The following is a 57,092-nucleotide window of genomic DNA, read 5'->3' as shown; positions in this document are numbered from 1 at the left end:
CCACAAGCTGGTCACCCGGCCCAAGCGGATGATGGTCGCCTATCTCGGCCTGATCGCCGCGACGGTCGCGACCTTCTGGGTGACGCCCGTCGGCTTCATCCCGGCGCAAGATCAGGGCTATTTCCTCACCGTCATCCAGCTGCCGCCGGGCTCGTCGCTCGAGCGTACCGATGAAGTGATGCGCAAGGTGGTCGCGCGCATCCTGCCGATCCCGGGCGTGAAGGGCTCGGTGATGCTCGCGGGCTTCGACGGCCCGTCGCAGACGCTCGCCCCGAACAGCGCCGCCGCATACGTGCCGCTGCAGAGCTTCGAGGAGCGCAAGAAGCTCGGCGTCAACATCGCCGGCATCATGGCCGAGGCGCGCAAGCGCACCGCCGACATCAACGAGGCGATGCTGCTCGTGGTCCCGCCGCCGCTCATCCAGGGCATCGGTTCGGCCGGCGGCTATCGCCTGATGGTCGAGGATCGTGCAGAACATGGCTATCAGGCACTGGGCGCCACGTCCTTCGGCCTGATCGGCCAGGCCAACAAGACGCCGGGGCTCGCCCAGGTCTATACCTTCTTCAACACCGCGACGCCGCGCGTCTTCGCCGATATCGACCGCCGCAAGGCCGAGATGCTGGGCGTGCCGCCGGAGCGGGTGTTCGAGGCGCTCAACGTCTATCTCGGCTCGGCCTTCGTCAACGACTTCAACATGCTCGGCCGCACCTACCGCGTGACCGCGCAGGCCGACGCGCCGTTCCGGGCGACCGAGGCCGACATCGCCAACCTCAAGACGCGCTCGGACGCCGGCGGCATGGTGCCGATCGGATCGGTCGCGACCTTCGAGAACAAGACGGGCCCGTATCGCGTGACGCGCTACAACCTGTTCCCGGCGGTGGAAGTCGATGGCGATACCGCGCCGGGCTACAGCTCGGGCGCCTCGCTCGACGCGATGGAGAAGCTCTCGGCCGAACTGCCGGCAGGCTATGCGGGCGAGTGGACCGGCATCGCCTATCAGCAGAAGATGGCAGGCAGCACGGCAGGCCTGGTGTTCGCGCTGGCGGTGCTGTTCGTCTTCCTGGTGCTGGCGGCGCAATATGAAAGCCTGACGCTGCCGCTGGCGATCATCCTGATCGTGCCGATGTGTCTGCTGGCGGCCATGGCGGGCGTGAACCTGCGCGGCATGGACAACAACGTGCTGACGCAGATCGGGCTCGTCGTGCTGATCGCGCTCGCCGCCAAGAACGCGATCCTCGTGGTCGAGTTCGCCCACCAGGCGGAGGTCCGCGACGGCCTGTCGCCGGTGGAAGCCGCGGTGCGGGCGGCGCAGGACCGGCTGCGGCCGATCCTGATGACCAGCTTCGCCTTCATCCTCGGCGCGGTGCCGCTGCTGATCGCGAGCGGTGCGGGTGCGGAGCTTCGCCAGGCACTGGGGACCGCCGTGTTCTTCGGGATGATGGGCGTCACCGGCTTCGGCCTCTTGTTCACGCCGACCTTCTACGTGGTTTGCCGCGCGCTGGGCGCGCGGCTCGCCCGGCGGCGCGGGCAGGGTGGGGCGCACCACCAGCTCCAGCCGGCCGAGTAAGAGCAAGTGGTTGCCACCCCTTCCAGCCGTGGTTCCGGCAAAAGCCGGAATCCATTGGGGTCACCGGTCCGGCACGCGCCGATGCCGAGTGGCGAATGGATCCCGGCTTCCGCCGGGATGACGGGTCAGGGAAGCGGTGGGCCGTTCAAACGAACCCGGTTCAACTGAACCAACCGGCGGGCGCTGCCCATGCGCCCGCCGCAGGAGATTTCACATGCAACGCATGGCTTCGATCATGGCCGCAGTCTCGGCGCTGGCGCTTTCGGCCTGCGCCGTCGGCCCCAACTACAAGGCGCCCGCCCGGCCGCAGAGCGCTGCGGGGGCGTTCCTTTCCACCACCCCGGCGGTTTCGACCGCGCCGGTGCAGGAGGGCTGGTGGCGGCTCTACAACGATCCGGTGCTCGACCGGTTGGTGACGGAGGCGCTTGCCGCCAACACCGATGTCCGCGTCGCGGTCGCCCGCATCGAGCGCGCCCGCGCGACGTTGCGCGGCGCAACTTCGGACCGGCTTCCCCAGGCGACCGCCAGTGCCGGCGCCAATTACGGGCGCCTGCCGGTGGGGCAGCGCCCGATCGGCAGCGCGCAGGAAGACTGGCAGATCGATACCGGCCTCAACGTCTCCTATGAGGTCGACCTGTTCGGTCGCATCTCGCGCAACGTCGAGGCGGCACGCGGCGATGTCGCTGCGGCCCAGGCCGATGCGGATGCGGTCCGCGTGATCGTCGCGGCGGATACGGCGCGTGCCTATGCCGATGCGGTGTCCTCGGCCGAGCGTCTGGCGGTGGCGGAGCGGATCGTGGCGCTGCTCGACCAATCGATCGACCTGACCCAGCGCCGCCGCAATGTCGGCCTCGCGACCCGGCTCGACGTCGCCCGCATCGCCGCGCTGCGCAACCAGCGCCAGGCGGACGTGCCGGCGCTCGCCGCGCAGCGAGACGCCGCACTGTTCCGCCTCGCCACGCTGATCGGCAAGACGCCGGCCGAACTGCCCGCCGAGGCGCGCGAGCGGCACACCACGTTGCGACTTGATCAGCCGATCCCGGTCGGTGACGGCGCGGCGCTGCTCGCCCGGCGGCCGGACGTGCGTGCGGCGGAGCGTCGTCTGGCGGCATCAACGGCACGGATCGGCGTTGCCACGGCCGACCTCTATCCGCGCATCTCGCTCGGCGGGTCGGGTGGATCCACCGGCAATGACTTCGGCAACATCTTCGGGGCAGGGCCGCTGCGCTGGCTGGTCGGCGGGCTGATCAACTGGACGGTGAACCCGGCGCCGGCGCGTGCCCGGATCGCCGCGGCGGAGGCGGATAGCCGCGCCGCGCTCGCGACCTTCGACGGCACGGTGTTGACCGCGCTGCAGGAGACCGAGACCGCGCTGTCGAACTACGGCCGCGCGCTCGAGCGGCGCACCGCGCTGCAGGCGGCGCTCAACGAAGCGGAAGCGGCGGTGCGGATCGCCCGCGCGCGCCAGACCGAGGGCGACATCAACTCGCTCGACCTGCTGGATGCCGAGCGGACCTTCGCCGATGCCCAGGCCGCGTTGGCCACGGCCGACGCCGCGATCGCCGAGGCGCAGGTCAACCTGTTCCGCGCGCTCGGTGGCGGCTGGCAGCAGCAAGCCTGAGAACCCACGCTCCGGCGCCGCTTCCGAACGGTAGCGGCGCCGGGGGGCAACCCTTAGAGGGCGATCTCGCCCTCGTCGCTGCCATTCCAATAATGCAGCCGGCGCGCGCGGACATGGATCATCACCACGCCCGGCGTGTCGATGCCCTGCTCGAACCAGCGATCGAGATCCTTGGTCCAGTGCGCGGCGAACTGCGCCTTGTCGCGCACCAGATCGGCATCGCCTTCCACCGCGACGAACAGCGGCGGTCCGCCGAGCAGCCCAGCCGCGCCGGTGAAGGTGAGGCCCACTTTCGGTTCGGCCTCGATGTCGGCGATGGTGCGTGCGCTGTCATAGCTGAAGAAATAGCTGTCGCCGCGATATTCGACCTCGCCGTTGTTGCTCATCGGGCGGCTCGCGATGGCGCCCCCATCCGTCCGGGTGGAGAGCATGCCGAAGTCGATCTTGCCCATCTTCTTCGCCAGCGATTCCAACGTCATTTCCGCCATGCTGCGCTCCTTCCACACGACCGGGCATTCCGGCCGGAGGCATCAACCATGGCCGAGGGCATGGGTTGCGTCGGCTGGCGCTGCCGGCCGACGGAAAAACTTAATCCGTTTTGAACCATTCCCGCTGCGCCCGGCACTTACGGCATGCGAACGCTTCCGGCCGCAGCGTTCCCCCTGTGTGCGGCCGAGGCCGACGTGCGTGTCCGATCCGGTGTCCGCCCCTGTGCACCGGATCGGACCAATCAAGGGAGAACCATTGCATGCGTATTCTGTTGGGCGCTGTTGCGCTCGCCTCGCTCGCCGCCGCACCCGCGCTGGCCCAGACCCAGACCGTCACCGATGCCACGGGCGATTTCCTTTCCGGCTATACCGGTCCGAAGCGCGGCGATCTTGATGTCACCAGCTTCTCGGTGAGCTATGATTCCGCCGCCAAGCTGTTCACGCTGGGAACCACCTTCGCGGGTGCGATCACCCCGGGCACGCCCGGCTTCTATGTGTTCGGCGTCAACACCGGCAAGGGCGCGATCCGGCCGTTCGGCGGGATCGGTCAGGGCAATGTGATCTTCGATCAGGCGATCGTGGTGCAGAAGGACGGCACCGGCTCGATCGGCGGCACCGCGCTCGATTCGAATTGGGTGGCGATCGCCGGCAACATCCTGACCGTGAAGGTGCCGCTGTCGCTACTGCCGAGCACCGGCTTCGCGCCGGGCAAGTACGGCTTCAATCTCTGGCCGCGCACCGGCTTCGGGGGCAACGCCCAGATCAGCGACTTCGCACCCGAGAACGCCACCCTCGCGGCCGCCGTGCCCGAGCCGGCGAGCTGGGCGATGCTGATGCTCGGCGCCGGCGCCGCGGGCGGCATGCTCCGCTATCGCCGTCGCCGCCAGGCGACGCCGGCGCTCGCCTGATCTCCCGACGCCGGCCGGGCGCGCAAAACCACCCGGCCGGCGAAAAATTGCACCTCGGGTCGCACCGGTTGAACCTTCGCTCCCCTACACTCCACTAAGGGGGAGCGAAGGCAGGTGCGTGATACAGAGCGATCCCCAGGCGCGGCAATCGGCCGCACGGCAGGACGACGAGGAGATGGGCCTCGTCGCGGCAGTGCGCGCGCGCGACCTGCGGGCGTTCGAGCAGCTCTATCGCCGCTACCAGCCACGGCTCACCCGCTTCGTCGGCACGCTGCTCCGCTCGCCGGGGCTGGTCGAGGAAGTGGTCAACGACACGCTGATGGTGCTGTGGCAGAAGGCGGGGGACTTCACGGGCGCCAGCCGCCTCTCGACCTGGCTGTTCGCCATCGCCTATCGCAAGGCGGTGCGGGCCCGCCCCCGCGAGCCGCAGCGCGCCGAGGACGTGGCGGCGCTCGTCGAGCTCGCCGATGACAGCAGCACGGATGCGGGGCTGTCGCGCGATCGCACCCGGCAGGCGCTCCAGCGCGCGATGGGCGTGCTCTCGGCCGAGCATCGCGCGGTGGTGGACCTCACCTATTTTCACGAGATCGGCTATCGCGAGATTGCCGAGATTCTGGGATGTCCGGTCGATACGGTGAAGACGCGGATGTTCCATGCCCGGCGCCAGTTGCGGCGCGCGATGGCGGGCGAATTGGCGGACTGGATCTAGACGATGGGCGACCTACTCCATTTGCGCGGCGATCCGCACGAAGCGACGATGCTGCTGCTGCCCTGGTATGTGACCGGGGAGATCGAACCCGGCGACCGGCTGTTGGTCGACGCGCATCTCGCCGACTGTGCGGAGTGCCGCGACGAACTGGCGGCGGAGCGACGGCTGCATGGCGCCGTGGCGGACCTGCCCGCACCGAGCGTTGCCGGCTGGGACCAGATGGTCGCCGAACTCGCCCGGCCCGAGGCGCCGGCGCAGCTGCCGCGAAGCTTCCTGCGCCGCGCGGGCTGGATGCTGGCGGCGCAGGCGGCGGTGCTGGTGCTCGGCGTCGGCGTGGTGCTGCACCTGCAGCGTCAGGTGCCGTCCGTCGCCACGCCGCAACCCTATCATGCGCTCGGCGCGCCGCAGGAGGGGCAGACGGGCAATATCCTGGTGATGTTCGCGCCCGACACCCGCGAGCCGGCACTGCGCAAGGCAATCGAAGCCTCGGGCGCGCGGCTGGTCGACGGACCGACCGCGGCGGGTGCCTATCTGCTCGCCATTTCGCCCGGCGAACGTGCGGCAGCGTTGGCGCGGCTGCGGACGCAGCCGGGGGTGACGCTGGCCCAGCCGGTCGACGCCGCGCCATGAGGCGGCTGGGCGCGGCACTGCTGCTCCTGCTGCTCGCGGCGGTGCCGTTGCAGGCACGCGCCGCCGAGGAGGATGCGCCGCGCATCCTGATGATGCTCCGCCTGGCACCCGCGCACTTCCGCGCCGGAAGCGGCTATGGCGGCGGCTATGGCGAGGACCAGTCGGCGGCGGCGCGGCGGCGGATCGCGGCGGCGGTGGCCAAGCGCAACGGGCTGCGCCTGGCCGGTAACTGGCCGATGCCGATCATCGGCATCGATTGCTTCATCCTGATCGTGCCCAAGGGCCGCGCGCCGGTAGAGGCGGCCGCGCAGGTCGCCCGGGATCCGGCGGTCGAATGGTCCGAGCCGGTTGCGACCTTCGAAGCCCAGGGCGATCCCATGCCCAATGATCCGCTCTATCCGGCGCAGCCCGTGGCGCGTGCCTGGCACTTGGCGGTGCTGCACCGTACCGCCACTGGGCGGGGCGAGCGGATTGCGGTGATCGACAGCCAGGTGGATGCCCGGCACCCCGATCTGGCGGGTCAGGTCGCGATCGAGCGCAATTTCGTCGATGGCGCAGGCGTCGCGGCGGAACGGCACGGCACCGGCATCGCCGGGGTGATCGCGGCGCGGCCGGACAATGGCGTCGGCATCGTCGGCATCGCCCCCGGCGCCCGCCTGCTCGCGCTGCGCGCCTGTGCGGAGCAGGGGGCGGGCCCCGGTGCCGCGACGCTCTGCGACAGCCTCAGCCTCGCCCGCGCGGTAAGCTTCGCGGTCGAGCAGCGCGCCGATGTGATCAACCTCAGCCTCGCCGGGCCACCCAGCCGGCTGCTCGAGACGCTGCTGCGGATCGGAGTCGCGCGCGGCGCAACGGTGGTCGCGGCCTATGATCCCAAGCTGCGCGGCGGCGGCTTTCCGGCCGCGATGCCCGGCGTCGTCGCGGTGGCGGAGACGCCGGTAGGGCAGGCGGGCGGGCCCTATGCCGCGCCCGGCCGCGACATTCCCACGACGCAACCCGGCGGCCGCTGGTATCTGGCAAGCGGTTCCTCCTATGCTGCCGCCGAGGTGAGCGGGCTGATCGCGCTGATCCGCGAAGGGCATGCGACACCCGGCAGACGGAGCGCGCTCGTTTCTGCTAGACCCGGCGGCGGAGAAATCGATGCCTGTGCGAGCGTTGTCGGGAAGGCGAAATGCGCAGCGCTGCGCCGCTGAGGCGCTGCTGGCACTCGCGCTGCTGAGCGCGGTACCGGCGCGCGCGCAGTGGAGCGGGCAGGTCTCGGTCACCAACGACGAGCGCTGGCGCGGGCGCAGCATCAGCGCGGGGCGCCCCGCCGCGACGCTGTCGCTCGGCTATGACGATCGCTCGGGCATCTATGCCGACGCTTCGGCAACCGTGGCGGCGCTGCCGCAGGGGGTGGCGCTGGTGTCGGCAGGTGTCGATGCCGGCTATGCCTGGCGGCTGTCCGGCGGGCATGTGCTCGATGTCGGGGTAACGCGGCGCGAGTTCCGCAGCGCCGCGACGACGCCCCGCGGATCGGGCTACACCGAAGCCTATCTCGGCATCGGCGGCCGCAGCTTGTCGGCGCGGCTGCACTATTCCCCCGACTATCTGTGGCGTGACACCTCGACGCTCTACGCCACGGTCGATGGCGTCGCGCGCCCGGCACCTGGCTGGCGGCTCCTCGCCCATGCCGGGGCAATGCAGTTCCTGGGGACGGTGCCGCGTTACAGCGCCGACCGGACGCAGATGGATTACAGCCTCGGTGTGGCGAAGCGGTTCGGGCGGATCGACGCCCAACTTGCCTGGAGCGGCGGTGCGCCGGGCACCGATTTCTATCGCGGCGCCGCGCATGCGCGCCGGGCGGTCACGCTGGTGCTATCGCTCGGCTTCTGAAGCGGGCGCGGGGCCGATGCTGTCACGCAGGATCAGCCGATGGGGCAGGCGAAGCGAGGGCGTCGCCTTGCGGCTCTCTGCGGGGCGGGTGAGCAGCTCTACCGCCGCCGCTGCCATCTCGACATGCGGCTGGTGGACGGTGCTGAGCGGCGGCCAGGCCATGCGGGCGATCGCGGCATCGTCGAACCCGGCGATTGAGAGCTGGTCGGGCACCGCGATCCCGGCGCGCATCGCCGCGACCAGGACGCCCAGCGCCATCTCGTCATTGGCGGCGAAGATCGCGCTCGGCCGGTCCGGGCCTGCCAGCAGCTTTTCGCCGGCTGCCAGGCCTGCGCGGAAGGTGAAGTCGCCCGGCAGCGTTCGCTCTGCGCGCAGGGCAAGGCCCGCCGCGGCCATCGCCGCTGCGAAGCCCTCTTGCCGGCGGGCGGCGGCATGGTGCTCGGGATTGCCCTGGATGAAGCCGATGTCGCGGTGGCCGAGGGCGATCAGCGCTTCGGTCAGCTCGCGCGCGGCGCCGCGTTCGTCCATTTCCACCGCGGCGGTACGATGGTCGGCATCGCCGGGCGAGACCCGCACCACGGAAACCTCCATCCGCGCGAACAGATCGAGCAGTTCGGGCCAGTCGCACAAGGGCGGAGGAAGGATCGCGCCGCCCAGCCGCATCGCGCGCAGCGACGCTTCGCACTCCGCCAGCCAGCCGGGCCGGTCGCGCGTCACCTGCTCGACGACAAGATGGTAGCCGAGCGCCCGGCACCGCGCGAGCGCGCCGCGCTGGACATCGGCGGCATAGGCCGAGGCCGGGTCGTCGAAATAGAGGCCGAGCAGGAAGGAGCGGGCGCTGGACAGCTCGCGGGCAAAGGCATTGGGGCGATAGCCGAGTTCGTCGACCACCTTCTGTACCGCCGCGCGCACCTCGGGCCGGACATAAGCCTCGCCGTTGATCACGCGCGAGACGGTCTTGGGCGAAACGCCCGCCTGCCGGGCGACGTCCTTGAGGGTAAGCGGCTTCATGCGTGTGCAGTCTTATCGCCTCGCAGGCGATAGCGCTATCATGCATGCGAAGCCGGCGATCCCCAGATAGCACAGCAGCGGCAGCGCCAGTGCGGCGGCGAGCCCGACCTGGTCGGCCAGCGCGCCGGTGGCGAGCGGCACCACGGCGCCGCCGACCACCGCCATGCACAGGATCATCGAGGCATAGGCGGCAAGCCCGCGGTCCTCGGGCAGCGCCAGCGCGAAGATCGTCGGGTACATGATGGCGTTGCACAGCCCCACTGCGATCAGCGCCGCGGCTCCCGCTATGCCCTGCGCGCCGCTTGCGATGCCGACCAGCAGCACGGCCCCGAGGGCCACCCCCGCAAGCAGCCGCGCCGGTGCGATCCGCGCCAGCCCCAGCGCGCCGGCGAAGCGCCCGAGCATCGCTCCGCCCCAATAGAGGCTGACCAGCCGCCCGGCGCTTGCCGGATCGATGGCGAGGATCGTCGGCAGCGCGAGATAATTGGCGAGCAGGCTGCCGATCGTCACTTCCGCGCCGACATAGCCGAACATAGCGAGCGCCCCCCAGGCGAGCCGCCGTTCGCGCAGCACCCGGCCGAGTGCCGCCAGCGGCAGCCGCGCCGGGGCGGGGTGGGACGCCAGCAGGTCGCGCGCGCGCCAGAAGACGAGGCACAGCCCCCCCAGCACCACCGCGCAGGCGAGGAACGGCAGCGCCAGCGGCACGCGCCCCATCGCGCCGAGCTGGAGCAGGAAGCCCGCGCCGAGCAGCGGCGCCAGCACGGTGCCGACCGAGTTGAACCCCTGGAGCAGGGTCAGCCGCGCGGCGCCGCCCCCTTCGGTTGCGACCAAGGGCTGCACGACATTGGCGGCGATCTGGAGAAAGGTGATGCCGGTCGACAGGCTCAGCAACGCCAGCAGCAGCAGCGGATAACTGCCGATCCACGCCGCGCCGCCCAGCGCCACGCAGGCGCAGGTCATCACCGCCAGCCCGGCGGCGATGGCGCGCATATAGCCGGTGCGGACCAGCAGCGCGGTGATCGGCAGCGCGAACAGCAGATAGCTCGAATGGAAGGCGAACTGCACCAGTACCGCACGGGTATAGTCGAGCCGGTCGATCAGCGTCAGCCGCGGCACCAGCAAACCGACCAGCGCCGTGACGAAGCCGCCCATGAAGAAGATGCCGATCGAGCGGCGAAACAGGCGCGCGACCATGACCGATGCCGAGGAGGGGAGGGGAGCGGATGCCACGCCCGGACCTTAGCGGCCGCCGCGCGCCAGGCAATGCGGGTCGGCTTTGTGCTTGACATCGATGTCAGATGTATCCAGACATCGCTGTCAGAAAACTAGCTCGCAACAATGCGGGTCGAAATGGGGGAGAGGACATGCCGGGCATTGCTGCCGTTCGCTGCGCGACTGCGCCGACGCGCGCCTTCACCCCAATACGCTTTCCGGTTCCGGCCCCCTCCTCAAGGGCGGATTACCTGCGGCCGTCGTCCGCCCCGATGGACGGCGGCCGCATTTTTCGGGCTGCACCCCTTCCCCAGCATCAGGAACTCTCGCGCCGATGAACGCTGCCCGCGCCCTTGCCTTGCTTCTTCTGGCCGGCACCGCGCCCGCGGCGTCCTATGCGCAGAGCACACCGCCCGTCTGGCAGGATAGCAAGCTGGCGTCCGAGGCCCGCGCCGCCGCGCTGGTCCGCGCGATGACGCATGCCGAGAAGCTGCAGCTGATCCACGGTCTGTTCCCGCCCCGCGCGCAGCCCGCCCCGGCGGACATGATTCCCTCGGCCGGCTATGTCCCCGGCATCCCCCGGCTCGGCATCCCGACGCTGCGCGAAAGCGACGCCAGCCTCGGCGTCGCCAACCAGGTCGAGCAGCGCAAGGGCGATGTCGCGACGGCACTGCCCTCGGGGCTCGCCACCGCCGCGACCTTCGACCCCGAGCTGGCCCGCGCGGGCGGCGCGATGATCGGCGCCGAGGCACGCGCCAAGACCTTCAACGTGCTGCTCGCCGGCGGCGTGAACCTCACCCGCGACGCGTGGAACGGCCGCAACTTCGAATATCTCGGCGAGGATCCGATCCTTGCCGGCACGCTGGCCGGCGCGGCGATCGACGGTGTCCAGTCGAACCACATCGTCTCGACGATCAAGCATTTCATCCTGAATGCGCAGGAGACCGGCCGCACCGTGCTCAACGCGCGGATCGACGACGCGGCATTGCGCGAAAGCGACCTGCTGGCCTTCGAGATTGCGATCAAGGCGGGCAAGCCCGGCTCGGTGATGTGCGCCTATAACCGCATCGAAGGCGATTATGCCTGCGAGAGCGCGCGGATGCTCACCGACGTGCTGCGCCGCGACTGGCGCTATACCGGCTGGGTGATGAGCGACTGGGGTGCGGTGCACTCCACCGTCAAGGCAGCGATGGCGGGGCTAGACCAGGAATCGGGCCAGGAGCTCGACCACGCAATCTATTTCGCGCCCGAGAAGATCGATGCGGCGATCCAGGCGGGGCAGATCACCGAGGCGCGGATCGACCAGATGGTGACGCGCATCCTCACGGGCGTCATCGCCAGCGGCCTCTACGACCATCCGACCCCGGCCACCGCCCAGCCGATCGACTATGCCGCGCATGCCGAAGTCGCGCAGCGCGTTGCCGAGGCGGGCATGGTGCTGCTGCGCAACCAGGGTGACCTGCTGCCGCTGGCCAAGTCGGCGAAGAAGATCCTGCTGATCGGCGGCCATGCCGATGTCGGCGTGCTGTCGGGCGGCGGGTCGAGCCAGGTGCGCTCGGTCGGCGGCGCGCCGGTCGAGATCCCGCTGACCAAAGGCGCTGCCGCCTCGTTTGCACGAATGACCTGGCATGCCTCGTCGCCGCTCCAGGCGATCCGCGCCAAGGCGCCCCAGGCGCAGGTCACCTATGTCGACGGCAGCGACCCCGCCGCCGCGGCGGCCGCCGCGCGCTCGGCCGACATGGTCGTGCTGTTCGCGACGCAGTGGGCGACCGAGGCGCAGGACGTCGATTCGCTTGCGCTGCCCGACAAGCAGGATGCCCTGATCGCCGCGGTCGCCAAGGCGAACCCGAAGACGGTGGTGGTGCTCGAGACGGGCGGTCCGGTACTGATGCCGTGGCTCGACCAGGTCCCCGCCGTGCTCCAGGCCTGGTATCCCGGCCAGCGCGGCGGCGAGGCGGTCGCGGGCATCCTGTTCGGCGACGTCAATCCCTCGGGCCGGTTGCCGATCAGCTTCCCGAAGAGCGCCGACCAGCTGCCCCGGCCCAAGCCGGTGGTGCCCGCCGGGCTCAACTCGGATGCCGCCAGCGACGCCGGTGCAGGCGACGGCAGCACGCTGCCGAGCTGGGCTGTGGCCTACAGCGAAGGCGCCAATGTCGGCTATCGCTGGTATGCCGCGCAGGGCACGCAGCCGCTGTTCCCGTTCGGTTTTGGCCTCAGCTACACCCGCTTCGCCTTCCGCGATGCGCGCTTCACCGGCGGTGCGGCGCCTTCGGTGACGGTCACCGTCCGGAACGAGGGGGCGCGCGCCGGCACGGTCGTGCCGCAGCTCTACGTCACCGGGCCCGAGGGGGGGGCTTCGCGGCTTGCCGCGTGGAAGCGCCAGGCGCTCAAGCCGGGCGAGTCCGCACAGGTTACGCTCGCCGCCGACCCGCACGCGTTGGCGCGCTGGAAGGGCGGCCGCTGGACAATTGCCGCCGGCAAGTATCGCCTTGCGATCGGGCAGGATTCCGCTTCCGCGACCATGGTTCGCGAAGTAGACGTGCCTGGCGGAGCGATTCGTGAATGAAAACATAACGAAAGGGGAAAGTGTGAGGACAAGTAAGACAACGTTGTCGCCGACTGGTGTCGGTATTCAGCGGACCATCAGGGCCTAATGGCCCGTTCAGGAGGGGAAGAAACCCACATGCGTATTCGTTCGTCATCGCGCGTTCGCGCGGTATCCATGCTCGCCGTCGCGACGGCACTCGCCATGCCCGGCCTCGCCGCGGCGCAGACCAGCACCGCCACCGACTCTGCCGCGGCCGACACGGCGCAGGACGCGGGCCAGGACAGCGGCGAGATCGTCGTCACCGGCATCCGCGCCTCGCTCGAGCGCTCGATTGCGCTGAAGCGCGATTCGACCGGCATCGTCGATGCGATCTCGGCGGAAGACATCGGCAAGTTCGCCAACACCAACCTTGCGGAATCACTCCAGCGCATCACCGGCGTGTCGATCGACCGCGTCAACGGCGAAGGCTCGACCGTGACGGTCCGCGGCTTCGGCGCGCAGTACAACATGGTGACGCTGAACGGCCGCCAGCTCGCGGCCTCGAACATTGTCGCGGTGGGCGGCGACCAGGGCGGTGACGGCGCCGGCGGCTTCGGCCGCTCGTTCGACTTCGCCAACCTCGCCTCGGAAGGCGTGAAGACGCTGGAGGTCTACAAGACCGGCCGCGCGGCCGTTCCGTCGGGCGGCATCGGTGCCACCATCAACATCGTCGGCGTCCGCCCGCTTGATCGTCAGGCGGGCTTCTCCGGCTCGATCGGCGCGAAGGCCAGCTACGACACCTCGGCCGACGACTGCATCAGCTGCGGCAGCCATGTGACCCCGGAATTTTCGGGCGTGGCGAGCTGGAGCGACCAGGAGCAGCGCTTCGGCGTCACCCTGTTCGGCAGCTACCAGAAGCGCAACTTCAGCTTCCCGAGCCAGGCGAACAATTACTGGAACATGCCGCGGCTGTCGGATTTCCTCGATCCGTCGAAGGGCTACATCACCGCTAACACCAAGATCAACAATCGCCCGACCGATCCGAACACGCTGGTCGCGGTGCCCGACGACTATCGCCACCACTTCTCGGAAGCGAGCCGCGAGCGCATCAACGGCCAGGCCGTGGTGCAGTATCGCCCCTCGGACAGCATGACCTTCACGGTTGACGGCCTGTTCGCGCAGCTGCGTTCGTCCGAGCGCCGCTCGTCGCAGTCCAACTGGTTCTCCAAGCCGTTCGACGAAGTCACTTTCGACGATTCGAGCAACGGCATCGCGACGACCAAGTACCTCCACGAGACGCTCAACGGCGTGAAGGACGAAGGCTTCGAGAACGCCTATCGCGCGCAGAAGAACCGGCTGTGGGATATCGGCGGCAATCTGAAATGGCAGCTCGCCGACAATTTCTCGCTGAACTTCGACGGCCATATCGGCAAGGCGGAGAGCCTGCCCGATAATCCCAACGGCCAGACCTCGACCACGGTGGCGTTCAACGGCAACATCGTCACGTCGCACGGCCTGACCTGGGACAATGACGGCTTCCCGACCCAGACGCTGACGATCAACGACTGCTACTCGCAGACCACCCCGACGGGCGTCGCGTTCAAGAACGGCAACTGCAACGGCGTGTTCGATGCCGGCGATCTCTCGGCGGCGGTGCAGCGTCAGTTCGCGTCGACCCAGTCGCAGAAGATCAAGGAAGGCCGCATCGATGCCGGCTGGGATCTCGGCGGCGGCAGCCGCTTCGATTTCGGCGGCGACTTCCGCACCACCGACACCCGCCAGACCCAGTACAATACCCGTCAGACGCTGGGTGACTGGAACAACGCGCTGCCGCCCGACGTCGCGGCGTTCGCGCCCGGCACGGTGCAGCAATATTGCCTGGTCTGCCAGTTCCACCACAACAACGCGACTGCCGACGCGGTGGGCAAGGTGGCATGGCGTGCCCAGGACACGACCAAGCTCTACAACGCGCTCTACAACCACTATATCGGCATCACCAACGACGGCGTCAGCCATGCCAATGTGGTCGAGGGCAACAACGACAACCGGGTCAAGGAAGACATCTGGGCAGCCTATGGCCAGCTGACCTGGAAGGGCGAACTCGCCGGCCGCAAGGCGACCCTGGTGATGGGCGTCCGCTACGAGCACACCAAGGTGAAGTCGACCTCGTTCCAGACCGTGCCGCTCGCGGTGGTTTGGCAGGCCGACAATGACTTCACGGTGCTCAACTCGGCCGACCGCCAGGCGGTGTCGGGCAAGGGCAGCTACGACAATCTGCTGCCGCAGATCGACTTCCAGATCGAAGCCGCGAAGAATCTGATCGGCCGCGTATCGTACAGCAAGACGATCTCGCGCGCACCCTATGGCAGCCTGTTCGCTTCCACCGGCGCGGGCGCGCTCAACAACCCGACGTCGCTCGGCGGCGTTGCGACCGGCAACCAGAACAATCCCGGGCTGAAGCCGCTGGATTCGGATAACTTCGACGTGTCGCTCGAATGGTATCCGCGCCGCGACGTGTATCTCTCGGTCGGATTCTTCGACAAGCGGGTGCACAACTTCATCGGCAACTCGGTGGTGCAGCGCAACCTGTTCGGCCTGCGCGATCCAACCGCGGGGCCGCTGGCGCAGGCAGGGCGTGCCATCGTCACCGGTCTCGGCGGCGACATCAGCAATGTGAACCTGTTTACCAGCACCGCGGTGCTGCAGAAGTACAATGGCAACGTCGCGGCGGCGACTGCCGAGCTGCAGGCCAATTACGTGCCGGCGACGAAGACGTTCGGGTCGAGCTACATCAGCAACACGCTCGCCGCGATCGACGTGAACCCGACCTCGGCCGATCCGCTGCTCAACTTTGCGGTGAACACGCCGATCAACAACCGCGACGCCGAAATCTACGGCGTCGAGCTCGCCGGCCAGTATTTCCTCGGCAATACCGGCTTCGGTATCGCCGCGAGCTACACGCTGGTGCGCGGCAATGTCGGCTTCAACATCACCGCTGATCCGAACGACAACCAGTTCGCGCTGTCCGGTCTGAGCGACACGGCCAACGCGACGCTGATCTACGACAAGCACGGCATCTCCGCCCGCCTGTCGTATAACTGGCGCGCCAAGTTCCTGAGCGATCTCAACCGCGGCGCGGCGCACAATCCGGTGTTCAACGATCCGTACGGCCAGGTCGATCTCAGCATCAACTACGACCTGACGAAGAACATCGCGCTCAGCTTCGAAGGCATCAACCTCCTGGAGGAAGGCGTCCGCAGCTACAGCCGCGACTACATCAACACCTGGTACGAGTCCGAAGGCTCGGCCCGGTATCTGGTCGGCGCGCGCTTCCGCTTCTGAAGCCCGCCTGTACACTAGGGAAAGGCCGCTCGCTTCGGGCGGCCTTTCTCGTTTAAGGTTTGCACATCATGCCCCGCGCCGTGCTCAACAATATCGACCATGCCGATCTGCGGATCCGGCTCGACCGTGGCGCCGCGTTCGGCGATGCGGTGAACCAGATGACGGTGTTCCCCACCGAATTCGAGGCGCTCCAGCGCGACTATGTCCTGATCTTCCGCCGCGATGACGACGGCAGCTGGCGCTCGACCGTGCTGCTCGGCCTCGATACCGACGAGAATCTCTACCTCGACGGCGACCGCTGGGACGCCGACCAGCTGCCTGCGCTGATGGAGATCGGCCCCTTCTCGATCGGCCTGCCGCCGGCCGGCGCCCAAGGCGAGCCGATGATCCATATCGATACCGATCATCCCCGCGTCTCGACCAGCGAGGGCGCACCGCTGTTCCTCGAGCAAGGCGGCAACGCGCCCTATCTCGACCGGATCGCGGCGACGCTGCAGGCCATCTATGTCGGCGACCAGCTCTCGGCGCCGATGTTCGCGGCGTTCGAAGCTGCCGGTCTGTTAGAGCCGGTCACCTTCGACATCGAACTCACCAGCGGCCGGCGCTACAAGGTGCCCGATTGCTGGGTGATCGACGGCGGCCGCTTCGCCGCGCTGGGGGCCGAGGCACTGGCGGCGCTTCACGCGCAGGACTTCCTGCGCTGCGCGGTGTGGCAGCTTTCCTCGCTCGGCAACCTGCCGCGACTGATCGCGCGCAAGGAACGCCGCGAAGGTTGAGGACAGAATAACAGAAATTTCGGAGGGGATCGGCAATGGACGGACAGAGGTTTCGGGTGGTGATCGCCGGCGGCGGCACGGCGGGCTGGGTCGCGGCGGCGGCGCTGGTGCGGCATCTGGGGCCGAACCTCGACATCACGCTGGTCGAATCCGACGCGATCGGCACGGTGGGCGTGGGCGAGTCCACCATTCCGACCGCTTGGACCTTCCACAAGCTGCTCGGCATCAACGAGCAGGTCTTTCTCCGCGAGACCAACGCAACCTTCAAGCTCGGCATCTCGTTCGAGAACTGGCTGCACGACGGGGATCGCTATTTCCACCCGTTTGGCTCGGTCGGGCGTGCGATGCCGCTCTGCGATTTCCAGCATTTCTGGCTGGAGGCGCAGCGGCGCGGCTTCGGCGGTGCGCTGGCTGACTATTCGCTGGAGACGCAGGCGGCGCTGGCCGAGAAATTCGCCACCGGCGATCCGATGCCGCTGGCCTATGCCTATCATCTCGACGCGACCGCCTATGCCGCCTTCCTGCGCGGCCTGGCCGAGCCGGCGGGCGTGCGCCGCGTCGAAGGTCGCATCATCGAGGTCGAGCAGGCTGCGGACGGTGACATCGCCGCGCTGGTGCTGGAGGGCGGGCTGCGCATCGAAGGCGAGCTGTTCATCGACTGCACCGGCTTCCGCGCGCTGCTGATCGAGGAGACGCTCAAGACCGGCTTCGACGACTGGAGCCACTGGCTGCCGACCAACCGCGCCTTCGCCGTCCAGTCCGAGACGACCGAGGCGCCGGTACCCTATACCCGCGCGATCGCGCACGGTGCCGGCTGGCGCTGGCGGATTCCGCTGCAGCACCGGATGGGCAACGGGTTCGTCTATGCCAGCGACTATCTGTCGGATGACGAGGCGAAGGCGCAGCTGCTCGCGGCGGTGCCGGGGCGCGCGCTGTTCGATCCGCGGCTGATCCGTTTCACCACTGGCATGCGGAAGCAGGCGTGGAACCGCAATTGCGTCGCGCTGGGCCTGTCGAGCGGGTTCATCGAGCCGCTGGAATCGACCAGCATCCACCTGGTGATGATCGCGGTGACGCGGCTGCTGCAGAACTTTCCGTTCCGCCGCGACATGGCGGCGCTGTCGGCGCGCTTCAACGCCCAGTCGCGCGCGGAGTCGGAGCATATCCGCGACTTCATCATCCTCCACTACAAGCTCAACGACCGCACCGAGCCCTTCTGGCGCGATCATGCCGCGCGCGCGGTGCCGGACAGCCTGGCCGCGCGGATCGCCTTGTTCGAGGAAGGCGCGTCGAGCTATCAGGAGGGGACAGACCTGTTCCGCGTCGACAGCTGGAACGCGGTGATGCTGGGGCAAGGCGTGCGCCCGCGCGACCATCACCACATGCCGGCGCAAATCCCCACGGACGATCTCGAACGTGCACTCGGCGACCTGCGCGCCGGGATCGCGGCCCAGCTCGCCAAGCTGCCGGGCCATGCTGAATTCATCGCGCGCTATGCGGCGGCGAAGGTGCCGGCCGCCGCTTGAGGACCGGGTCTAGCGGCGGCTGCCGATCAGGGCGAGTTCGGCGACGCGCAGGCTGAGCTGGTCGGCGGCGGCAGGGTCAGCCTCGCCCCAGGCGAAAGCGGGGCGGGCGGTGCCTAGATCGGCGCGTACGCGCCGCGCGACCCGCTCCAGCTCGTGCGGCGTCGGCGGCCGTCCTTCGGCAATGCAGGCGATCACTTCCGGTGCGATCGTGCTTGGCATGGCGAACATCCTTACCCCTCCCGGTACTTTGCGGAAGCTGGGGACGAATGAACGCGGAAAAAGGTCCATAACGGCGCGCTTGCGACGAACCGCGCGGCCGCTAGGATCGGTGCCAATGTCCTTTCCCGCGCTCCGCATCGCCGGCCTGCAAAAGTCCTTCGGCAAGCCCGTTATCACCGGCCTCGACCTCACCGTCGGCGCAGGCCAGCTCTACGCGCTGCTCGGGCCCAACGGCGCCGGCAAGACGACGACGCTACGCATGGCGGTGGGGCTCACCGAGCCCGATTCCGGCAGCATCGATATATTTGGCGTCGATGCGCGGGCAAACCCGCGAGAAGCCAAGGCGATCACGGCCTGGCTCCCCGACGAGCCGATGCTGTACGACAAGCTGACTCCGGCGGAGTATCTCGGCTTCGTCGCCGGGCTGTGGCGAATATCGCCCGATCGTGCCGCCCCCGAGGCTGAGCGGCTGTTGCGCTGGCTGGAGTTGTGGGAGGTGCGCGACACCCGTTGCGAAGGCTTCTCGCGCGGCATGCAGCAGAAGGTGGCGCTCGCCGGCGCGCTGATTCACGACCCCCAGCTGCTGATCCTCGACGAGCCGCTGACCGGGCTCGACGCGGCGATGGCGCGATCGGTGAAGGATGCGCTGCGCGCCGCGGTCGACCAGGGCAAGACGGTGATCGTGACCACCCATATCCTCGAGGTCGCCGAGCGGCTGGCCGACCGGATCGGGATCATCGCCGGCGGCAAACTGCTCGCCGAGGGGACGCTGGAGGAGCTGCGCGCCCTCGCCGGGGCGGACGAAGCGACGCTGGAAGATACCTTCATCCGCCTGACGAGCCGCGCATGATCGGCTGGACGATGCGGCGGTTGCCGCCGGGAAGCCTGACATGGCTGACGCTGCACGAGCTGCGCGGCAACCTGCGCGCCGCCGGACGCAGCAAGCTGGGGCAGATCGTGCTCGCGCTCGTGCTGCTCGGCTATACCGGGCTGGGCGTCGGCCTCGGGCTGCTGCTGGCGGACGAGCATTGGCAGGCCGGGCCGCTCGCCTGGCTCCTCGCGCTGATCGCATCAATCCTGCTGTTCACCTTCATGACCACCCAGGCGCTGCTCGCCAGCCAGCGGACCCTTTACGAGGCGGGCGATCTCGACCTGCTCTTCTCCGCACCGCTCGATCCGCGCACGGTCGTGTCGGCCAAGCTGCTGGGCATTGCCGGCGGGGTGATGCTCACCTTTTCGATCTTCCTGCTGCCGATCCTGCTGCCGGTGGCGCTGCTCGGTCATCCCGAGCTGCTCGGAGCGCTAGCACTGCTGGTGGCGCTGGCGCTGGCGGCGGCGTGCGTGGGGCTGGGGGTGACGCTGCTGCTCGCGCGCACCGTGGGACCTCGGGCGGCTCGGACGCTGGGGCAGATCCTCGCGGCGCTGACCGGCGCAAGCGTGTTCCTCGCCACGCAGGTCCTCAACCAGCATGACGATCGCCGCGAGTCCGGCACCGTGCTCTTGTTCGATGCGCTGCGCAGCCGGGGATTCGGCAAGGGCGGGCTGAGCAGCCTGCCGGGGCGGGCCGCGTTCGGCGAGCCGTTGGCGATGGCGCTGCTGCTCGGGGCTGCACTGGCGCTGTTCGTGCTGGCGGGCTGGGGAATGCGCCATCCCTTCCTGCGCAGCTACCGCGCCGGTGGTGCCCGCCCCGCCACGCAGCGGGCGGCGAAGGGCGGCATTGCCCGCCATTTCCACCGCGGTCTGTTCGCCGCGATCTTCGCCAAGGAGCTGCGCCTGCTGCTGCGCGATCCGGCGCTGATCTTCCAGGTGCTGCTGCGCCTCGTCTATCTCGCGCCGATCCTGCTGGTCGCCTTTCGCGACCATGGTTCGCTGCCGATGGCACCGACGCTCGCCTTCACCAGCGTGGTGATTGCCGGGCAGCTGGTGTCGAGCCTCGCCTGGCTCGCCGCTTCAGCCGAGGATGCGCCCGATCTGCTCAAGGTGGCGCCGGTCGACAAGGACGATCTGGATGTCGCCAAGCTGCTCGCGGCGATGGCGCTGGCGGCGCCCTTGGGCATGTTGCTGCCGGTTGCGATCGCGATGGAGACCATCCCCGGTGCGCTGGTGACGTTGCTGTTCACCGCCGGTGCGGGCGGGGCGGTCGGCTATCTGGAGGTGGCGCATGCCCAGCCGGCACCGCGCTCCACCTTTCAGCGGCGGCAGAAGGGCGGGGGGATTGTCCGGAATCTGGTCGAGTTCGTGATCGCGCTGCTGCTCGGGCTCGCCGCGGGCGTGATCGTCTACTTCCTCTAACGTCAGCCGCCGGGCTGGAGCGCCCGACGCGCCTCCTCGGTCACGGCATAGACGGCGTGGCGCTGGGCACCGCGATTGTGGTGGTCGACTCGGAAGCCCTGATAGTGGCGTCGCACCAGTCCGGCCCGAACCAGCTCGGAGACCGCGCGGCTGACATTGGTGCGGCCGGAAAGGCGGATGCGATGCTGCACCTCCGCCTCGATCGCCGCCTGCGCCGCCGCCGGATCGGCGGGGAGGGTGCCCGCCTTTTCCAGTTCGGCCCGTGCGCGGGCCGCCAGCCCCAGCCGGCGCGGATCGCGCCGGGCGACCGGCGACAGCGCTTCGCTCAGCCAGTCGCGCACCGAGAGGCGGCGGCCGTCGCGTTCGATCCAGGGGCCGGCCCAGCCGGTGCGGTCGCTCGCCTGGGCGATCAGCTGGAGCACCATGAAGCTGTAGCGCGGCCGCTCGCAGGTGGCGCTCAGCCGGTCGAGCACCGCGGGGAGGTCCATGGCGGTGGGGGAGGCCGCATCCGGCCGAACGCGGGGGGCGGCGGCGAAGAGATCGGGCTGGAACATAGCAGGAATCTAAGCACATCGCGATTCGCCTGTGAATCCCTTGCGTGCGCCCCTCTGCAATTGGACCAGCCATGGCACTTTGCCGCGCGCGGGAAACGGCCGGTCGCGGCACTTTGCCCGGCGGTAAAGTGCCACTCGCGACAGGCGCCCCAAGGGCTAGGCGCGGGCGCATCGGCGCGATAGGATCGGCTACGACACGCGGACAGCAATGACAGGCGGGTCGCTCCGCCCTCTCGACGAGCAATGCCCTTGACCGATCCGCATCCCACCTCCGCCCTTCTCGCGCCAACAACAGTGCTTCCCGCGCTCTCGACTGACCCGCGGGCCGGCATCGGCTTTTCAGGCGGGCAGGTGCGGGCAGCGGTGATCGCAGCGGTTGGTGCCTGCGCGCTGCTGCTCTGGGCTGCGGGGCTGACGATTGATCCCTTCGCCCACAGCAACATCCCCTATTACGCAATTCTCGCTACCGCACCGCTGCTGCGGCTGTGGTGCCTGCGCGACGGCCGCCGCTGGAGCCTCGTCCTCGCCCAGGTGGTGGAATATTATACCCTGTTCATGGCGCTGGCGCTGATCGGTGCGGTGAGCTCCTACCCGGTCGCGGGGCTCAGCCAGGGGTTTGCCGATGCCGGACTGCAGCGCGTCGATGAACTGCTCCAGTTCGACTGGCTCGCCTGGTACCGGCTGGTCGCCGCGCATCGCTCGCTCCAGCTGCTCGGCATTATCGCCTATCAGAGCATCTTCCTCACGCCTGCAATGCTGCTCGGCTGGTTTGCGCTGATGGGCATGCGGCGCGAGGCGCACCGCTTCCTCGCCGCCTTCGCGATCGCCGCGGTGCTGACGCTCGCCATCTACAGCCAGATGCCGGCGGTGGGGCCCTTCTCCTATCTCTGGCACGGCCCGATCCCCTACATGCCCTTCAGCGAGCTCTGGCAGCCGGATCTGATCCCGGCGCTGCGCGACCACAGCCTGACCGTGGTTGATGTCGGCCAATTGCGCGGGCTCGTCTCGGCGCCGAGCTTCCACGCGGCGTCCGCCACGCTCTACATCGCCGCCGCCCAGCGCTGCGGACCCTTGCGCTGGTGGCTGACCGCGATCCCCTGCGCGATGCTGCTGTCGACCCCGGTGGAGGGCACGCATTATCTGATCGACCTGATCCTCGGCGCCGGCGTCGCGCTCGTCGCGTGGTTCTTCGCGACGCTGCTGGTCCGCTGGCGCGTGCGGACGGCGCTCGCGGCAGGTTGATTATACGGCGACGCTAGACGCGGGAGATGAATGCTGGCGGCACTGCTTCCGCCAACCAGACACCGTTGCTCGACAACCGGAAGACAGCGCCCTGGCGTGCCATCTCTCCAGCGGCAATTTGGAGAAGGACCGGCGCCCCGCGTCTCTCGCCGACACGCGCGGCGGTCTCGACATCGGGTGACAGGTGCACATGGTGCCGCGCCATGGGCTTGAGCCCCTCCGCAAAGATCGCTTCCAGAAACCGCTCGACGGTGCCGTGGTAGAGCGTCTCGGGCGGGGTAGCGACCGGCCAGTCGAGATCGACGTTGATCGAGTGCCCCTGCCTCGCCCGGATGCGGGCGCCGTCGACGGAGAGCTCGAACCGCTGCTTGTCGCTGTCCGCAACCACCTGGTCGAGCAGGTCCGGATCGGCTCCTTCGCGGGAGAGTGCCGCGCGCACGGCGTCGACCGGCGCCCAGCCGGCATCGTCCAGCGTGAGGTCGCCAGCCTCCGGGGCATGGCGTAGCCAATAGGATAACAGCTTCGAGAGCTTCTGAGTCATTCCGGCTAAACTAAAGGGCCGCAACGCGATCGTCGACGACACGAATGCCGTGGGCCGTCACGCCGCGAACACATTCTCCACCGCCGCCCGCAGCGCGCTCGGCGAGCAAGGCTTGGAGCAGACCACCGCCTGCGGATAGCGTGCGCGCAGCGAGGTCGCGTCGGCGTGGCCCGAATGGAAGATGATCGGCACGCCCGCATCGCGCAGCACATCGGCGGCGGGGAAGACCTCGCCGTCGGTCAGGCGCACGTCGAGAATCGCGCAGCCGGGCAGGTGGCTCGCCACCGCCTCCAATGCTTCGGCGACCGAAACATAGGGGCCTTCCACCGCAAAACCCGCTTCTTCCACCACGTCCTGCACGTCCAGCGCTACGAACAGCTCATCCTCGATGAGCATCACCGTCTTCGTCATTCGCAAGCACTTTCGCAGGCAGATGGATCTGGATGGCGAAGACCTGGTCCTCCGCCGATCGGGTGACCGTCACGCCCAATTGGCGCGACGAGGTTTGTACCAGAATCGTGCCGAAGCCGGTGCCCGATTCCACCGAAACGGGGCGGTCTCCCGCCTCGCGCCAGTCGAGCCGGACGCCGTCGGGCACACGTTCCCAGTGCACGGAGAGTTCCCCGCCGTTCGCACCGAGTGCCCCATATTTGACCGCGTTCGTCGCCCATTCGTGCAGCATCAACGCAAGGGGGGACAAACAGGTCCGGTGAATCTTCACGCTCGGACCATTTATTTCGATGCTGGCATGATCCCGATACGGGGCAAGGGTCGCCTCGACGAGTTCGGCCAGGTCGATCGACTGCAAGGCGCCCGCCGGCGCCGCCAGCGAATGCGCGCGGCCCAGCGCGGCGATCCGCTCGCGCATGTCGTTGGCGAAGCGGGTCACGTCGTCATGGCTGCGGGCCCCGGCCGAGATCATCCCGCTGACGATGGCGAACAGGTTCTTCACCCGGTGGTTCATCTCGCGCAGCATCAGTTCGCGGGTCTCGGCAAGCTTGTATTCCGGCGTGATGTCGATCGACACGCCGACCAGCCGGAGCGGCCCGGCATCGTCCACCCGCCGCCCAAAGGTCTTGATCCGGCGAACGTCCTCGCCGTCGAGAATGCGGTAGCTGATCTCGAGGTCGCCGCCCTGTGCGATCACCCGCGCCAGTTCCGCCTCGAACAGCGGGCGGTCCTCCGGGTGCATCCGGTCGAGCCGCGCCTCGGGGTCGTTCAGCGCCATGCCGGCCGGGATGCCGAGCACGTCGCGGGCATGGTCGTCGACCAAGGTCTCGCCGGTATCGACGCGATATTCCCACACCGCGATGCCGCCGGCACGGATCGCCATGTCGAGCCGCTCGCGCTCGGCGGCGAGTGCGCGTTCGAGCGACAGCGCGTCGGTGATGTCGGTCAGCACCAGCGTCGCGCCGTCGGTGGTGCCGTTCTGCGCGCGGTAGGGCAGGGTGCGCATCGACAGCGTGCGGCTGCCGTCCTGGGTGGTAACCCGGCGCTGGAGCGGGCCTTCGCCGGCGATCACCGCACGGGCATCCGCGAGATAGTCGTTGCCCGACAGGCGGCTGGCGACATCGGCCAGCGGTCGGCCGCGGTCGCTCGGCTGGAGGGGAAACAGCGCGGTCGCCGCTTCGGTGAAGCTGCGGATGCGCATGTCGGCATCGAGCACCACCACGGCGAGGTCGGTCGATTCGAAGAAGTTGCGCAGGTCCGAATTGGCGACGGTCAGCTGGTCGACCTTGCCCTTCAGCTCGTCATTGACCGTGGACAGCTCCTCGTTGGTCGACTGGAGCTCCTCGTTCATCGACATCATTTCTTCGTTGGAGCTCTTCAGCTCCTCGTTCGCGGTCTCCAGTTCCTCGACGGTGGTGCGCAGGCGGTGGCGAGTGACGCGCAACTCGTCCTCAAGCGCATCGAGATGATCGTCACCGGCGTCGAGTTCGGCGACATCCTCGTCGAGCGCGGGGCGGAAGGGCGCGGTCTCGCGGAACACGAACAGCAACGTGCCGTCGGGCATCGGATCGCAGACCACGTCGATCGTCTGGCTGCCATATTCGGACTCGACGGTGACGTCGCGCGCCACCACCCGCTTGCGCCGATCGCGACCGGCGCGGAGCAGCGGGCCCAGCACATTGCGCAGGCCCGGGCGGGCAAGGCCGATCGCGCTCGATCCGCCGGTGCGGGTGACGGGAAAGTCGAAATAGCGGCCGAGCCGGCCATAGGCGGCGATGATCACGCCTTCCTGGTCGAGCACCAGGCTGGCGGGGGCATAGCGATCGATCAGCCGGCGGACCGCTGCGGTCTCCTCGGCGCCGACCCGGCCCGCCTGGCGCTCGTGGCGATCCTCGCGCGGGCTGCGGGCGCGCGAGCTGCCGGGCAGGTCGATCGGATAGTTGGGCGCGCCCGGCGAGCGCTGGAAGATCCGTGCCTGGCCGTCAATTGCCGGAAACAGATGGTCGAACCGGCCGATCGTCTCGGAAGGCCCCAGGAACAGATAGCCCTCGGGCCGGATCGCGTAATGGAGCAGCGGCATCACCGATTGCTGCAGGCGATCGTCGAAATAGATCAGCAGGTTGCGGCACGAGACGAGGTCGATCCGCGAGAAGGGCGGGTCCTTGACCAGGCTGTGGTTGGAAAAGCGGATCATGTCGCGGATCTGCGGCACGATTTGGAAGCGGTCGCTGTGCGGCAGCGTGTAGCGCTCGCGCATGGCCGGCGGCAGGTCGACCAGCGCCGACGCGGGGTAGACGCCGTTCCGGGCGATCTGCAGCATCTGCTCGTCGATATCGGTCGCGAAGATCTGCACGCCGGTGGCGGGCAGCGCGAGCTTACGCGCCGCCTCGGCGAACAGCATCGCGATGCTATAGGCTTCCTCGCCCGAGGAGCAGCCGGGGATCCAGACGCGGATATCCTCCTCGCTGGTCCAGCTGCGCATCAGCGGCTCGATCACCTGGGTGCGCAGGCGATCGAACAGGTCGGCGTCGCGGAAGAAGCGGGTGACGTTGATCAGCAGATCGCGGAACAGCGCCTCGCATTCGTCGGAATCGGACTTGGCGCGGGCGAGATAGGCGCGGCCGCTGGTGATGCCGAGCACGTGCATCCGCCGCTCGATCCGCCGGATCAGCGTGGTGCGCTTGTAGCCGGAGAAGTCGTGGCCGACGGCGCTGCGCAGCACCTTGCACAGCTCGTCGACATGATCGGCGACCAGCGAGGCTTCTTCCTTCTGCTCCTCGCCGCCGCTGCGGTGGAAGAAGGCGTGGAGGCAGTCGAGCATCTGGCCCGGCGCCTTGACGAAGTCGACCAGCCCGGTGCCGACGGCCGAGAGTGGCATGCCGTCATAGCGCGCGCTCTCCGGTTCCTGTACCAGGCAGACGCCGCCATGTTCCTTCACCGCGCGCAGCCCGATCGTGCCGTCGGCGCCGGTGCCCGAAAGGATCACGCAGGCGGCATTGCCCTGCTGGTCGGCGGCGAGCGAAAGGAAGAAATCGTCGATCGGGCGGCGAAGTCCACGCGGCTGGGCAAAATCGGTCAGCTCGAGCGTGCCGCCGCGGATCGCCAGCCCATGGCCCGGCGGGATGATATAGACCTTGTCCGCCTCGATCTGCTCGCCGCCCTCGCACTGGAGCACTTCGAGATTGGTCTGCCGGTCGAGCAGTTGCGCCAGCATGCTCTCATGGTTGGGATCAAGATGCTGGACGATGACGAACGCCATGCCGGTCGGCGCGCGGGCGGGCGCCAGCATCTCGCGCAGCGCTTCCAGTCCCCCGGCCGAGGCACCGATTCCGACGACCGGCAGCGTCGCCTTCTTGGCGTCGAACGGCGCGTTCACAGATAGCTGCTCGCATCGAGATCGGAGAGCGTCATCTTGGCCTGGGCGATCGTCGCGGCGGTGTTGGCGATGGTGATCAACGTGCCTTCCACCGCGATGCCGCTTTCGGCGACGACGGGCGCGAGCCGAGCAATCGTTTGCCCCAGCGCTTGATCATAGTCCGCGAGCCGCTCGGGCTGGGTGCGGCTGACGTCGAACTGCGAGGCGAAGATGTAGCGCACCTCGCCGGTCAGCGCGCGCAGCTTCGACATGTAGAGCAGGTTGACGAAGGGCGTGCCGTCCTTGCGGAAGTTGACGATGGCGGTGCGAACGCTGGTCTGCGCGTCGTCGTCGAGGAAGGCGTGGATGCGGATGCGCGCTTCCTGGTTGTCGCTGTCGCCCTGGAGGAAGCGGCAATTCTGCCCAGCGATCTCGTGCGAGGCATAGCCGGTAAGATCCCGGAAACGCTGGTTGGTGAGCAGCAGCGGATGGTCGCCCACCGCCTCGCCCAACGACAGGGCGACGGGCGAGCTCTCGAAATAGTCGCGCAGGGCGGGGGGAAGGTGCGGGGTCATGTCTGCTGGGCCTCGATAGGGAAGCAGAACGACCTGTCCCGGAAACTGATCCAGGATAGGCGCGATTCGACCGCGAAACAACCCGACTCGGCGGGCGGGCTGTCGCTAGTTAGTTGATTTCGAAGGCGTTCCGATCAGCGATGGAAAGCGGCGTCACCCCAGACGATCGGCAGTCGCTCGTTCACCGCACCGGCGGAGCGGGCCACCAGCTCGACCAGCTTTACGCCCGCGACGTTGACGGCGAGCGGCTTTGCGTCTGCGCCGCGCCGCACGGGCGCGGACGTGGCGAGCAGGCGCCCATCGCCAAAGACCTGGAAGGTGACGGCATGCCCTGCATCGGTCGCCGAATCGTCCACACCTGTTGAGAGGGTGAGCTGCCGGTAGCCGGCATTGCGCACCTCCAGCCGCGAGTTGGCGAGCACGCCGAGCCCGGCGGTGAAGTGCTTGCCCGCCACCGCGAGCTCGCGGCCGTAAGGGGTGGCGTCCGCCTGCGCGCCGCCCCAGCCGGCATAGAGCGGCCGCTGCCCGGCGCCGCGCGTCCCGCTCCAGGAGACGACCGCACGGTGGATCGTCGGGTCGGCCATCGGTGTGGTGACGCCGTCCACCGCGGGGTTCACGCTGCCGGGCATTTCCGACAGATACAGTCCGTCGGCGAGCAGCCGGGTGCCCTTGGCCCGAAACACCAAGGCCTCGTGCGGGGCGAGCTTGAACTTGGTTTCCTTGCTGAAGCTGGAGGTCTTGCCGGTCCACAGATCGGTCAGCGCAACCGGCGCATCGTCGCGCAGCTTGAGGTGCTGCGCGGTGAGGATTGCCTCGGTCGGTGCGGCGGTGCGGTTGAACAGCGCCACCGCCTTGTCACCGTCCGCCAGCGTCTTGACGAGGATCTGGAAATCGTCGGTATCGAAGGCGAGCACCGCCTGGTTGCCCGCGGGATCCTGGTCGATCGCGATCAGCGCGGCATTGCCGAAAATATCCATCAGTGATTGCGGCGTGGTGCGCAGGTCGGCGCCGATCAGCAGCGGGGCCGAGACCATGGCCCACAGCGCGAAATGCGACCTAGCCTCGGTGAGGTGGTCGGCGTCGAACTCGCCCTTGCCGATGAACAGCATGTCGGGATCGTTCCACGAGCCCGGATGCGCGTACAGCGGGCGCCGCGCCGCGGTGTCGAAATTGGTGAGCAGGCGCGTCCAGTGCGGGGTGATGTCGTCGCTGGTGCGCGAGATATTGCCGACATCCTTGGCCCAGCTGCGCACGTCCGCCGAACCCCAGATGCACAGCGACAGGAGATAGTCCTGATCGGGATCGGCACGGACCAGCGCTGCCTTCACCTGCGCGAACATCGCCCGCACCGCCGGGATGTTCGAGCGGTTGATGCTGTCGAGGTCGAGGATCGGGGCGAGGGCGCGGTAGCGGCCGGCTTGGACCAGCGGGATGTCTTCGGCGTACGCGCGCAAGCCGCAGCCGTCGATTTTGATGTAATCAAAGCCCCATTCGCCGAAATAGAGGCCGATGTCCTGGTCGATATGGCCGTAGAGCCCGACCTCGCGCTCCAGCACGCTGCCGCGCGGTAGCTGCGGCTCGTTGGGGCCATAGGCCTGGGCGCAGGTGTTGCGGCCGAGATCGGTGTAGATGCCGGCCTTCAATCCCATCGCGTGGAGCCGATCGGTGAACGGCTTGAACGAGGTTGCGCCGTCGGCGGTGCGGGCGGAGGGAAATTTGTCCGCGCGGACCAGCATTCGGCCGTCGGCGCGGCGATGGTCCCACCAGCCTTCGTCGAGGTTGATATAGCGATAGCCCTTGGCCGCGAGCCCGGTGTCGACGATCTTCTGCGCCGAGGCGAGTACCTTCTCCTCGTCGACGTCGGTGGCGAAGGCGTTCCAGCTGTTCCAGCCCATCGGCGGGGTCGGCGCGCGGCCATCGGTGTTGGCCGACCAGCGGCCGGTGGGGGCGAGCGGATCGCGCGGCGCGGCCTGCAGGCTCGCCGACGCCAGCAGCAGCAGCCCCGAAATGCCTGCCAAGGTCTTGATCGCCATCCTGCTTCTCCCCTCGTTTATATTTGTCCGACTAACCGGAGCCTCGGGGAAGAGGCAAATGCTTTCAGCCCATCTACGACCATTGCCCGGCCCGCCACCGCGCCGTAGCGTGGGAGCCATGAACCCCAAGCGGCGGATCCTGATCCTGGGCGGCGGCACCGCGGGCTGGCTCACTGCCGCCTATCTCGCGCGGTATCTCGATGTCGCGCATCAGCAGCGCTTCGCGATCACGCTGCTCGAATCGCCCGCGCTGGGGATCGTCGGCGTGGGGGAGGGGGGCTTCCCCACGATCCGCCACACCCTGGAATTTCTCGGCATCGACGAGCGCAGCTTCGTGCGGCGGGCGAGCGCTACCTTCAAGCAGGGCATCCGCTTCGACGACTGGCTGCATGCGCCCCGGCCCGACGGCACGCGGCACCGTTTCCTCCATCCATTCGAGGCGCCGTTCCACACCGAGGGCGCGGGGCTGGTGCCCTATTGGCTGCTCCAGCCCGAGGCGCGGCGGGCGCCCTTCGCCGAGGCGATGACGATCCAGAACCGGGTCGCTGCGCACGGCCGGGCGCCGAAGCGCGCGGAGGAAGCAGGGTTCGGCGGGCCGCTCACCTACGCCTATCACTTCGACGCGGTGCGGCTGGCGCAGCTGCTCCGCGACCGCGCGATCGAGCTGGGCGTGACGCATCTGGAGGGCGAAGTCTTCTCCGCCCATACCGATGCCCAGGGCGCGATCGACCGCATCGAGACGCGCGAGCATGGCAGCCTCACCGCCGACCTCTATATCGACTGTTCGGGGTTCGAGGCGGCGCTGATCGGCAAGGCGCTGGGCGCGCCCTTCACCTCAGTACGACACCAGCTGTTCACCGACCGCGCGCTTGCCTGCAAGCTCCCCTATGCCGACCCCGAGGCGCCGATTGCGACAACCACCGTCGCCGCGGCCCACGAGGGCGGCTGGACCTGGGATATCGGGCTACAGCACGCGCGCGGCATCGGCTGCGTCTATTCCTCCACGCATCTGGACGACGATCGCGCGGCGGAGATCCTCGACACGCATCTCGGCGGCGCGCCGCACGACGCGCGGCTGATCCGCTTCGAGCCGGGCTATCGCCGCACGCCTTGGGTCAAGAACTGCGTCGCGGTCGGCCTATCGGGTGGGTTCCTCGAGCCGCTGGAGGCGACCGGCGTGGTGCTGATCGAGGCGGCCGCCGCGATGATTGCCGAGCTTTTCCCGCATGCCGGTCCCGTCGATGCGCCCGCCGCGCGGTTCAACGCGCTGATGACGGCGCGCTACGCGCGGATCGTCGACTTCCTCAAGCTCCATTACTGCCTGAGCCGCCGCGAGGAGCCGTTCTGGCGCGACAATCGCGATCCGGCGACCATCCCGGACACGCTGCAGGCGCTGCTCGACCAATGGCGCCACCGCCCGCCAAGCCGGTTCGATTTTCTGCTCGACGTCGAAAGCTTCGCCTTCTTCAACTATCAGTACATCCTCTACGGGATGGACTTCCCCACCGACCTTTCCCTCGCCCGCGGGGGCTTTCCCCATGAAGAGGCCGCCGCGCGCCAGTTCGCCCGCATCCGCGGCTTCGGCGAACAGGCGGTGGCGGACCTGCCCGCGCACCGCGAGCTGATCCGCCAACTCGCTGGCTAGACCGTCGCCAGCTGGCCCTCGATCGCGTCTAGCTCGCCGCTGGCCCGCGCCTTGCGGCCATAGACCGCCTCGAACAGCGGGGTTGCCATCACCGTCGTCACGATCGCCATCAGCACCAGCATCGAGAAGAGCGTCGGGCCGATGATGCCCTTCTGCAGCCCGATATTGATGATGATCAGCTCCATCAGCCCGCGCGAGTTCATCAGCGCGCCGATGCCGAGCGCGGTGCGGTTGTCCTCGCCGGCCACGCGCGCCGCCGCCCAGCAGGCGCCGAACTTGGCGAGGACCGACACCGCCAGGATGCCCAGTGCGACCAGCAGCAGCGAGGGCGAGTTGACCATGTCCATTTGGGTGTTGAGCCCCGAATAGGTGAAGAACATCGGCAGCAGCAGCACCACGGCGAGCGGCTCGACCTTGCGCTTGAGCTCCGTGACGAACAGCCCGCGCGGCATGCACACGCCCATCAGGAAGCCGCCGAAGATCGCATGGATCCCGATCGCGTCCATGAAGAAGGCGGACATGCAGAACAGCATCATCGTGACCGCGAGCACCGCGCTGCTCATCTCGCCGCGCGCCTCGACGATGCGGCCGAGCGGCGCGAGCAGGCGCCGGCCGAACAGCAGCATGAAGCCGGTGTAGAGAACCGCCCCGCCGATCGCGAGCACCGCCACGCCCGGCCCCGCGCCGAAGGTCGCCAGCACCAGCGCCAGCACGCACCAGGAGGCGGCGTCGTCGAACGCGCCGGCGGTGAGCGACAGCGTGCCCAGCGACGAATTTGCCAGACCGCGCTCGTTGATGATCCGGGCGAGCATCGGGAAGGCGGTCAGCGCGATGCAGGCGCCCATGAACAGCGTCGCATTGGCCTGGCTGATGCCGGGGGTGAACAGCCCGGGTACGGCAAGCAGGTAGGGCGTGATCAGCGCGGCGAGCAAGAAGGGCGCGGCGATCCCGGCGGCGGAGACGCCCGCGGCGCTCTTCGCCTTGGACCGGAAATGGTCGAGCCGCAGCGTCAGCCCGACCATGAACATGTAGAGCCCGACGCCGAGTTGCGCGCCAGCATAGAGGACGTTGCGTGTTTCCTTGGGGAAAATCGCCAGCTGCAAATCGGGGAAGAACAACCCGAGCAGCGAGGGGCCGAGCACGACACCGGCGATCATCTCGCCGACCACTTGGGGCTGCTTCAGGAACTTCTGCCCCGCCCAGCCGACCACCCGGCAGGCGAGCAGGATGATCGCCAGCTGCAGGAAGAAATGGATGCTGAAGTCGCCGGGCGCATACGTCTTGGCGGCGTGCACCGCCGGGCCGTGCGGATTGAGGACGTCGGTCAGCGCGTGCCAGGCGCCGGTCAGCAGCTCGTTCATTCGGTTCGATCCCCTCGGGCGCCAGACCTCTGCCGTGTCTGCGCGAGCCTCTAGGGAGCGCGTCACTGCGCATTGCACAAGGGCCGATCACCGCAGCATTCTACTTTTTGCGCAGGTCGAGCCGGACTGTTGCCGAGGCTCCACAAGGTAGGTACGTACCTACACGATAACGCTGTCGATCAGCTGCTCGGGAACCCGCGATGAAGGTGCTCACCAGCCGTGAATTCAATCAGGATGTGAGCGCGGCCAAGCGATTCGCCCGAACGGAACCCGTGTTCATCACCGATCGCGGCAAGCCTACCCATGTGCTGATGAGCATCGCCAGCTTCCGTGCCTTTACCGGTGAGCGGGAAAGCATTGTCGACGCACTGGCGGCAGCCGAGCCCTTTGAGGTCGACCTGAATCCGGGGCGCTGGTGAATGTATCTGCTCGACACCGCGGTGCTGCTCGACCTGCGCAAGGCGCGGGCCGGTGGCGCCGACCCGCGGCTGACCGCCTGGGCGGGCGGCGTGCCGCGCGAGCAGATGTTTGTGTCGGCCCTGGCGCTGGCTGAGATCGAGGCGCAGGCGGCGCGCGCATCACGCGGCGATGCGGCAAGCGCACTGCGGCGCTGGATCGACGACCAGCTCGTCCCCGCCTTCGGCCCGCATCTGTTGCCGGTCGACACGGCGGTGGCGCGCCGGCGCGGGCAGGTGGCGCTGGCGAGCGACCGGCATGCGCTGGTCGCTGCCACCGCGCTCGAACATGCCCTGACGCTCGTCACCTATGACGCCGCTGCCTATCGCGGTGTCCGGCTCAAGCTGTTCGATCCCCGCCGCTATGATCCGGAGGAGGCAGTGGACGACTGGCGCGCCGCTGCCGCGCGCAGCGGCCCGGTGTGGTTCCGCAATCTCTTCCTGCGCAGCTGAACCGCTGCAACCGGCGCAGCCCCCAAGCATTTGTCTGCCAAGGAGAAACGCCATGGCCGACGCGAAGCAAGCGACCCTTTACCGCATGGTGCTGCCCGACCATGTCTGTCCGTTCGGCGTCCGCGCCCGCGAATTGCTGCTCGAGCGCGGCTATGACATCGACGACCGCGTGCTGCGGACCCGCGACGAGGTCGAGGCGGTGAAAGACGAGTTCGGCGTCGCCACCACGCCGGTGATCTTCCTCGGCGAGGAGCGGTTCGACGGCGCCGACGCGCTCGCGCACGCGCTCGCCCGCCGCTGACCCCGGCGCAGGCGATTGCGAGCACAGGCGGGGGCGGATGACGCGCTGACGGCTCGATCCACCGACGGGGCATGATGGACGAGAACGCGCGTGGGGAAGAAGTCCTCTTCTTCCGGCAAACCGCCATGCAGGCTATCGGTGCACGATCTAAGTCACGGGAAGAGCAGCGGATTGTAGCATTCGGCGGTTTTTTGGCGATTCTGCTCACCACTCGGCTCGTCGCGTCCGCGTTACCATCTCGGAACAAAGCGCCGCGTCGTTGATTTCCGCACCCAACGATTTTCGACTGTACCAACGTAAAAGGGTAATGATGATGAAGAAGATGCTCGTGCTCGGCGCCGCTGCCGGCCTGATCGCGCTCTCGGCGTGCAACAACACCCCGCGGGAGCAGGCGGCCGACAACATCGAGGCGAACGCCGAAGCGCGCGCCGACAACATCGAGGCGATGGCCGGCAACGCCACCACCGATGCGGCGCAGGACAATCTGCAGAACCAGGCCGATGCCGTGCGCGCCGAAGGCGACGCCAAGGCCAAGGACATGCGCACCCACGACGCAGACACCAACCTGCACAACGGGATGTAATTCCGGAAATTTTCCGGTCCGGGTTCCCGCCGTTACCACGCAGGCGGCGGGCCCTAGCGAAGGGCGCTCGCAATCGCGGGCGCCCTTTTGCGTTTGCGCCTATTTGCTCCATTTCAATTGCAAACGATTGTTGCCGCTCGTCGCGAAACGTTCCATAAAGGGAGGATAGAAAAGACGGGCCCGGGGAGGGGCGCGACGATGAACCCTGCCAGCGCGAAGCCGCGCCTATCGCTGTGGCGAATCCTGGAGATGAACCTGGGCTTTCTGGGCCTGCAGTTCAGTTTCGGGCTGCAGCAGGGCAACATGGCGCCGATCTATTCCTATCTTGGCGCCTCCGAAGCCTCGTTGCCGTTGCTCCAGCTTGCCGGACCGATGACCGGGCTGCTCGTCCAGCCGCTGATCGGCGCGATGAGCGACCGTACCGACAGCCGCTGGGGCCGCCGCACCCCCTATTTCCTTGCCGGCGCGGTGCTGTGCTCGGCGGGGCTGTTCTGGATGCCGCTCAGCAGCTCGATCGTGATGGCGGTGTCGCTGCTCTGGCTGCTGGACGCCGGCAACAACATCACCATGGAGCCGTATCGCGCCTATGTGTCCGATCGGCTCGACCCCAGCCAGCACGGCCTCGGCTTCCTCACCCAGAGCGCGTTCACCGGGCTGGCGCAGATGCTCGCCTTCCTCACGCCGTCGCTGCTCGTCTGGGCGGGGATGAGCCAGGACTGGGTCGATGCGCACCACATTCCCTATACCGCGCGCGTCGCGTTCATGGTCGGCGCGGTGCTTGCGCTGGGCACGATCCTCTGGTCGGTGCTGCGCGTGCCCGAACTGCCGCTGACCCTGGCCGAGCGCGCGCATATCGCTGCGCAGCCCAAGTCGCTGGGGGCAACGCTCGGCGAGATCGGGGGCGCCATCCGCGACATGCCGCTGGCAATGCGCAAGCTGGCGCTGATGAGCCTGTTCCAATGGTATGCGATGATGGCGTACTGGACCTATGTCATCCTCGCCGTCGCCCGCTCGGTCTACGGTACCGTGGATTCGACCGCGCCGGGCTTCCGGTCGGCCGTGCTGACCAATGGCGAGATCGCTGCCTTCTATAACGCCGTCGCCTTTATCGCCGCCTTCGCGATGGTGCCGATCGCCCGCAGGATCGGCGCGGCGCGGCTCCATGCCGCCTGCCTGGTCTGTGCCGGGATCGGCATGCTCTGGCTGCCCCAGGTGCAGGACAAGGCGCTGCTGTTCGTCCCCGCGATCGGCCTGGGCCTCGGCTGGGCGAGCATGATGGGCAATCCGTACGTGATCCTCGCCGGATCGATCCCGCCCGAGCGAACCGGGGTCTATATGGGCATTTTCAACATGATGATCGTCATTCCGATGCTGTTGTTCTCGGTTACGCTGCCGTTTCTCTACGGGCCGCTGCTCGACGGCGACGCGCGCAACGTGCTGCGCCTGTGCGGGCTGCTGCTGTTCTGCGCCGCGCTCGCCGTGTGGACCGTACGCGGGCGCAACGTCGCATGAGCGCGACGGCGGAATGGACGCGCGCGGCGGTTGCCGGGATTGCGACGCAGGCGGGGGCGGCGCTGCCGTTGCTCGCGCCGGGCGGAGAATCGCCGGCGCCCGGCATGGACTTGTGGGACATGTGGCCGATCGCCGATGCCGAGGGCCGCACCGTGCTGCGCGGCGGGCGCAGTTGGTGGTTCTTTCTCGCCGCGCCGCGGCTCGACGATCCCGAGGGCCGGCACGACGTCGCCCGCATCCGGCTGACCAGCCATGGTGTGGACGGCTGGCAGGACCATGGCGACGCCTTCCCAGACGGCTTCACGCCGGGCTCGCGCGAATGGTCCGGCTCGGCGGTGCTGGAGGCGAACGGGGTTACCCTGAGCCACTATTTCACCGCCGCCGGGCGCCGCGGCGGGGCCACCACCTATGAGCAGCGCTTGTTCGTCAGCCGGGGGCGGTTCGTGCTCGACGGCGAGGCGCCGCGGCTCGAGGGCTGGGATAGGCCGCAGGAGATCGTCGCGGCCGATGGCGCGCTGTACACGATCGCCAACGAGACGATCGCCCCCGCGCACGGCATCCAAGGCTTTCGCGATCCCGGCTATTTTCGCGACCCCGCCGATGGCGCGGAATATGTCCTGTTCACCGCCAACGCCGCGTGGAGCGACGCGCAGGTCAACGGCGTGATCGGTGTCGCGCGCCGCGAGGGCGAGGGCTGGCGGCTTGAAGCGCCGCTGCTCTCGGCAATCGAGGTCAATAGCGAGCTCGAGCGGCCGCATATCGTCGTCCGTGACGGCCTCTACTACCTGTTCTGGAGCACTCAGGCGCGCCGCTTCGCCGAGGGCATCGTTGCGCCGACGGGCCTGTACGCGATGGTGGCCGAAGGGATGGCGGGGCCGTGGCGTCCGGTCAACGGCACCGGGCTGGTCGTCGGCAATCCGCCTGAGGCGCCCACCCAGGCCTATTGCTGGTGGGTGACGGGGGAGGGCGAGGTGCTCAGCTTCGTCGACTATCCCGGCGTCGGCCCCGCCGATGCGGCGATGCTCGCCGATCCCGACCAGCGCCGTCGCATCTTTGGCGGCGTGGCGGCACCGTTCTTCCGCCTCGCCTTTGCCGGCGACCGCGTGACGGTCGGCCCCTAGGCCGAATCCCGCACCACCAATTCGGGGGGCATCACCAGCGACGGCGCGTCCTGCCCGGCAATCCGCGCGAACAGCCGCTCGACCATCGCGCGAGCGCCCCGGGCGATATCCTGCCGCACCGTGGTGAGGCGGGGTACCGTCTGCAGCCCCAGCGGCAGGTCGTCATAGCCAATCACCGGCACGTCGCTCGGCACCGCCATGCCCTGGTCGGCGAGCACGCGCAGCGTCGTCATCGCGATCATGTCCGATCCGGCAGCGATCCCGTCGATCCGATCGAGGTGGCGGGTGAGATGTGCGGCGATCTCTCGCTCCATCATTTCGGAGGCGAGGTGTGTGTCGAGCTGGAGCGGCTCGGGAAGCCCCGCGGCGGCAGCGGCGGCGCAAACCCCGGCGAAGCGTGCGCGAATCTCGGGAGCGCGCAATTCGCCGAGAAAGGCGATCCGCCGCACGCCGCGCGCGATCAGATGCTCGGCGGCGATCCGGCCGCCGGCGACATTCTCGGTGCCGACGGCGCAATGCACTTGCCCGGGAAGGTTGCTGCCCCAGGCTACCAGCGGCCGATAGCGCGCCGCAACGCGCTCGATCGCTTCCATCTGGTCCGACTGGCCGATCAGCAGCACCCCGTCGAGCATGCCCGAATCGACGATGCGCTCCAGCCAGTCCGCGGCATCGGGAATCACGCGCGAGAGCATCACGTCATAGCCATTCTCGGTCAGCGCGTCGGCGAGATGGCCGAGGATGGTCATGAAGAAGGGGTCGGAGAGGTGCTGGCGACGCTCATGCCCCAGCGGCACGACGACGCCGATCACCCCGGTCTTCTGCGTCCGTAGGCGCCGCGCCATCTGGTTGACCCGGAAGTCGTTGGCGGCGGCGAGCGCCTGGATGCGCTGACGGGTCTCAGCATTGACCAGGCTGCTGCCGGCCAGCGCGCGCGACACGGTACCGGTCGAAACCCCGGCGAGGCGCGCGATATCGGCCAGCGTGCGGGCCGGCCGATCGGAAGGCAGTGCGTCTTGGCTCACGAACAAGGTGTGGCGGGAATGGCGGAAAACCGCAAGATCGCGCCGCTCCGGACAAATACGGGGCTTGTTGCAATCGATTGCATTAGGAGATATACCGATATGTGAAGGGCTCCCGCCAAGGAGAGCCCAGATCAGGGAGAGAGGCTCATGGCCATGTCTGTGCGCGCCAACCAATTCCGCCGGCTGCTGCTGATCGGCAGCATGCTGGCCATCCCCAGCGTCCCCGCCTTCGCGCAGGACACGGCGCCGCCGCAGGAAGCGGAAGCAGAGAAATATACCGAAATCGTCGTAACCGCCGTGGCGCGCGGACGGGACCGGCTCGACACCGCGATCTCGACCAGTTCGCTCAAGGCGGACGACATCCAGAAGGCCGCGCCGCGCTCGGTGGCAGAAATCTTCCGCAGCCTGCCCGGCATCCGTTCCGAAAGCTCGGGCGGTGAGGGCAACGCCAACATCTCGATCCGCGGCCTGCCGATTGCCTCGGGCGGCGCCAAGTTCCTGCAGCTGCAGGAAGACGGGCTGCCGGTGCTGGAATTCGGCGACATCACCTTCGGCAATGCGGACATCTTCCTGCGCGCCGATCTCAACCTTGCCCAGGTCGAGTCGATCCGCGGCGGCTCGGCCTCGACCTTCGCGTCGAACTCGCCCGGCGGCGTGATCAACATGATCTCCAAGACCGGCGATACCCCCGGCGGCGCGGTGCAGGCGACGGCGGGCCTCGACTACAAGGACTATCGCCTCGATTTCGATTACGGCGCAAAGCTCACCGACAGCGTCCGCTTCCACATGGGCGGCTTCTACCGCCAGGGCACCGGTCCGCGCCGCATCGGCTATGACGGCAACAAGGGCGGCCAGTTCAAGTTCAACATCACCAAGGACTTCGAGGGCGGCCATATTCGCCTTTACGGCAAGTTCCTCGACGACCGCGCCGTCGGCTATCTGCCGATGCCGGTGCGGGTGACCGGCACCAATGCCAACCCGACCTATCAGGACCTGCCCAATTTCCGCTCCAACCGCGACCAGCTGCTGACGCCCAACTTCACCCGCAACGTGACGCTGGACGGCAACAACAATCTGGTCACCGACGACGTCCGCGACGGCCAGCACCCGCTGGTCAAGTCGATCGGTTTCGAGGCGGAGACGCTGCTCGCCGGCTGGACCGTCACCGATCGCTTCCGCTATTCGGACATCTCCGGCCGGTTCATCTCGAACTTCCCGGCGGCGGTGGATAGCGCCAGCGCGATTGCCACCTCGATGGGCGGCGCGGGCGCGACGCTGTCCTATGCCAGCGGTCCCAACGCGGGCCAGGCGATCACCAATCTGGGCGGCCTCAACGGCAACGGCCTGCTCGCGCAGATCGTGGTGTTCGACACGAAGCTGAACAGCCTCGACAACATCACCAACGACCTGCGCGCGAGCCGGGCGTTCGACGTTGGCACCGGCAAGCTCACCGCCACCGCCGGCTTCTACAAGTCGCGCCAGACGATCGACACCGATTGGCTATGGACCTCGATCCTCACCGATGTCCGGGGGAATGGCGATGCGGCGCTGGTCAACGTTCGCCGCGCGAACGGGACGGCCGTCACCCAGGACGGCTTCTACGGCTATAGTGCCGCCTATTTCGGCGGGTGCTGCCGACGCAGCTACAATGTCGACTACAACGTCAACGCGCCCTTCGCCTCGCTCAACTATCAGGTGGGCAAGGTTTCGATCGGCGGCAGTGTGCGCTATGACTTCGGCGACGCCAGCGGCTCGATCGCCGGTGCCGATCTCGGCGGCGGGCGAGTGGGCGCGACCAGCCGCGACATCAATGGCGACGGCGTGATCTCCGATGCCGAAACCCGCGTCGCAGTGATCCCGCTGACCAGCCCCGCGCCGGTCAACTATAGCTACAACTACTGGAGCTATTCGGCGGGCATCAACTATCGCTTCGTCGACTATATGTCCGTCTTCGCCCGCTACAGCCGCGGCGGCCGCGCCAACGCCGATCGCCTGCTGTTCGGCCCGGCGGTCAGCACCACCGACGGCCATCTGGTGAGTTCTGCCGCGGCGGTCGACTTCGTCAACCAGGCCGAGCTCGGCGTGAAATATCGCGAAGGCCCGCTCACCCTCAACCTCACCGGATTCTGGGCGCGCACCGAGGAGCAGAATTACGAGGCGACGCGCCAGGTGTTCATCGACCGCACCTACCGCGCTTATGGCCTCGAATTCGACGGCGCGGTGCGCCAGGGGCCGTTCAGCCTGACCGCGGGCGCGACCTGGACGCATTCGCGGATCGTCGCCGATGCGCTCAACCCGGGGGTGGTCGGCAACACCCCGCGGCGCCAGGCGAACCTGATCTTCCAGGCGACGCCGCAGGTCGAGTTCGGCCGCGCCTCGATCGGCGCCAACGTGATCGGCACGACCAGCAGCTATGCGCAGGACAACAACCAGCTCAAGCTACCCGGCTATACCCAGGTCAACGCCTTCGCCCAGTTCCGACCGATCCCGAAGCTGCTGGTCTCGCTGAACGCCAACAATCTGTTCAACGTGCGCGGCTTCACCGAGGCGGAGGAGGGCGCGATCCCGGCCAATGGCATCGTCCGGGCGCGCTCGATCAACGGCCGTACGATCAGCACCTCGGTGCGGATCGACTTCTGACCCTCACCTGATCCTCCCCCGCCAGGGGGAGATGGCCCGCGCCAGCGGGTCGGAAGGGGAGGAAGCACGCCGCGCGCGACGATCTGGGATCCTCCCCCTCCGTCACCTTCGGTGACACCTCCCCCTGGCGGGGGAGGATTTCGTAAGGCTTACCAGATCCGCACGCGGTCCGCGGGCGCGACATATTGCTTCTGGCTGGGATCGATGTTCCACGCGGCATACCAGGCATCGACGTTGCGCAGCGGGTTTACCGCGCGGATCTGCCCCGGCGAGTGGGGATCGCTGACCAGCTGCTGGCGCAGCGCCTCGTTGCGGAACAAGGTGCGCCACACCTGGCCCCAGCCGAGGAAGAAGCGCTGGTCGCCGCTAAAGCCGTCGAGCACTGGCGCCGGTTTGCCGCCGAGCGAGGCGTGATAGGCATCGAGCGCGATCAGCACGCCGCCCAGATCGCCGATGTTCTCGCCCATCGAGGCGCGGCCGTTGATGTGCAGCCCGGGCAGCCCCTCGAAGCTATAGGCCTCATACTGCGCGCCGAGCCGCACCGCCTGCGCCTCGAATTTGGTCGCATCCTCGGCGGTCCACCAGTCGCGCAGCACGCCGTTGCCGTCGGACTTGCGGCCCTGGTCGTCGAAGCCATGGCTGATCTCGTGGCCGATCACCCCGCCGATCCCGCCATAATTGACCGCGTCGTCGGCCTTGGGATCGAAGAAAGGCGGCTGCAGGATCGCCGCCGGGAACACGATCTCGTTCTTGACCGAGTTGTAGTACGCATTGACCGTCTGCGGCGTCATGCCCCACTCGGCTTTGTCGACCGGGCCGCCCAGCCGGTTGCGGCGATAGTCCCATTCGAACTTGCTCGCCCGCTCGGCATTGCCAACCAGATCGCCGGGGCGTACCTCAAGCGTGGTATAGTCGCGCCACTTGCTCGGATAGCCGACCTTGACGGTGAAGCCCTGCAGCTTGGCGAGCGCCTGCTCCTTCGTCGCGGGGCTCATCCAGGCGAGGTTCTTGATGCGACCGGCAAGCGCCACGCGCAGATTGCCGACCAGCACGTCCATCTTGGCCTTGCTTTCGGGCGGGAAGTAGAGCGCGACATAATCGCGGCCGACGCCTTCGCCGATCGCCCGCTCGGTGAAGGAGACCGCGCGCTTCCAGCGCTCGCGTTCCTTGGGCTGGCCGTTGAGGAAGCGCGAGCGGAAGTCGAACTGCGCATCCGAGAAGCGCTTCGAGAGCAGCGGCGAAATGTCGTCGGCGATGCGGAAGGCCTGCCACGCCTTGAGCGTCTCCAGGTCAGTGTCGGCGAAGACCTGCGCGATTTTCGGCACCGCGCTGTTCTGCGCGACGATCACCCGACTCGCCTCGGAGAGCCCGGCGGCCTGCCAGAACGGGTCCCAGGCGAAGCCCGGTGCCTGCGCCTTGAGCTCGGCGACGGTGACCGGGTTGTAGGTCTTGTCGCGGTCGCGGCTTTGCGCCCGGGTCCAGTGCGCCTCGGCGATGCGCGTCTCCATCGCCACCACCTTGTCAGCGGCCCCGGCTGCATCCGGCCAGCCCGCCATGCCGAGCAGCTGCGCGACATATTGCCTGTAGCGCGCGACCTGGGGGGCGAATTTGGGATCGAGATAGAGGTCACGGTCGCCCAAGCCGAGGCCGCCCTGGCGCAGGTACAGCGCATAGACGTCGGGCTGCTTGGCATCGTCGCTGACGCCGACGCCGAAGAAGCTGGCGCCGAAGCCGCCCATCGCCGCGCCCATCTGCGCCGCGAGCGCCGCCTTGGTCTTCGCCGCCTTGACCGGCTGCAGGCGCTGGAGGAGCGGCTGCGCATCGAGCTTTTCGATCGCCGCTTCGTCCATATAGCCGCGATAGAGCGTCGCGGCCTTGCGGCGATCGGGGTTGGCAGCGTCGGTGGGGCTATAGCCTTCGATCAGCCCGCGCAGCCGCATTTCGGACAGGTCGCGCAGCACGGCGAACGCGCCGAAGGAGGAGCGATCGTCGGGAATCTTGGTACGATCGGTCCAGGCGCCATTGACGAAACGGTACCAGTCGTCGCCCGGCTTCACGCTGCGGTCCATGCCCGAAAGGTCGAAGCCCCAGCTGCCATAGCGGGTCGCCTCGGCGCTCGGCGCGGCGGGGGCGGTCTGTTGGGGCTTGCGGCTGAGCGCGGGGGCGGCGAGCGCCGCAATCGACAGGGTAGAGGCCAGGAGGACGTGCTTCAGCGCCAAGGAAAGTCTCCAATTCAGTCGGTTAGCCGACAATTTACGCTAGTCTACACAGCCGAGGGCGGCTGGCAATCCGTCGTAGGAAATTGGCGGTTGAGCGCAGCGGGCGGGCTTGCCGCGCGCGCGGCCGGCGGTAGAGCAGGTGGGGATGCAGACGTCCCCCGAACTCGCCATCCGCATGGCCCGCGCCGCCTTCAACCGTGCGCTGGCCGCCGCCGACCTCGCCGCGATCGGGCCGCTGCTCGCGCCGGACGTGGTATTGGTCGCCGGCACCGACAGCGCGCTACTCCAGGGGCGGAAAGCCCAGCTCCAGGCGTGGAAGCGCGAGTTCGCGACCCGAGAGCGGAGCGTATACAGCCGGGTCCCGGAGACGGTAGTCGTCTCGCCCGTCGCCCCGATCGCCTTCGAGCATGGCCAGTGGCAAGGTGTTTCGGCGGCGGATGGAGCGGTGCAGGCAAGCGGCAGCTACACCGCCAAGTGGCGCGAGATCGGCGGCGCCTGGACGATCGAGGCCGAGCTGTACCTCACGCTCGCCTGAGCGATTACCGGCAACCAAGCCCGGTGAGCGTTGCCGCCACGGCGTCGAGCAGCGGCGTCCGCGGCTCGCCGCCGAGCGTCGCGACCAGCCGCGCGTTGCGGAGGCGGATCGGCTGCTGCCACAGATAGCGCATCTCCATCAGCTCGCGGGGCGTCGTCATGGCGAGCGCGGCGAGGCGGAGCTGCCACCAAGGCAGGGGGCGGATCGGCACCGCGGGATCGCCGAGCACGCGGGCGATGGTCTCCGCCATCTGCTGTCCGTCCGCGTCCCAATGCCCGTCCATGTGGAAGCGCGCGAAGGCGGGCAAGGCGGGCTGATCGAGCAGCTGCGCCATCGTCTCGGCGACATCGGGCAGATAGGCCCATTGATGGCCGATGCCCCGCTTGCCCGGCATGCGGATCACGCGGGGGCGGGTGCCCGGGGTCACCATCGCCTGGCCGAACCAGTTGTTCGCAGCGCCGGGTCCGAAATAATCGCCGGCGCGGACGATCAGAACCTTGGCAGGCCCATGTGTTGCGGCGTCGCGTAGCCGTTCCTCCAGGGCGACCCGGATCGCGCCCTTCCGCGTGCGCGGGCGCTGGGGCGCATCCTCGTCGATCCCCGGGAAGGCGTCGGGCCCATAGTTGTAGACGGTGCCCGGCAACACGATCCGGGCGGCGGCCGCCTGTGCGGCGGCAATGCTGTTCTCGATCATCGGCAGCACCAGCTTTGCCCAGTTGCGATAGCCGGGCGGGTTCACCGCATGGACGATCACCGCCGCATCCCGTGCTGCCGCGCGCACCGCATCGGCATCCATCGCGTCACCCAGGATCTGCTCGCAACCTTCGAGCAGCGGCAAGGGGCGCCGGGTCAGCGCCTTCACACGCCAGCCGCCGGCCAGCAGCCGCTGCCGCATCGCGCCGCCGATGCCGCCGGTCGCCCCCAGGATCAGTGCCGTTCTCTCGGTCATCGGTGCCTCCATCTGTCGTGGAGCACGTTTCGGCCAACTCGGGTCGAACGGAAATTGCCCAAATGCGGAGAACAGATATACGGAAATCGATGAGTATTGAGCCGAGCTGGGACGTCTATCGAAGCTTTGCCGCCGTTCTGCGCGGCGGGTCGCTCTCGGCGGCGGCACGCGCGCTCGGGATGACGCAGCCGAGCATCGCCCGCCATATCGATGCGCTGGAACAGGCGAGCGGCGGCTCGCTTTTCGTCCGCTCGCCGCGCGGGCTCTCGCCGACCGACCGGGGCCTGGCGCTGCAACCCCATGCAGAAGCCCTTGTTGCAGCCGCGGCGGCGCTCCAGCGGGCTGGGCAGGGGCGTCCGGGCCAGCCCGAGGGCGTGGTGCGGATCAGTGCCAGCCAAGCGGTGGGCGTGCTGCACCTGCCGGCCATCTTCACCCGGCTGCGCCAGGCGTATCCGGGTCTGATCTTTGAGCTGTCGCTCTCCGACGCGCTCGACGATCTGCTCCAACGCCGCGCCGATATCGCCATACGAATGACCGAGCCGGTCCAGCAGGCGCTGGTGGCGCGGCCGGTCGGGGCGCTGCGGCTCGGCTTTCATGCCCATCGCGACTATCTCGCGCGGCGGGGCACGCCTGCCGGTTTCGAGGATCTGCCCGCGCACGACCTGATCGGCTTCGATACCGAAACACCTTTCATCCGCGCGGCGATGCGCCACCTGCCCGAATTTGACCGATCCGCCTTCGCGCTGCGCGTCGACAACGACGCCGCGCAATTCGAAGCGATCCGCGCCGGCTTCGGCATCGGCATCTGCCAGACCGTGGCGGCGCGCCGCGATCCCGCGCTGGTCCATATCCTGCAGGACGCGTTCGACCTGCCGCTGCGAATGTGGGTGGTGATGCACGAGGATCTTCGCCACGGCGTCCGTTACCGCGCAGTATTCGACGCGCTGGCGGAGGCGCTCACCGCCATCGCCGAACGCTGAGGAACGAAACGCGCGCCGCATCGGTTGACGCCGTACCTCCGCCCCCTGCTGGACGTGCCGTCGTCCTGGGAGACGCGCCATGCCCAGTTGCCGATCCTTCTTCGAACGCCGTGCGCAGGAAGAGCGTGCCCGCGCCGCATCCTGCGCCAACCCGATTGTCGCCGCCGCCTTTCGCAGGCGGGCAGAGGCGTTCCAGCATCGCGCCAACGCGCAGTTCGAGGATGGCCTCGACGCGCGATAACGTGCAGCTGCCCGCGTTTCAGCCCCCCAATCTTTTCTTTCCTGCATTCCTAGCCGGAAGATGGGAGATCGCGCGATGACAAGAACGAGATCAAGGGGTTGACCATGCGTACCTTCCGCCACGCGCTGCTGATTGCAGCCTCCACTGCCGCACTGGCTTCCGGCACCGCACAGGCGCAGCAGACCGGCGCCGAGCCGGCGCAGGCCGATGCTCCGGTGGCCGGCGGCGGCGATGAGATCGTCGTCACCGGCACGCGCACCCAAGGGCGCTCGCGGCTCGATACCGCCTCGCCGGTCGACGTGCTCAGCAGCGAGGCGCTCGGCCGCCAGGGTACGACCGAGTTGGGCGCCGCCGTTGCCGCGGTCGCACCGTCGATCGACTTCCCGCGCCCTTCCGCCACCGACGGCACCGATGCGATCCGCCCGGCGACGCTGCGCGGCCTCTCGCCCGATCAGGTGCTGGTGCTGGTCAACGGGGTGCGGGTGAACAGCTCGGCGCTGCTCAACATCAACGGCTCGGTCGGCCGCGGCTCGGCCGCGGTGGACCTCAACACCATCCCGACGGCCGCGCTGGAGCGGATCGAAGTGCTGCGCGACGGTGCCTCGGCGCAATATGGCTCGGACGCGATCGCCGGCGTGATCAACCTACGGCTGCGCGAGGCGCGCTCGGGCGGCGCCGCCTCCGCGACCTACGGCGTCTACCACACGGACATCGACACGGCGCGCGGCAGCCGCTCGACCACCGGCGAGCCGGCCTTCACCGCCTCGGTCTGGCAGGGCTTCGGGCTTGGCGAGGACGGGTTCGTCACGGTCACGGGCGAATATGTGAACCGCCAGGCGACCAACCGCGCCGACTTCGACCCGCGAGTCACGCCCACCCGCGTCACCGGCCGCTTCGGCGATCCGCAGGTCGAGCAATACACCGGCACGATCAATGCCGGAAAGGGTATCGGCGGCGGCTGGAGCCTCTATGGCTGGGGCAGCTATCAGGACCGCGACACCCGCAGCGCCGCCTTCCCGCGGCTGGCCAGCGCTACCACCGCGCTTGCCGGCTATCCGGATGGCTTCCTGCCGATCATCAACACCAAGTCGACCAATGCCGTCGGCGCGGTGGGGGTGAAGGGTGATCTCGGCGACTGGGGTATCGATCTGCACGCCGGCTACGGCCGCAACAAGATCGCCTATCGCACGCGCAACTCGGCCAACTATGCCTATGGCGCGGCGACGCCGAAGAATTTCTATGACGGCGCGCTGATCTTCGACCAGTGGGTGGCGGGGCTCGACGTGCGGCGCAAGTTCGACGTCCTCCAGTCGCTTAACCTGGCGTTCGGCGCAGAAGGGCGGCGCGAAGGCTATAAGATCACCCCGGGCGAGACGGCCTCCTATGATGCGCCTACCACCGGCGCGGTTGCCGGCGCGTCGCCGGGTGCGCAGGGCTTTGGCGGTTTCGCGCCGGTCAACGCGATCGAGCGCTCGCGGCGCAGCGTCTCGGGCTATCTCGACCTCGAAGCGCAGGTGACCCAGGCGTTCCTCGTCGACATCGCGGTGCGCGGCGAGCATTATTCGGACTTCGGTGACACCGCCAACGGCAAGCTCTCGGCGCGCTACGACGTCGCGCCGTGGTTCGCGCTGCGCGGCACCGTCTCCACAGGCTTCCGCGCGCCGAGCCTGCAGCAGCAATATTTCACCTCGATCGCGCAGGTCGTCCAGAACGGCACGCCGATCCTCACCGGCACCTTCCCCTCGACCGCGCCGGTGGCGGCAGCGCTGGGCGGCAAGCCGCTCCAGCCGGAGAAGTCGACCAACTTCTCGGTCGGCACGGTGATCCGTGCCGGCGGCTTCGACCTCAGCGTCGACGCCTATGAGATCCGCCTGCGCGACCAGCTCGGCCTGTCCGAGAACATCCAGGCGAGCTTCAGCCCGCAGGTCGCGGCGATCCTCAACCCGTTCAACGTGCCGTCGGCGCGCTTCTTCATCAACGGCCTGCGCTCGCGCACCCGCGGTATTGATGCGGTGGCGCATTACCGGCTGGGCAACGCCGCCGATCCGGCGGGGTCGTTCGACTTCACGCTGGCGGGCAACGTCAACGAGATCGTGGTAACCCGCGTGCCGACCAACACCGCGACGGTGAATCCGGCGCCGGTGCTGTTCGCGCGCAGCCGCGTGTTGACGATCGAGCAGGGCACCCCGGGCGAAAAGGTGACCGGCACGATCGACTGGGCGAAGGGCCCGGTGGGGCTCACGCTGCGCGGAACCTATTATGGTGACGTCAACCAGCCGGGCACCACGCCTGCGGCGGACATCCACACCGGCCGGCACCTGATCAGCGATCTCGAGCTGCGCTTCCAGCCGCGCAAGGGCGCCCAGATCGCGCTCGGCGCGAGCAACCTGTTCGACGTCTATCCCGACCGGACGATCCCGGCGAACAATTCGACGGGCGTGGTCGGCTTTCCCTATTACTCGCCCTTCGGATTCAACGGGCGCTATCTCTATGCGCGCCTCGGCGTGAACTGGTAGGCTGGTGCGTGGGGCGGGCGGCGGCGGCCGTCCGCCCGGCCCCCCGAGGCATGTATTTTACATAAGATACCTTATCATCTCGAGGGTTTGCGACCGGGCGGATTCCAAATCGAAGTGCGAAAACCTAGTCAATCTGCGGTGTTCAGCCGCTTGAGGGTTTCGCAGCGTGAGCCATTATCGGCATCTGGATCTGGACGAACGGCGACGTCTCTATCAGCTTCGGCAATCCGGCAGAAGTGTCCGGGAGGCTGCCACCGAGCTTGGTCGCCACGTGTCGACCGTCTATCGAGAGTTGGAGCGGAACCGGCATCTGGATGACGAGCCGATGTTCCGCGGCTACTTCCCGACGCTTGCGAATGACAAGGCAGCAGCTCGCCGGCGTCGAGGGCTCAAGATATCGCGGAATTTGCCGTTGGCCGCCTATATCCTGGACCGCCTCGAGGCAGCTTGGTCTCCAGAGCAGATCGCCGGCTATCTGCGTCGGCACCGCGTCGGATCGGGAAACGTCTGTCACGAGACGATCTACCAGTACGTCTATAGTGAGGACGGCAAGCGCCAACGGCTGTGGAAGCTGCTCCCGATGGCCAGGAAGAAGCGCCGGTCGCGCTATGGGCGCAAGCCGCGCGCCGCCCGCATCCCCGACGCGAACACCATTGCCCAGCGCCCACCGGAGATCTCCGAGCGGAGCAGCTTCGGTCACTGGGAAGGCGATCTGATCGCCTTTCGCGCGGTTCACGGGAAAGCAAACCTCACCACGCTCGTCGAGCGGCGCAGCCGCTTCACGATCCTGTGCCCCAACCCGAGCAAGCACTCGACCGAGGTGATCACCGGCATCGAGCGGCGTCTTCGCTCCCTCCCCCCTCCCCTGCGACGCTCCATCACGTTCGATCGCGGCACCGAGTTCGCGAGATACCCCAGGCTCGCCAGCGCGCTGAACATCACGTCCTATTTCTGCAAGCCGTCAGCACCCTGGCAGAAGGGCAGCGTCGAGAACACCAATGGTCGCATCCGGCGGTTTCTGCCCTTCGACACTGACATCGCCGCGATATCTGACCGGCAGCTTCAAGGCATGGTCGATCGGCTGAACAACACGCCTCGAAAGTGCCTCGGCTATCAAACCCCGCAGGAGGTCTTGAGCCAGCAGCTGGACGCTCCGTCGCTGCTGGCTCCGGTGGATCCATGACCGGAAGGCGACGAAAAGCGGACAGGCAGCTCCCGCCCAATCCCCGTCGTTCAGCGTCGCATCTGCGGAATCCGAAACCTGCCGCTTGTTCATCTTCGGCAGCGAATCTCGGAATGACAAAGCCTGGGCATAAGTTGCCGTTCGCCTGCGGCGTGTCGGACGGCGGCTCTTGTCAGAAGCCGACGTTCAACTGTTGCCCGACCGGCACCTCGGAACGTCAGAAGCTGGGCCGTATGCCGACTGGCGGCTTTTGAGGTGGAAGCTCCGAGTGAGTAGCGGACATTCCCACTAGTCGCCGCCGACGCGGAGAGGCAGGCTATTTCGATTCGCTAATCGCGGGCATTCGGCTTCCACCTTGCTCACGACGCCCCGCGCGATATGCCCGCCGAACGTTCGCAGGCATACGCTGCGCCAGCAGAATAGCGGCAGCACCGGGACAATGCCGCCCGCTCGCCAACCGGGCATCGAACCGCGTATCCGGGTCCATCGGGTCGTAAGCCTTGCAGAAGGTGCCAACAGCACGGTCAACGCGGCGTACTAGCATGGCGCGATCGACTGCGGTATCGAGCCGCAGATCGCGATATGCGACTGTCATGCTTGGCGGGAATGCCATCGCCGACGTGCCGTAGGCGCAAGCCGACAGCAGCGCGGCGCTGAAGAGCACCAACAACTTCATGATCTTCTCCTGTACAGATTGGCGTCGATCGCGCCGCAGAGCGGCCGCCACGGGTCCGCTTGGGTGGCTTTATGCCCCTTCCTGCCGACGCGACTGGCTCACCGCAGGCGGCGGAAATGGAAGTTCCTGACGAAAGGCGCTCCACCGGCGTCGGCAGCCGCCGCAGATTCCGTCATTTCCTTGCCGTCCGACGAGATTGCATAGACCCGCACCGAGCCGAGCATCTTGTTCTTCGCAAGGCTCATGACCAGCACGTTGGATGCGGGCTGGTTGATCGCGGCGCTGTCCGCTTCCGATTTGTCGCCTTCGCCTGCCGATGCCGATCCGTCGCGTGCGTAGCGCACCGCCATGTGCCGGACGCTGCCGTCCGGCGCGGTGATGTCGACGGTCGTTCGCCACTGACCAGCGCCGACATCCTCGAAGGTATAAAGGACCCGGCGGGGTGGCGGACCATAGTTGGCAGGCATGCGGGTGAGGTCCAGCTCCCAGGTTCCCAGGAAGGGGGACCGGTTAGCGGCAGCGGGATCCTCCGGCCCTGCGACGACCGCCCCGAGAGGCAGCAGGAACAAGGCAGTCGCCGAACAGCGAAGGATGAAACGCAGGGCTGCGGTTCGCATGCATCGTCTCCTTGCCCCGAGGGTGCGGCGGGGGCTCCGCAGCGACGAGCGCGTCGCTTTACGGCACCGCTTGCGGCCATGCGGCCTCACGCTCCGGGGCGGTGCACCCGAAGACCGTCTTGCATCCCGTCGCCGTGCGATCCGCTTAGCGGACCAGAGTGGGTGCCGGACCAGGCGAGAAATGCGCGTGCCAGCGCGCCACGCTTGCGATGATCGCCAGCTCGATGGCGAGCACCCCGCTCTGGATCAGCGCCTGCCGGCCATCGATGAACAACACGCTGAGGAACGTCACCAGAGTCGCCGATGCGGCCAGGCTCAGGCTGCCCCAGCGAAGCGCTGCCGCCCAATCTCGCTCCAGCACCACCCAGGCGATCCGCACATGCCCAAGCCCGATCAACAGCTGGAGCAGCGCTAGCGACGGGATCGCCGCTTGGTAGACGCGGCGCAGCAAGTCCTCCTGCAGCCCGCCGTCGATCAGCGCGCCGCCCAGCCCGTGCAGGCCGGGATAGAGATAGGGCAACCCGAACAGCGCACAGCCGATTTGCAGCGCGGCCATCGGCAGCAGTACACCGATCGCTACGGCATAGCTGGTGAGGACAAATCGTCCTTCCTCGGCCGCTAGCAGCCCGCGCCCTGCCGCCAGAAGGCACCCGAACGCGAACTGCACCGGCGCGCCTTCGGCGATCGCCGTGTCCAGCTCCGCTTCCATCGCCATGGCCCAGTCGCGCTTGCGCTCGCCTAGACAAGCGGTTGCCAGGCGGAGCAGCGCGCGTGCGAACAATGCTTTCATGCCAGCGCTCCCTTGAACGGTTGGCCCGGCGCACTGCCGGCGAGGTCGCGCGCAAGGGCTACGCCTGCCGAGGTCAGGCGGTAGGCGTGGCGGGCGGGTCGTCCGTGCTGGGAGGGCTCGCGCCACTCGGCCTCCACGAGCCCCTGCTCGGTCATCCGCATCAGCAGCGGATACAGCGTCCCGGACAACAGCCCGGTGACCTTCATCAGGTCGTAGCCATGTCGCCATTCGCCCTGCGTCTTCGAGAGCGATTCAAGGAGGCGGCACATCTGCTTCGAGGGCTGTCGTTTACGGGCCATGGCATCATACCAACATATGTAGATTTAAGAGTCAAGCACATGTGCCGCACCGATTACTTCAACGATCGTTTGCCGAGGCCAGCGGGGGCTTCGGTCCAGACCAGACGCGGCGGCGGCCTGCCTCGGATCATCGTGAAGCTCGTACACGGGGTCGTGAAGGCACTCACTATGGCCAGCGCATTGTTGAAATGCGCGCTTTGAGGCTTTTGAGCGATCTAGCTTGGGAAGATCGTTCATGAGCGAGAAAACGGCGGGTTTTGGCAAGAGCAGCCGAGCGGGAGCATGTGCGGGACCGTCTGAGGTTCGCCGGGAGGTGCTACACGCCAGGACTCGCTCAACGGCAGCTATACCGATTTCTTGCTCCAAAAGCGGTCAGTCCGCTTCCCACCAATCTCGGCCATTGAGGCGAGCGGTCGTGTCAAAAGCCGCCATTCGCTGCTCGCCGCAGGGAAACGTCCGCTTTCAGCTCGAACCCTCCCGGCGACGGCCGAGATTGGGTGGGAAGCGGACAGGCGGCTTTTAGGGAGGCGGGTGCCAAAAGCCGACATTACGTGGGGCTGCCGCCTTTCCCAAAAACGATGGTATTTCGGGATTATGGAAGTAGATCGGTTAGCCGGTTCCACCTGAGACATCAGGAGCCACTTTGGGGTCCGGGTCCTGCGCCTTGCCGGTCGCGGGTGCCACCTTCTGGCTCGGCATAGCGGTGAGATAAGCAACGATCGCATCGACGTCCTTCTCGGCCACTGGCGCCTTATACACCTCACGCATCTTGGTGACGGTCGCCTTCCACTGATCCGCCGATAGCGCAGGCTGGGTCAGCGCCATGCTGGCTGAGTGGCACGAGGTGCAATTGGCATTGATGACGTCGGCGTGCGGACCGTCGGGGTAGGTCGCGTCGTCGGCCGGCAGGTCGACGCTGGTCGAGGCAAGCGAGAAGCCGCGCGCTGACACGCTGGCGGCCGGTGCCGGCTCAGACATCTCGGAGATCGGAACGGGCGCCTTGCGGCTGCTCGGCGCGCCGATCGAGACGAGGATGATGCCGGTCAGGCCGATCAGGCCAGCAGCCATCATGCCGGGAGACGGAGTCTTCATGATTTGCTCGCTCCTCAGGCCGCGATGATGGTGGTGGTTTCAATGTTGCCGCGCATGAACCCGCCGGGATTCCAGATCGGCTTCATCGGCTGAGCGACACCGTTGGTGTTCCAGCAGCGCACCATGATGGGGTTAGGCCCGCGTCTCAGCGGCACCCGCCCGTCCCAGCGCCGGAAGCTGTACCTGCCCTCGTCCGCTCCGAGCGTCGTCCTGTACCAGGTGCGGCCACCGTCCGACGACACATCGACCTTGGCGACGCCGCAATCGCCGCCCATTGCGATGCCGCCGACCGGGATCGACGCTTCATAGGCGATCGCCTGACCATCGGGCAGGCTGGTCATCCAGCTACGCGGGATCATGCGATTGATCGGTACGGTCGGGAAGTCCTTGGCACCGGGCGCGACATTCGCGCCGGGTGTCGCGGGGATCTTGTAGGCCTTGGCCATCCAATACTGGTCGTCAGGGCCGGGCAGTACCTCGATCGCGTTCAGCATCTTGACCCAATAGGTCGAGTACCAGCCCGGCACGATCAGCCGGCAGGGAAAGCCGTTGAGGAGCGGCAGTTGCTCGCCGTTCATGCCGAAGGCGATCATGACCTCGCCGTCGCGGGCATGGTCGATGTCGAGTGCCTTCTCGAAGTCAGGAGCGCCCGCCACGACCGGCTGATCGAGAGCGCCGAAGCGCACCTGCACCGCGCCTGCCTTGACCCCGGCGAGGTCGAGCACGTCGCGCAGGCGAACGCCGAGCCACTTGGCGTTGCCCATCGCGCCATTGCCCCATTGCGCGCCGGCGACGCGCGGCTGGAACAGCCCGCGGCTGTTGCCCGAGCACTGGTTCACCGCCGCCATCTCGACCCGTGGAAGGCGCAGCAGCTGAGCGAGGCTGATCGACAGCGGCCGATTGACGTGGCCGAAGACGTTGAGGCGGAAACTTTCGACGTCGATCGAGGTCGGTATGTCGGCCCAGTGCCAGCGGACGAAGAACTGGTCGTTGGGCGTGAACACCGACTTGTCGAAGACCTCCATCGGCGTCTCCAGCAAGGGTGGATGGACGCGCTGGAGGATCATGCTGCCCTTGCCGGGAAAGGCGCTGGTCATCGGCCGCTCGGCATTGCCGCCGGGCAGCTTCAGGTCGACGAGCTGCTGCGCCAGTGCCGGCGCGGCGGCAAGGCCGGCGGTGCCGAGCGCGGCATGGCTGAGGAAGCGGCGACGGCTGGTCTCACTCGCCAGCCCGGCGTCGAAATTGTCCATGACAAGGCTCTCCTGTGGCCAGTCACGCTGGCGGATCGAAGGGGCATTCTGCAAGTGATCGGACCGACTGATCCGATCATCATGGCGGATCAGTTCGGGGTGGCGATGCAGGGCGAGACGAACAGGTTGCCCCGCCATGCACCGGCTAGCGTCTTGGCACCGACCAGCAGCCACATCGCCGCAAGCGCGACTGTCAGCACCGTGCCAGCTATGCCGAAGAAGCCGAGGTTCAGCGTCGTGCCGAGGCGGAAGGTGGCGACGGTGTAGACGCCGAGCGGAAAGGTATAGCCCCACCAGCCCAGGTTGAACGGCACACCAGCGCGCCAGTAGCGGATGGTGATAAGCGTCGCGAGCGCCAGCCACCACAGGCCGAAACCCCACAGGCAGAGTCCGGCGACAACGCCGATCCCTTGAGCGACGCTACCGACATCGGCCAACCCGTGCGCCGCGAGGATCGCCGGCGCATCTGCCCCGAGCACCAGCATGCCCAGAGCACCCGTGCCGATCGGCCCCAGCGCCAGCCAGGAGGATGCCGCCATGCTTTCATGCGGCAACTTATGGAGTGCCATGCGCAGGATGAGGATGGCGAGGATGCCAAACGCGACCGGCACCGAATAGGCCCACAGCACATAGGAGGTCGCAAGCGTGACTAGCTGCGCGTGGGGATCGGCCAGATGCGGCGCGAGCAGCCCGCCGCTGGCACCCGCCACTTCGGCAGCGACGACCGGCAGCAGCCATACCGCGGTCATGCCGTCCAGGCTATGCTCGTGGCGGGTGAACATCAGGTACGGGATCAGCACGCCGCAGGCGAGCGACATGGCGACGTCGATCCACCACAAGAACTGCGCGACCGGTACGATGCCATTCCCGAACCGCGCGATGCCGAAGGCGAGGCAGCCGTTGATGATTGTCGCCAGCCCCATCGGGATGGTCCCGATGAACATTGACACGGTGTTGTGCCCGAAGATGCGCCGCGCCTCATGCCCGAACATCACCCAGCGCGCGCCATAGAGGCCGGCGAACAGCGCGAAGAGTGCGATGTTGAAGAACCACAACACCTCGCCGAATGGCTTCAGCGAGGGTCCAATGCCGGGTACCTGCGGCAGTGCGAGCGCGAGGATGCCCGTGCCCATCGTCGCGGCGAACCAGTTGGGCGTGAACTGGCGGATCATCTCGCGGGGGTGATCGAGCCGGCTGAGCGGCTTGAGGCCGCTCAGAACGGAGTGCGTGTCGGCAGTCATGCGACCTGCTCCTTGATGAGGTCCGTCAGCGCGTCGGCCGCGCGGGTGCGATAGCGTTCCTTGTGGCGCAGCGCGTGAAAGGCGCGGTCGGGCAGCCCGAGCGGCAGCTCGACAAGGTCACCGGCCTTGAGCGCACGAGCTACGACCAATCGCGACAAGACGGCAACGCCGGCACCGGCCTCGACCGCGGTACGCACCGCCTCGTTGGACGGCAGCGTCATCGCTATCGTCAGCTGGGCCGGATCAAACCCGCGCGTTCGCAGCACGTCCTCGAAGGTCGAGCGCGTACCGGATCCCAGCTCACGGACGATCCAGCGTTCAGTGCGCAGCCAGGCCTCGTCGACACGTTCGGCGTCCTCGCGGCCGACCAGCACCATCGGATCACGCCCGACAGTCCAGTGGGCGAGTGCCGGTTCGTCCACCTCGCCCTCGACAAAGCCGAGTTCCGCCGCGCCGCTCAGGACCTGCGCTGCCGCACCTTCGGTGTTGTCGATCGCGAGCTCAACCGCGATCTGCGGGTGGCGTTCGTGGAAGGCGGCGAGCTTTGCCGGCAACCAGTAGCTCGCGATCGTCTGGCTGGCGACGATCCGCAATGAACCACGGGCAAGCCCGGCATAGTCCGCCAGCATCGTCTCGGCATGCGCTGCCCGCCCCAGCACCGCGCGCGCTTCCTCCAGAAAGCCGCGGCCTGCTTCGGTCAGCTGGATGCCACGCCCGACGCGGTGAAACAGAGGAACCCCGTAGCGCGCTTCGAGGGCAGCAATCGCGCCGGAGGCAGCAGACTGCGTGACGTTCAGCACCTCCGCTGCCTTGGTGACGTGTTCGCGCTCCGCGACACCGACGAATATTCTGAGCTGCTCCAGGGTCATGCAGCTTATATCGCGCAATCTGATCGATACGACCAACCGTTTGATCTGCTCATTCCAATCTGGATATCGGAACGATCGGCAGCCTTTCGTCTGTGATGGTCTTGAAGACTTGAAGCGATCCGCGCGCTTGCGGCGTTTGTTCGTCCATGACCGATATGATCGAGCGCAAATCCGATCCCTACAACGCCGAGCCGACGCCCAGTGCGTTGATCGAGCGGTTCCTGACGCCGCAGGCGCTGTTCTACGTGCGCAGCCACGGGCCAGTGCCGGATCTGCCCGCCAATCATCGGATCGAGGTGAGCGGGAGGGGCATGGCGAGCCGCTCCTTCTCAGTGGACGAACTGAAAGCTACGTTTTCCGCGCACTCGGTGACAGCCGTGCTCCAATGCGCGGGTAACCGGCGCACGGACCTCCAGCAGGTCGGCAAGACGTCGGGCGATCCTTGGGATGTCGGCGCGATTGGCAATGCGGAGTGGACCGGCGTACGCCTGGCCGATGTGCTCGATGCAGTTGGCGCGCCTGATGCGTCCAACCTGTTCGTGGCGTTCACCGGCGCCGACGAGGTGGACGTGGAGGGCGAAGAAGCCTTGTTCGGGGTCTCGATCGCCATGGACAAGGCGCGGCAACCCGACGTCCTCATTGCCTGGGCGATGAACGGCGAGCCGCTGACGCCCGAACATGGCGCCCCGCTCCGCATGGTGGTGCCGGGCTATGCAGGCGTGCGCAGCGCCAAATGGCTGACACGGATCGAGGTGCGAGACACGCCTTCCGACGCACCGATCCAGGCGCACGACTACAAGCTGTTTCCCGCCGATGTGACGAGCGACACCGTCGACTGGAGCCAGGGTCTGACGATCAACGCCATGCCGCTCAACGCCGCGATCTGCGTGCCCGGCTCTGGCGAAAGCCTGCCGGCCGGGGAGGTGCGGATCGAGGGCTATGCCATCGCCTATGATCGCCGCGTCTCTCGGGTCGAAGTGTCGGTAAACGGTGGTCGCGAGTGGCAACAGGCGACGTTCGCCGATGATCCGGAGACGCACTGGGGTTGGCGGCGCTGGACCCTCGACGCCACGCTTGCCAAAGGTCGCCAGC

At 67.8% G+C, this 57,092-nt stretch carries 50 protein-coding genes (1 of these 50 running past the window's edge); 28 read left to right on the top strand and 22 right to left on the bottom strand.

Translation table 11 applies throughout. The features are described 5' to 3' along the window. On the top strand, window positions 1-1,567 hold the 3' portion of the coding sequence (locus tag QZ670_RS11825; protein ID WP_294255459.1) for a multidrug efflux RND transporter permease subunit. 1,610 nt of this gene lie to the left of the window's left edge; 1,567 of the gene's 3,177 nt are visible here — the last part of the coding sequence; its start codon lies beyond the left edge, outside the window; it ends in the stop codon at window positions 1,565-1,567. Between the two features lie 214 nt (window positions 1,568-1,781). Then, window positions 1,782-3,188, top strand: coding sequence for an efflux transporter outer membrane subunit (locus QZ670_RS11820; RefSeq protein ID WP_294255455.1), 1,407 nt, complete (start codon window positions 1,782-1,784; stop codon window positions 3,186-3,188). A 53-nt stretch (window positions 3,189-3,241) separates the two neighbouring features. Here the strand turns inward: QZ670_RS11820 and QZ670_RS11815 are convergent, their stop codons facing one another. After that, on the bottom strand, window positions 3,242-3,676 hold the full coding sequence (locus tag QZ670_RS11815) for a pyridoxamine 5'-phosphate oxidase family protein (protein WP_294255452.1): 435 nt from the start codon (window positions 3,674-3,676) through the stop codon (window positions 3,242-3,244). A gap of 260 nt (window positions 3,677-3,936) precedes the next feature. On the opposite strand from QZ670_RS11815, the gene QZ670_RS11810 reads away from it, so the two are divergent. From QZ670_RS11810 to QZ670_RS11790, 5 genes are all read left to right on the top strand, one after another. Then, complete coding sequence (locus QZ670_RS11810) at window positions 3,937-4,584, top strand: PEP-CTERM sorting domain-containing protein (RefSeq protein WP_294255449.1); 648 nt, start codon at window positions 3,937-3,939, stop codon at window positions 4,582-4,584. Between the two features lie 118 nt (window positions 4,585-4,702). Further along, complete coding sequence (locus tag QZ670_RS11805) at window positions 4,703-5,293, top strand: sigma-70 family RNA polymerase sigma factor (protein ID WP_294255446.1); 591 nt, start codon at window positions 4,703-4,705, stop codon at window positions 5,291-5,293. Between the two features lie 3 nt (window positions 5,294-5,296). After that, window positions 5,297-5,923, top strand: coding sequence for a zf-HC2 domain-containing protein (locus QZ670_RS11800; protein ID WP_294255443.1), 627 nt, complete (start codon window positions 5,297-5,299; stop codon window positions 5,921-5,923). Then, window positions 5,920-7,113, top strand: a complete 1,194-nt coding sequence (locus QZ670_RS11795) for a S8 family serine peptidase (RefSeq protein WP_294255440.1) — start codon at window positions 5,920-5,922, stop codon at window positions 7,111-7,113. Before QZ670_RS11800 ends, QZ670_RS11795 begins: the two co-directional genes overlap by 4 nt. Further along, window positions 7,076-7,795, top strand: coding sequence for a TorF family putative porin (locus QZ670_RS11790; RefSeq protein ID WP_294255436.1), 720 nt, complete (start codon window positions 7,076-7,078; stop codon window positions 7,793-7,795). Before QZ670_RS11795 ends, QZ670_RS11790 begins: the two co-directional genes overlap by 38 nt. Here the strand turns inward: QZ670_RS11790 and QZ670_RS11785 are convergent. Both QZ670_RS11785 and QZ670_RS11780 read right to left on the bottom strand, forming a co-directional pair. Beyond that, a complete protein-coding gene (locus QZ670_RS11785) occupies window positions 7,778-8,806 on the bottom strand; it encodes a LacI family DNA-binding transcriptional regulator (protein WP_294255434.1) in 1,029 nt (342 codons plus the stop codon). The genes QZ670_RS11790 and QZ670_RS11785 overlap by 18 nt on opposite strands. A gap of 12 nt (window positions 8,807-8,818) precedes the next feature. Next, entirely contained in the window at window positions 8,819-10,036 is a 1,218-nt protein-coding gene (locus QZ670_RS11780) for an MFS transporter (RefSeq protein WP_294255432.1), read from the bottom strand. Between the two features lie 316 nt (window positions 10,037-10,352). Between QZ670_RS11780 and QZ670_RS11775 the strand changes: the two genes are divergently transcribed. From QZ670_RS11775 to QZ670_RS11760, 4 genes are all read left to right on the top strand, one after another. After that, on the top strand, window positions 10,353-12,584 hold the full coding sequence (locus QZ670_RS11775; RefSeq protein ID WP_294255429.1) for a glycoside hydrolase family 3 protein: 2,232 nt from the start codon (window positions 10,353-10,355) through the stop codon (window positions 12,582-12,584). A gap of 117 nt (window positions 12,585-12,701) precedes the next feature. Next, window positions 12,702-15,887: a TonB-dependent receptor gene (locus tag QZ670_RS11770; RefSeq protein ID WP_294255426.1), complete on the top strand. Its 3,186-nt coding sequence runs from the start codon at window positions 12,702-12,704 to the stop codon at window positions 15,885-15,887. Between the two features lie 68 nt (window positions 15,888-15,955). Continuing rightward, window positions 15,956-16,663, top strand: a complete 708-nt coding sequence (locus QZ670_RS11765; protein ID WP_294255424.1) for a SapC family protein — start codon at window positions 15,956-15,958, stop codon at window positions 16,661-16,663. 35 nt (window positions 16,664-16,698) lie between these two features. Continuing rightward, the gene (locus tag QZ670_RS11760) at window positions 16,699-18,189 is read left to right on the top strand and encodes a tryptophan halogenase family protein (RefSeq protein WP_294255422.1); all 1,491 of its coding nucleotides are present in this window, start codon (window positions 16,699-16,701) and stop codon (window positions 18,187-18,189) included. A gap of 9 nt (window positions 18,190-18,198) precedes the next feature. Here QZ670_RS11760 and QZ670_RS11755 read toward each other — a convergent pair whose 3' ends face one another. Then, window positions 18,199-18,408, bottom strand: a complete 210-nt coding sequence (locus QZ670_RS11755; RefSeq protein ID WP_294255420.1) for a hypothetical protein — start codon at window positions 18,406-18,408, stop codon at window positions 18,199-18,201. A gap of 115 nt (window positions 18,409-18,523) precedes the next feature. On the opposite strand from QZ670_RS11755, the gene QZ670_RS11750 reads away from it, so the two are divergent. Continuing rightward, window positions 18,524-19,258 (top strand): ABC transporter ATP-binding protein, encoded by a 735-nt coding sequence (locus QZ670_RS11750; RefSeq protein WP_294255417.1) that lies wholly within the window; start codon window positions 18,524-18,526, stop codon window positions 19,256-19,258. Further along, the gene (locus tag QZ670_RS11745) at window positions 19,255-20,700 is read left to right on the top strand and encodes a hypothetical protein (RefSeq protein ID WP_294255415.1); all 1,446 of its coding nucleotides are present in this window, start codon (window positions 19,255-19,257) and stop codon (window positions 20,698-20,700) included. The genes QZ670_RS11750 and QZ670_RS11745 overlap by 4 nt, the downstream gene beginning before the upstream one ends. 2 nt (window positions 20,701-20,702) lie before the next feature. Here the strand turns inward: QZ670_RS11745 and QZ670_RS11740 are convergent, their stop codons facing one another. Beyond that, window positions 20,703-21,254: a hypothetical protein gene (locus QZ670_RS11740; RefSeq protein ID WP_294255412.1), complete on the bottom strand. Its 552-nt coding sequence runs from the start codon at window positions 21,252-21,254 to the stop codon at window positions 20,703-20,705. Between the two features lie 363 nt (window positions 21,255-21,617). Between QZ670_RS11740 and QZ670_RS11735 the strand changes: the two genes are divergently transcribed. Beyond that, on the top strand, window positions 21,618-22,496 hold the full coding sequence (locus QZ670_RS11735; RefSeq protein WP_294255410.1) for a phosphatase PAP2 family protein: 879 nt from the start codon (window positions 21,618-21,620) through the stop codon (window positions 22,494-22,496). 13 nt (window positions 22,497-22,509) lie between these two features. Here QZ670_RS11735 and QZ670_RS11730 read toward each other — a convergent pair whose 3' ends face one another. From QZ670_RS11730 to QZ670_RS11710, 5 genes are all read right to left on the bottom strand, one after another. Further along, window positions 22,510-23,037, bottom strand: coding sequence for an RNA 2'-phosphotransferase (locus QZ670_RS11730; protein ID WP_294255407.1), 528 nt, complete (start codon window positions 23,035-23,037; stop codon window positions 22,510-22,512). 57 nt (window positions 23,038-23,094) lie between these two features. Further along, window positions 23,095-23,448 carry a response regulator gene (locus QZ670_RS11725; RefSeq protein ID WP_294255405.1) on the bottom strand — a complete coding sequence of 118 codons (354 nt, stop codon included), beginning with the start codon at window positions 23,446-23,448 and terminating at the stop codon, window positions 23,095-23,097. After that, the gene (locus QZ670_RS11720; protein WP_294255403.1) at window positions 23,417-26,863 is read right to left on the bottom strand and encodes a CheR family methyltransferase; all 3,447 of its coding nucleotides are present in this window, start codon (window positions 26,861-26,863) and stop codon (window positions 23,417-23,419) included. The genes QZ670_RS11725 and QZ670_RS11720 overlap by 32 nt, the downstream gene beginning before the upstream one ends. Next, window positions 26,860-27,417, bottom strand: coding sequence for a PAS domain-containing protein (locus tag QZ670_RS11715; protein ID WP_294255400.1), 558 nt, complete (start codon window positions 27,415-27,417; stop codon window positions 26,860-26,862). The genes QZ670_RS11720 and QZ670_RS11715 overlap by 4 nt, the downstream gene beginning before the upstream one ends. A gap of 134 nt (window positions 27,418-27,551) precedes the next feature. After that, a complete protein-coding gene (locus QZ670_RS11710; protein ID WP_294255396.1) occupies window positions 27,552-29,450 on the bottom strand; it encodes an NPCBM/NEW2 domain-containing protein in 1,899 nt (632 codons plus the stop codon). A 118-nt stretch (window positions 29,451-29,568) separates the two neighbouring features. Here QZ670_RS11710 and QZ670_RS11705 point away from each other — a divergent pair, with 118 nt between their 5' ends. Further along, a complete protein-coding gene (locus tag QZ670_RS11705; protein ID WP_294255394.1) occupies window positions 29,569-31,095 on the top strand; it encodes a tryptophan halogenase family protein in 1,527 nt (508 codons plus the stop codon). On the opposite strand, the gene QZ670_RS11700 is transcribed toward QZ670_RS11705, so the two are convergent. Then, window positions 31,092-32,456, bottom strand: coding sequence for a cation:proton antiporter (locus tag QZ670_RS11700; protein ID WP_294255391.1), 1,365 nt, complete (start codon window positions 32,454-32,456; stop codon window positions 31,092-31,094). The two genes, QZ670_RS11705 and QZ670_RS11700, sit on opposite strands and share 4 nt — an antisense overlap. Window positions 32,457-32,656: 200 nt before the next feature. On the opposite strand from QZ670_RS11700, the gene QZ670_RS11695 reads away from it, so the two are divergent. The 6 genes from QZ670_RS11695 to QZ670_RS11670 all read left to right on the top strand — a co-directional run bounded on the left by QZ670_RS11695 (window position 32,657) and on the right by QZ670_RS11670 (window position 36,881). After that, the gene (locus tag QZ670_RS11695; protein WP_294255389.1) at window positions 32,657-32,875 is read left to right on the top strand and encodes a type II toxin-antitoxin system Phd/YefM family antitoxin; all 219 of its coding nucleotides are present in this window, start codon (window positions 32,657-32,659) and stop codon (window positions 32,873-32,875) included. Next, window positions 32,876-33,364 (top strand): PIN domain-containing protein, encoded by a 489-nt coding sequence (locus tag QZ670_RS11690; RefSeq protein WP_294255387.1) that lies wholly within the window; start codon window positions 32,876-32,878, stop codon window positions 33,362-33,364. It abuts the gene before it with no gap. Window positions 33,365-33,416: 52 nt separating this feature from the next. Next, window positions 33,417-33,665, top strand: a complete 249-nt coding sequence (locus QZ670_RS11685) for a glutaredoxin domain-containing protein (protein ID WP_093299419.1) — start codon at window positions 33,417-33,419, stop codon at window positions 33,663-33,665. Between the two features lie 313 nt (window positions 33,666-33,978). Further along, the gene (locus tag QZ670_RS11680; protein ID WP_294255379.1) at window positions 33,979-34,248 is read left to right on the top strand and encodes a hypothetical protein; all 270 of its coding nucleotides are present in this window, start codon (window positions 33,979-33,981) and stop codon (window positions 34,246-34,248) included. Window positions 34,249-34,446: 198 nt separating this feature from the next. Beyond that, window positions 34,447-35,760 (top strand): MFS transporter, encoded by a 1,314-nt coding sequence (locus QZ670_RS11675; RefSeq protein ID WP_294255375.1) that lies wholly within the window; start codon window positions 34,447-34,449, stop codon window positions 35,758-35,760. Beyond that, a complete protein-coding gene (locus QZ670_RS11670) occupies window positions 35,757-36,881 on the top strand; it encodes a glycoside hydrolase family 68 protein (RefSeq protein WP_294255373.1) in 1,125 nt (374 codons plus the stop codon). The genes QZ670_RS11675 and QZ670_RS11670 overlap by 4 nt, the downstream gene beginning before the upstream one ends. On the opposite strand, the gene QZ670_RS11665 is transcribed toward QZ670_RS11670, so the two are convergent. Next, a complete protein-coding gene (locus tag QZ670_RS11665) occupies window positions 36,878-37,903 on the bottom strand; it encodes a LacI family DNA-binding transcriptional regulator (protein ID WP_294255370.1) in 1,026 nt (341 codons plus the stop codon). The genes QZ670_RS11670 and QZ670_RS11665 overlap by 4 nt on opposite strands. A gap of 147 nt (window positions 37,904-38,050) precedes the next feature. Here QZ670_RS11665 and QZ670_RS11660 point away from each other — a divergent pair, with 147 nt between their 5' ends. Beyond that, window positions 38,051-40,543 (top strand): TonB-dependent receptor, encoded by a 2,493-nt coding sequence (locus QZ670_RS11660; protein WP_294255367.1) that lies wholly within the window; start codon window positions 38,051-38,053, stop codon window positions 40,541-40,543. Between the two features lie 149 nt (window positions 40,544-40,692). Here QZ670_RS11660 and QZ670_RS11655 read toward each other — a convergent pair whose 3' ends face one another. Beyond that, a complete protein-coding gene (locus tag QZ670_RS11655) occupies window positions 40,693-42,762 on the bottom strand; it encodes a M13-type metalloendopeptidase (protein ID WP_294255364.1) in 2,070 nt (689 codons plus the stop codon). Window positions 42,763-42,907: 145 nt separating this feature from the next. Between QZ670_RS11655 and QZ670_RS11650 the strand changes: the two genes are divergently transcribed. Then, window positions 42,908-43,297 (top strand): nuclear transport factor 2 family protein, encoded by a 390-nt coding sequence (locus QZ670_RS11650; protein WP_294255361.1) that lies wholly within the window; start codon window positions 42,908-42,910, stop codon window positions 43,295-43,297. 4 nt (window positions 43,298-43,301) lie between these two features. Here QZ670_RS11650 and QZ670_RS11645 read toward each other — a convergent pair whose 3' ends face one another. Next, a complete protein-coding gene (locus QZ670_RS11645; RefSeq protein ID WP_294255356.1) occupies window positions 43,302-44,246 on the bottom strand; it encodes an NAD-dependent epimerase/dehydratase family protein in 945 nt (314 codons plus the stop codon). A gap of 89 nt (window positions 44,247-44,335) precedes the next feature. Here QZ670_RS11645 and QZ670_RS11640 point away from each other — a divergent pair, with 89 nt between their 5' ends. The 4 genes from QZ670_RS11640 (at window position 44,336) to QZ670_RS11625 (ending at window position 49,166) form a co-directional block, all read left to right on the top strand. Continuing rightward, window positions 44,336-45,226 carry a LysR family transcriptional regulator gene (locus QZ670_RS11640; protein ID WP_294255353.1) on the top strand — a complete coding sequence of 297 codons (891 nt, stop codon included), beginning with the start codon at window positions 44,336-44,338 and terminating at the stop codon, window positions 45,224-45,226. Window positions 45,227-45,305: 79 nt separating this feature from the next. Next, window positions 45,306-45,467, top strand: a complete 162-nt coding sequence (locus tag QZ670_RS11635) for a hypothetical protein (RefSeq protein WP_294255351.1) — start codon at window positions 45,306-45,308, stop codon at window positions 45,465-45,467. Window positions 45,468-45,571: 104 nt separating this feature from the next. Continuing rightward, window positions 45,572-47,983: a TonB-dependent receptor gene (locus tag QZ670_RS11630; RefSeq protein WP_294255349.1), complete on the top strand. Its 2,412-nt coding sequence runs from the start codon at window positions 45,572-45,574 to the stop codon at window positions 47,981-47,983. Between the two features lie 166 nt (window positions 47,984-48,149). Beyond that, window positions 48,150-49,166 (top strand): IS30 family transposase, encoded by a 1,017-nt coding sequence (locus tag QZ670_RS11625; RefSeq protein WP_294255347.1) that lies wholly within the window; start codon window positions 48,150-48,152, stop codon window positions 49,164-49,166. A 316-nt stretch (window positions 49,167-49,482) separates the two neighbouring features. On the opposite strand, the gene QZ670_RS11620 is transcribed toward QZ670_RS11625, so the two are convergent. From QZ670_RS11620 to QZ670_RS11585, 8 genes are all read right to left on the bottom strand, one after another. After that, window positions 49,483-49,842 carry a UrcA family protein gene (locus QZ670_RS11620; protein ID WP_294255345.1) on the bottom strand — a complete coding sequence of 120 codons (360 nt, stop codon included), beginning with the start codon at window positions 49,840-49,842 and terminating at the stop codon, window positions 49,483-49,485. Between the two features lie 98 nt (window positions 49,843-49,940). Beyond that, window positions 49,941-50,459, bottom strand: a complete 519-nt coding sequence (locus QZ670_RS11615; protein ID WP_294255343.1) for a hypothetical protein — start codon at window positions 50,457-50,459, stop codon at window positions 49,941-49,943. 145 nt (window positions 50,460-50,604) lie between these two features. After that, a complete protein-coding gene (locus tag QZ670_RS11610; protein WP_294255341.1) occupies window positions 50,605-51,249 on the bottom strand; it encodes a hypothetical protein in 645 nt (214 codons plus the stop codon). Next, window positions 51,246-51,548 (bottom strand): PadR family transcriptional regulator, encoded by a 303-nt coding sequence (locus tag QZ670_RS11605; protein WP_365894641.1) that lies wholly within the window; start codon window positions 51,546-51,548, stop codon window positions 51,246-51,248. The genes QZ670_RS11610 and QZ670_RS11605 overlap by 4 nt, the downstream gene beginning before the upstream one ends. Window positions 51,549-52,157: 609 nt before the next feature. After that, window positions 52,158-52,640 (bottom strand): cytochrome c, encoded by a 483-nt coding sequence (locus QZ670_RS11600; RefSeq protein ID WP_007406258.1) that lies wholly within the window; start codon window positions 52,638-52,640, stop codon window positions 52,158-52,160. Between the two features lie 14 nt (window positions 52,641-52,654). Further along, entirely contained in the window at window positions 52,655-53,890 is a 1,236-nt protein-coding gene (locus QZ670_RS11595; RefSeq protein ID WP_007406293.1) for a molybdopterin-dependent oxidoreductase, read from the bottom strand. Window positions 53,891-53,979: 89 nt separating this feature from the next. Further along, window positions 53,980-55,131, bottom strand: a complete 1,152-nt coding sequence (locus QZ670_RS11590) for a TDT family transporter (protein WP_294255339.1) — start codon at window positions 55,129-55,131, stop codon at window positions 53,980-53,982. Continuing rightward, complete coding sequence (locus QZ670_RS11585; protein WP_058733710.1) at window positions 55,128-56,000, bottom strand: LysR family transcriptional regulator; 873 nt, start codon at window positions 55,998-56,000, stop codon at window positions 55,128-55,130. The genes QZ670_RS11590 and QZ670_RS11585 overlap by 4 nt, the downstream gene beginning before the upstream one ends. A 146-nt stretch (window positions 56,001-56,146) precedes the next feature. Between QZ670_RS11585 and QZ670_RS11580 the strand changes: the two genes are divergently transcribed. Continuing rightward, window positions 56,147-57,092, top strand: a 946-nt coding sequence (locus tag QZ670_RS11580; RefSeq protein ID WP_294255333.1) for a molybdopterin-dependent oxidoreductase, incomplete at its 3' end; no start/stop codon positions are given.

The organism is uncultured Sphingomonas sp. (genome assembly GCF_913774285.1).
Lineage (GTDB): Bacteria > Pseudomonadota > Alphaproteobacteria > Sphingomonadales > Sphingomonadaceae > Sphingomonas.
Note: the sequence above shows the minus strand (reverse complement) of the source record. Positions and strands in the feature narration are given on the sequence as shown.

What these genes read in the sequence shown, in the direction of transcription:
- QZ670_RS11815 (WP_294255452.1), bottom strand. Translation starts at nt 3,676, where the DNA reads ATGGCGGAAATGACGTTGGAATCGCTGGCGAAGAAGATGGGCAAGATC.
- QZ670_RS11810 (WP_294255449.1), top strand. Translation starts at nt 3,937, where the DNA reads ATGCGTATTCTGTTGGGCGCTGTTGCGCTCGCCTCGCTCGCCGCCGCA.
- QZ670_RS11585 (WP_058733710.1), bottom strand. Translation starts at nt 56,000, where the DNA reads ATGACCCTGGAGCAGCTCAGAATATTCGTCGGTGTCGCGGAGCGCGAA.
- QZ670_RS11740 (WP_294255412.1), bottom strand. Translation starts at nt 21,254, where the DNA reads ATGTTCCAGCCCGATCTCTTCGCCGCCGCCCCCCGCGTTCGGCCGGAT.
- QZ670_RS11670 (WP_294255373.1), top strand. Translation starts at nt 35,757, where the DNA reads ATGAGCGCGACGGCGGAATGGACGCGCGCGGCGGTTGCCGGGATTGCG.
- QZ670_RS11700 (WP_294255391.1), bottom strand. Translation starts at nt 32,456, where the DNA reads ATGAACGAGCTGCTGACCGGCGCCTGGCACGCGCTGACCGACGTCCTC.
- QZ670_RS11785 (WP_294255434.1), bottom strand. Translation starts at nt 8,806, where the DNA reads ATGAAGCCGCTTACCCTCAAGGACGTCGCCCGGCAGGCGGGCGTTTCG.
- QZ670_RS11685 (WP_093299419.1), top strand. Translation starts at nt 33,417, where the DNA reads ATGGCCGACGCGAAGCAAGCGACCCTTTACCGCATGGTGCTGCCCGAC.
- QZ670_RS11600 (WP_007406258.1), bottom strand. Translation starts at nt 52,640, where the DNA reads ATGAAGACTCCGTCTCCCGGCATGATGGCTGCTGGCCTGATCGGCCTG.
- QZ670_RS11695 (WP_294255389.1), top strand. Translation starts at nt 32,657, where the DNA reads ATGAAGGTGCTCACCAGCCGTGAATTCAATCAGGATGTGAGCGCGGCC.
- QZ670_RS11650 (WP_294255361.1), top strand. Translation starts at nt 42,908, where the DNA reads ATGCAGACGTCCCCCGAACTCGCCATCCGCATGGCCCGCGCCGCCTTC.
- QZ670_RS11705 (WP_294255394.1), top strand. Translation starts at nt 29,569, where the DNA reads ATGAACCCCAAGCGGCGGATCCTGATCCTGGGCGGCGGCACCGCGGGC.
- QZ670_RS11610 (WP_294255341.1), bottom strand. Translation starts at nt 51,249, where the DNA reads ATGAAAGCATTGTTCGCACGCGCGCTGCTCCGCCTGGCAACCGCTTGT.
- QZ670_RS11630 (WP_294255349.1), top strand. Translation starts at nt 45,572, where the DNA reads ATGCGTACCTTCCGCCACGCGCTGCTGATTGCAGCCTCCACTGCCGCA.
- QZ670_RS11820 (WP_294255455.1), top strand. Translation starts at nt 1,782, where the DNA reads ATGCAACGCATGGCTTCGATCATGGCCGCAGTCTCGGCGCTGGCGCTT.
- QZ670_RS11760 (WP_294255422.1), top strand. Translation starts at nt 16,699, where the DNA reads ATGGACGGACAGAGGTTTCGGGTGGTGATCGCCGGCGGCGGCACGGCG.
- QZ670_RS11745 (WP_294255415.1), top strand. Translation starts at nt 19,255, where the DNA reads ATGATCGGCTGGACGATGCGGCGGTTGCCGCCGGGAAGCCTGACATGG.
- QZ670_RS11675 (WP_294255375.1), top strand. Translation starts at nt 34,447, where the DNA reads ATGAACCCTGCCAGCGCGAAGCCGCGCCTATCGCTGTGGCGAATCCTG.
- QZ670_RS11645 (WP_294255356.1), bottom strand. Translation starts at nt 44,246, where the DNA reads ATGACCGAGAGAACGGCACTGATCCTGGGGGCGACCGGCGGCATCGGC.
- QZ670_RS11770 (WP_294255426.1), top strand. Translation starts at nt 12,702, where the DNA reads ATGCGTATTCGTTCGTCATCGCGCGTTCGCGCGGTATCCATGCTCGCC.
- QZ670_RS11730 (WP_294255407.1), bottom strand. Translation starts at nt 23,037, where the DNA reads ATGACTCAGAAGCTCTCGAAGCTGTTATCCTATTGGCTACGCCATGCC.
- QZ670_RS11750 (WP_294255417.1), top strand. Translation starts at nt 18,524, where the DNA reads ATGTCCTTTCCCGCGCTCCGCATCGCCGGCCTGCAAAAGTCCTTCGGC.
- QZ670_RS11710 (WP_294255396.1), bottom strand. Translation starts at nt 29,450, where the DNA reads ATGGCGATCAAGACCTTGGCAGGCATTTCGGGGCTGCTGCTGCTGGCG.
- QZ670_RS11620 (WP_294255345.1), bottom strand. Translation starts at nt 49,842, where the DNA reads ATGAAGTTGTTGGTGCTCTTCAGCGCCGCGCTGCTGTCGGCTTGCGCC.
- QZ670_RS11595 (WP_007406293.1), bottom strand. Translation starts at nt 53,890, where the DNA reads ATGGACAATTTCGACGCCGGGCTGGCGAGTGAGACCAGCCGTCGCCGC.
- QZ670_RS11640 (WP_294255353.1), top strand. Translation starts at nt 44,336, where the DNA reads ATGAGTATTGAGCCGAGCTGGGACGTCTATCGAAGCTTTGCCGCCGTT.
- QZ670_RS11690 (WP_294255387.1), top strand. Translation starts at nt 32,876, where the DNA reads ATGTATCTGCTCGACACCGCGGTGCTGCTCGACCTGCGCAAGGCGCGG.
- QZ670_RS11775 (WP_294255429.1), top strand. Translation starts at nt 10,353, where the DNA reads ATGAACGCTGCCCGCGCCCTTGCCTTGCTTCTTCTGGCCGGCACCGCG.
- QZ670_RS11725 (WP_294255405.1), bottom strand. Translation starts at nt 23,448, where the DNA reads ATGACGAAGACGGTGATGCTCATCGAGGATGAGCTGTTCGTAGCGCTG.
- QZ670_RS11635 (WP_294255351.1), top strand. Translation starts at nt 45,306, where the DNA reads ATGCCCAGTTGCCGATCCTTCTTCGAACGCCGTGCGCAGGAAGAGCGT.
- QZ670_RS11660 (WP_294255367.1), top strand. Translation starts at nt 38,051, where the DNA reads ATGGCCATGTCTGTGCGCGCCAACCAATTCCGCCGGCTGCTGCTGATC.
- QZ670_RS11755 (WP_294255420.1), bottom strand. Translation starts at nt 18,408, where the DNA reads ATGCCAAGCACGATCGCACCGGAAGTGATCGCCTGCATTGCCGAAGGA.
- QZ670_RS11715 (WP_294255400.1), bottom strand. Translation starts at nt 27,417, where the DNA reads ATGACCCCGCACCTTCCCCCCGCCCTGCGCGACTATTTCGAGAGCTCG.
- QZ670_RS11795 (WP_294255440.1), top strand. Translation starts at nt 5,920, where the DNA reads ATGAGGCGGCTGGGCGCGGCACTGCTGCTCCTGCTGCTCGCGGCGGTG.
- QZ670_RS11615 (WP_294255343.1), bottom strand. Translation starts at nt 50,459, where the DNA reads ATGCGAACCGCAGCCCTGCGTTTCATCCTTCGCTGTTCGGCGACTGCC.
- QZ670_RS11590 (WP_294255339.1), bottom strand. Translation starts at nt 55,131, where the DNA reads ATGACTGCCGACACGCACTCCGTTCTGAGCGGCCTCAAGCCGCTCAGC.
- QZ670_RS11680 (WP_294255379.1), top strand. Translation starts at nt 33,979, where the DNA reads ATGAAGAAGATGCTCGTGCTCGGCGCCGCTGCCGGCCTGATCGCGCTC.
- QZ670_RS11765 (WP_294255424.1), top strand. Translation starts at nt 15,956, where the DNA reads ATGCCCCGCGCCGTGCTCAACAATATCGACCATGCCGATCTGCGGATC.
- QZ670_RS11605 (WP_365894641.1), bottom strand. Translation starts at nt 51,548, where the DNA reads ATGGCCCGTAAACGACAGCCCTCGAAGCAGATGTGCCGCCTCCTTGAA.
- QZ670_RS11800 (WP_294255443.1), top strand. Translation starts at nt 5,297, where the DNA reads ATGGGCGACCTACTCCATTTGCGCGGCGATCCGCACGAAGCGACGATG.